The following is a 57,671-nucleotide window of genomic DNA, read 5'->3' as shown; positions in this document are numbered from 1 at the left end:
ATATGCACGGCGAATGGCGGCCAGCCCTTTCGCTCCTTAATACAATCCAGCGGGACCATGCGCCGAAAGAAGAAGTGATAAGCATATTTCTGCGCCCGTTCGATCGTGGCGTCATTCAGCCTTTCCCGCAGCGGCAGAGCATCGAGCAAGCGCAGATAATTTTCTTCCGAGGTTGCATCCATCGTAACGCCTTTGCCACGAATCCAGGCCTCACCGGCGACAATGACCGGTATTCCCATCGCCGAAAGCTCAACGCCCATTTTCGTGCCATAGATCAGGACGGCGTTGCAGTGAGACATGGCGACGTAGGTACTTGCTTTGCTTTCGGGCGGAATGATGAAGACATTTGCCGGCAGGTTAGGAAACTGGCGCCGAATTTCGTCGACGGCAGGCTGCCGGGATGGAAGCGTCCCTGTAAGTTCGGCCGGATGAACCCGTATCAGCAACTGCAGGTCGGGCCGCTTTTCGAAGTAGGCAATGGTCTTGATCAACCAGTCAACCATGTTCGGAAAGGCGTTTGCCTTGTAATGCAGCTGCGCGTCCCAAATCACGTTTGTGAGCAACCCGATGGTCGGACGTCGGAAATCAATGCCGATTTCCTCCTCAATCGAGCGGGTATCGAACTCCGGCTGATCGTGAAACTTCACCCAGTCTTGCTGGCCAACCCATCTGCTACGGAGATACTGCGTGATCTGCTGCTGCTGCATACCGTTCCAAGACATATCCTCCCAAGACGATACCGGTTCGGTCATCAAGCCATGATGATAGGTTTCATGGTGATTGAAGATAAAGCATCCCCGTCTGTAGGCTGGATGCCACGTCACCACGCGCACGCCGAGGTGTCGGGCTGTTTCCGATATGATGCCCTGGGGAACATATATCCCGTGATTTAACACCACGGCATCATAGTGACCTTCGGCAAGCAGGCGTCGGGTGCCGTAATAGGTCAGAATCGCCGCTTCCAGGTAACGCCTAAGGATCACGTCGGCTCCAGACACCTTCTCAAGGTCGCCTCTTGAAAAAAAACGGAGAGCGCCCGCCACGGCGTGCTCCCCGATGGGAATGCCGTCCTCTATATACGCCGCGATCTCGCTTTGCGGCATCTGCGTTGAAGTCGTCTTTGCCTTGAAGCGATCGGCGTCAGTGAGTTTCGAGTTGAGTCCGATCGCGTTGAGTCCGGCCCGGTCGAGCATTTCAGCGGATGGTCGATAGCAGGTCAGACAGCGGTCTTTTGGGCCATGCTTAGCCAGCTTGTCGACATCAGAATACCAACTGATCTCGCACATCATGCAGGCAGGCAGCGCCGCATCGCAAATGAGGAAGTCAATACTGGCGTCACGAATCGCCAATGCCATTCCAAGCAGGCTTTCCATCGTCATGGACGGCAGATGTCCGGCAGTGCCTGTTGCAACCAAGACGCGCTTGGCGCCGTCGATCAAAGGTGGGCGTACCGGCTCGAGTCCCGCTTGTGGTTGCCATGCCGCCCAGTCGGGCAGTCCACCATGGCGGGCACGCCATCTTACATATGCGAGATGAAAGCGGCGATACCAACCATGTCGGCTAAGCCTGTCGCGAATGCGAGACAACAGCGGCCTCGTAGGCACGGTTAAGGCAGCAATGGGGTGGCGATATTTCACTTGATCTCCGTTAACTCACCGATCGCCGCGCGGACTGGATGAACGGTTGCCCTGGCCTGCTCGTTTCAGGTGCCGGCGAAGCCGGAGTACTCTTGCGAACTAGCTCTCTCCTTCAAGTGCCTGCGGTAGATAGTAGTCTCTATTCCGTGTCCATTGGTTAGCGCAATCCCCTTCTCAAGTGACTGAACGCCAAAGTTCAGCCATGCATGCAGAATCAGAATGGCGCGCTACCACAGCGAAGTTCAGGCTGCGGCACGATGTTGCCTCACGCCCTCTTGGATGCTCAACAGCAGCCGGGGGAGCAGCTTCAAAACAAGTGTGTCCGGTTTCTACTTTAGAGTAGTTCACCCGGTCCTTCTTTTTTGGACGAGATGATAGTCCCTACCGAAGGTGAGGATTGGGTCCAGAATGCTGATGTACCGAGATGAGAGAATAATAAAACATGTCCGCACTGCTGCGCTGGTTCGGACATAATCGCTTGTCAGATAGCGCTTTGCCCCCGCCTTGACCCTGCGGGCGACCTTTGTCTTCATCCGGTACGAGCCAGACAACTCCTGGGTATTCTGATTGCCGTACCGTTCCTCATACAGCACCTTTGCGGCTTCGTGGCGCTGCTTGAGCCACTGATAGTTTTCGGAGGTCGGATCCTCGCTCCAGTTCCTATAGTGCTGTAGCGCAACCTTGCGGCTGTATACCACCTTGTACCCCGCAAACAGGACCTCTGCTGTCAACGCGTTGTCGATGCCGTAATCGCGAAACTCTTCAGAAAATCCCCCTATTTTCTTCAACAGAGCGGTGGGCAGCAGCCCTTGGTTGACATTCAATATGCCCGTCGAAGAAACGCCGCCAATAAAGGGCGCGTCGACGAAAGGCCCCTGAAGATCTTTGGTCTTAAGAGCCACCATGCCGATCGACGGATCCGTTCGAATGATAGAGACAGCACGGTCCAGGCCATGATCGATGACTTCGTTATCGTCGCTCAGCCAGCATACATAGGGCGTCGTCACAATGTTAAAAACATCGTTATACGCCTTGGCCTGGCCCAGCTTCTTGCCGACCAGCACGGGTATTATGTTTTCTCCAGCAATGCTTTGGAGGTACTCCACTGTGCCATCCGTCGAACCCGCGTCGGTTACGTAAAGACGAAAGACTGTCTTGGTCTGGCTGACGATGCTTTCGACACACCTCTGGAGTTGATCCAGCCGGTTATATGTGCCTAAAACAATCGATAGCTGATGCTCCATTGCGGAAATCTCTCCAGTATTTTCGAAAGGTAACGGTTCGCCAGGCAAACATCGACACGAGGAACCTGGCTTATTTTCGCTAATCTAATGGACGCAGTGCAGCGTTCATCCAAATATGATTTCTGGGAAGTTTTCGATTGATGGTCTTTTCACGTCTGCTCGTTTCAGTAAGCCGGAAGCCGGCTTGTTCCAGCAGATTTGTCGCTGCTGAGATTTCCGACGGGTCATTCGCGTCAAGCTCGACAAGCACGCTTTTTACTTGGTTTAACACGGTACGAGCACCGTCGAGGATGCCCAGTTCAAGCCCGTCGACGTCGATTTTCAGTAACGTCGGTGGCGGAAAATCATGATCAAGCACCATGGAGTCGATGGAGACTTTAACGCAAGGTTGCCGGAAGACTGGCTCGCTCTCTGCCCACGGACTCTTCGCCCCAACATGATGGATCGAGCTTCCCGCTTCTACCTTCGATAGATGAAGCTCATCAAAAGCCAAATTACCTTGGCCGAGAGCCACACTGAAGGGAACAATGTTGGTGAACCCGTTAATCACGATGTTATCGCAGAGGCTCGCATAGTTATGGGCCGCTGGCTCGAACGCAAGTATTTGAGCAGTCGGCTGAAGAATCGCGGCATAAAGTGAAAAGAGCCCCACATTGGCGCCGACATCCCAGAAAACGGTAGCTGGCACCATTTCCGCCTTGAGCCACCGAACCGTTTCAGGTTCCTTACTCAGGAAGGAGGCCGCTCGCCCCCGTTCTACGTCGTTGATGCATCGAACCAGGAATTGCTGGTCATCGACCGCAACTGGATACTCGTGCGAATTTGCTGTCACTTCGTCGCCTCCGGTCAAGATACGTCTTCCAGAAATCCAGCATCGCTTTTGGGCTCGAACTCGTCGGCATCCACACCATCAATATAAAGCACTAGACAGGTATTCCTGATCCTGAACAGCGAACGCTGGAGGCTGAGCTCCTGCAGGTACCCGAATACACCGGGGCTTTTCGGAGCATAATCATGCCATATAATGACACCACCGGGAGCGAGCATCTCCAGAGACTTCTCCGTGTCGTTCTTGACGGCGTCGTAGCTGTGATCCGCGTCGATGAAGATGTAATCCATGCTTTTGGCATAGGGTGTCGTGTCGAATTTTTTGGAGTCCGAAAATATTTGCGTAATTCGGTCGCGATAGGGGCTGTCCTTGATCAGTTTCCCTATGTACGGCCCGTATCGCGTGTCCTCAGCCGGATCGAGGTTCAATGTGGTGACAGTGGCATCCGCATCTATTGACGCAAGCCCTACGGTCGTGCGCCCCATATAAGTTCCGAATTCGAAGATCCGTTTTGCACCGCGATGCTTCGCTGCCGCCACCACGAACATCATGTCCATGTGGTTTTCGTGATGACTGGCCTCGTTGCTGATGCTCAACGGCAGCGAGATACGACTGATGCCGTCGAAGATCTCTTCTGCATACAGTTCCCTTATCTTGCTGATCTGGCGGGTTTTCTCGAAAGCCACAGCTGCCAGATGAGTGTTGAGTGCGATGCCGAATTCCTCTTCCAGCATTCCAGCGGCATGAAGTTCCGCCAGTCGCGCCTTAGGATGAACATCAAGGAGCAGAAGGCACTTGGCCAGAACGGAGTGCATCAGCAAATATGTCGGTATCCGCATCGACTGGAGGATACGTTCGATCCGTCCTATCATGGCACCCGAGGAGAAGAGCACTTCTACGAACTGCTTCAGCAGGATTCGCCCGGCTTTCATGTTCTCAAGGCCCTTCAAGGCCTTTTGGGCATCGAATTTCGCGACCTTGTTGTTGCCGTCGTTCCAATCATCTCGAAGGAGATAATCAAGCAGCCAAAGCTTCGTTCTATCAAAAATCTTGTTCACATTTACACCCGAGGCTCAGCGCCATTCATTGTCGAAACGCACCAGGAGATCACCTTGCTGAACCGGCGGAAGCTTTCCGGAGCCAAAAAAATCCGATTCGGTGACAATCAAGCGCTTGGCGGATACGATCTTGTCTGTTGTCGCACGGTTGATTATGCATCCCAGATCCAAGTCGTAGATGCCCGGAAGCAGCGGAAGGCTTGGGATCTTGACGAGATATTCTCCTGTTTCTGTCAAGCGCGGCGTCTCACCATGCGCAAGCACGTCGCTTGGCAAGCCAAACAGCCGGTGACCTTTATCATTCTTGAAAATGACCACCAAACTCATATCGCGGATATCCCCGATCATTTCCAGTTTAGCGCGATACTCCAGCCCGATGATGAGTTCTTGTCCGGTCGTCACCCGTTCGGAGGGCTGCATCGAAGAGTCATAGAAGGAGATCTTATTGAACATGAAATCGCCGGTGCCTGTCCGGTCGAAGCGGGTTTCGAGCGTCTGCGCCGTTGAAGGCATAGTCGCTTCATAATAGGCCGCGATACCCTCTTCGGTCGGACCAAAATACCGGACGCGCCCCTGATCCAGCCATAGTACCTTTGAACAGATGTTCGAGACGGCGCTAAGGTTGTGGCTGACGAACAGCACGGTTCGGTTGCCGCCCACCATCTCGGAAAAGCGGTTGAGGCATTTCTGCTGGAACGCCATGTCGCCCACGGCGAGCACTTCATCCACGAACAGAAGATCTGGGTCGAGGTGCGCTGCAACGGAGAAGGCCAGCCGGCTGTACATGCCACTCGAGTAGTGCTTGACCGGGGTGTCGATGAATTTGCCGACCCCGGAAAAGTCGACGATCTCGTCGAAACGTGCGGCGACTTCTTCACGTGACAGCCCATGCAACGACGCATTCAAGAAGACGTTTTCACGTCCGGAAAGATTGGCGTTGAAGCCGGTGCCCACTTCAATCAGCGAGCTGACGCGCCCTCGAATGGTCGCACTTCCCGATGTTGGAGTGACAATGCGGGATAATATCTTCAGAAGTGTGCTTTTACCGGCGCCATTCGCGCCGATAATTCCGACAACTTCGCCGCGATCCACAGAAAACGAGACGTCACGCAGCGGCCAGAAATTCTGCCTTTTCCTGTAGAGGGGCGGAACAGACTGGCCACGCATCTTGCGATACGGCCACAATGCTGTCTCACGAGCAAGTTTGCTCATACTCAGGCCTCCGCCTGAACCAATTTCATACTGCTTGGAAATATCGAAAACTTCGATGACCGACTCTGCCATGTTCTTAGATCGCCTCGATCATTTCATGTTCGAACCTGAGATAGAGATAGAGGCCGACAATGAGAGCCAGCACTGCAAAGGAGCAGGAATAAACCCAAGCTCCCCATGGGAATGAGGCCGATCCGAAGAGCGCTTCTCGCCAACCGATCAATGCACCGACCATCGGATTCATATGGTAGACCCAATGGAAGGCTTCGGGAATCATGCTGGGCGAGAAGATGACCGGCGAGATAAACATCGCGAGGTAGAGCGAAAACTCAAATATTTTCTGAAAGTCGCGCAGCCGCAGAGTGATCGTCGCTATAATAAGGCCGGTCCCCATGGCTGTGATCATCACAACCAAGAGCGTTGGAATGATCATCAAGATCTGCCATCCGGGATAGACCCCATAATAGATCATCATCAGGATCAGCGGTATCATGGATATTGCCAGGTCCATCAGATTGGCCAGCAACGGCACCGTGGGCGTGATCATCCGAGGAAGGTATATTTTCGTCACGAGAGCCGCATTGGCCTTGATATTCAACGATACGTCGATGGCGGTTTCGAGGAAGTAGTACCAAAGGATAAGCCCGCTATAAATATAAAGAACATATGGTATTTCCACCCCGGTCCGAGCCTGCGACCAGTGCTTGAAGAGCGAAAATATCATCACGTACAACAGAGGCTTGGCGCAAACCCAGATGAACCAGAAGTACATCTCCCCGAAAGAGGCGCGAATTTTCTTCCAGACCAGCATTGTGAACATGTAGCGCGCGCGCCAATGCTCCTCTAAATCTATTTTGGCGAAGCGCCCTGCGGGTTTGATATACGTTATTTTCTCTTGATTTTTCATTGCGTATCTGCCGGATCTGTTTCGCGCTGAGCTCAATTCACTCGCGATGAGCCTGTCTCATAATTGAAAGAAAGGTCCTCGCATACGCCAAACTGTTGAGGTTTGCCGCCTTGCGTGCGGCATCTTCCTGTTTGAAATCAGGCCCCGCCTCGGCGGTGAGCCAAGCTTTGCCGAGCTTATCCGCAAGATCTTTTTGATCCCCGACAACAAAATAGCTCGCGTTTGGGGGGGCCTGCTCCAGATGAACATCGATGTTCGACAACACGATCGGCCTCCCCAGGGCGCGGGTATCTTCGACTGTCGTGCTCCACCCTTCGAACCGTGATGGCTGAAGAACAACGGCAGCGCGGCGGAAAAGCTGAAGTTGCTCGCTTCGCGGCAGGACGCCCAGACGGTAGATCTGATCCTGAAGGTCATATTCCGTCAGGATTTCTTCGAGTTGGCGAGCGTAGTCATTACTGCGATAATCCTCTGAGCTCCCCGTCAGGACAAGGGGGATGATAACCCCCGCGCGTTTCAGAATGCCCAGCGCACGAAAGGCGGCGTCGAAGCCCTTGTGTTGCCACATCTGATTGGGCAGATACACAAATTTTTCCGGCAAGCCATGTTTAGCACAGACCGCGACTGGATCCAGGGCATACTCCTCGTCATGAAGCGTGCTTGAAAAGTGGAGGATGCGCACCGGTTTTTGGGAATAGGTCGGGAAAAACCGTATGAAGTCGGCTTTCACCGCTTCACTGCTCAGGACAAGAATGCCGCTCTCATCAAACATCTTTCCGTAAAAGGCGTCACGGCTACGTCGCTCGTCTTCGGAGAAAAACTGTGGGAAATGCTTGTACTGAAAATCAGGAACCCAATAGACCTTCTGTGCCAAACCCGGAATGTTTGGACCTTTTGCAGGAAATGCGACGTCACACTCGTCGGAGTGCAGAAGCTTCTGACGTAGATCCTTGCCGGTCGACCTCTTCCATGCGCGCCGCGCGAGATCCAATATTCTTGACCGGATCGCCGAACCCCGCTCAAGTGGCCCATCGATGACCACCCCGGGATAGTGCGAGAATTCCTCCTCGTATCCTTGGCCAGCATTCTTCCGACCTATCTGAAGCACGAGCGCGGGGCGTTCCTGCGCTGGCAGCAGCGAAACAGCGCGCAACAGGTTGCGAGTGTACTGGACACCGCCAATCCAGTGGGTACCGCCGGTGAGATAGATCAATATCTTCATCGCAGTTTCTTGTACCAATCCACGTACTCGGCAACCCCCGCAACGAAATCGATCGTTGGCGAGAAACCGAGCGCCTCAAGCCTACTGACATCGGCGCGCCAGTTCTTGGGATCACCAACGCGGCTTGAGCCGCTGAATCCTAAACGGTCGAATGGAATGCCGTAGGCTGAGAGAACATGATGCGCGAGATCCGATATGGATGTCTCCACGCCGCTGGCGACGTTGTAGACTTCACCGTTGAAGGTGCCTCCGCGGACGACGCATGATATGGCTCGCGCGATGTCTTTCGCGTGAATGAAATCTCTCGTCTCACTCCCGTCGCCGCCGAGTTGAACTGGGCCATCGCTGCGGCACTTCTCACACAAATCCCACAGGATCTGCTTTCGAAGGCCGGCGCCATAGGCGGAAAATATCCGAATGGACGCAACTGAAACTTCGTAAAGCGAGCTATACTCGCGAGAAAGTTGCTCGCACATCCACTTGTGATAGCCATACGGTGATATGGGGGACGGCGCAAGCTCCTCCGTTATGGGCAAAACCTTCGGCTGTCCGTATACCGCAGCACTTGACGTGAAGAGAACCTTTGTTCCGAGCGACACCCGCCTGACCTGATCTAGCACGAGGGAGAAAAGATCGACGGAATTAACGAAGTCGTAGCGAGGGTCTTCAATCGAACGACCGACGTTGGCGTTGCCCGCGACGTGGACAAGGTACGTCGGTTGATGCCTGGCAAGCGCAGTCTCCAGAATCTCTTCCATCCGTTCGGACTGATAAAAATCACTGTAGATGTGCTTGTCCTGTGGCGGAACAACGTCGATACCCATCACCGGAATACCGAGCGACGAGAAATAGGTCGAAATGACTGTGCCCAGAAAACCGGACGCCCCGAGAACCAGCAGCCGTTCTGAAGTGTTCACCATTTCCGCAAGGCGAATCCAACGCCGTAACCAATATCGGCACAGCTCCACGAGGTGAACCGGTTGTCGTTGACGACCAGCTCTTTCCAGACATCTTCCAGATAGCGATGCTTCGGATGGCAGATATCGTCGAATACGACCGCGCCGCCGATCTTGAGACGGGGCAGCACGTCGCACAGGTCCTCGATTGCGCCGTTGCGTGTATGGTCGCCGTCGACGGTGATCATGTCGAAGGCGAGATCGCTATTTTGGCGGAAGAAGGTCTTTAGCGTGGAGTGGGAGTTGCCGTTGGTGAAAACGCGTTTTCCCGTGTGCGAAACCTTGTCCAGTTCGCTGGAGACAAGCGATTCGCCCGGGTTTTCCATGCCCGCATAATTCGCAACCCACATGTCGAACATATAGATGTCGCAAGTGGGTGCCTTCGACGCAACAGTGCAGACGCTGCGCCCGCGGCGCACGCCGATCTCCAGATAACTCTTCGGCTTCAAGTCGACTGCCAGAGCCAGCAAGACCGTGACGATGTCTGCATAGCGCCAATTCGCGCCAAAGCGCCTGATGCCTTCTGCATAATAGGCCGAGAGATATTCGGAGTAGTCATCAGGCTCCAGTTTCCGCAGCACTGCGAGTGCATCCTCCGCTGCGTCGGCACTGATCGCACGCTTCCCCAGGGATTCCGCGGATCTCATTAAGGGAGGGTACCACTGTGTCCGGTTTTCCGGCGCCCTGTAGCAGATCGACTCCACGAATTGATCCATAACCGAATATTGAGGCATCTGTTGAGTTGCTAGCATTTGGCAGACCTTTCCTAACCTTGCTTGTTCAGATCGATAAAAGTTGCCATCGAGGAGACAACCAGGGTGTCTGGTGGCACGTCTTTTGTCACAACACAGCCAGCGGCGACAATAGAACGATCACCGATTGTCACACCTTTCAGCACTGCCGAACCGAATCCCAGCCAGCAATGCTCCCCAATAGACACGGGCGCTGTAGGGATTTCGATACTTCCATCAACAGGTTGCCCCAGGATCCTTTTGAAATGGCGCTCGCGACCTCTCCAATCGATCGGATGAGAGGTATTGTCGAAAATCTGGACGCCATGCGCAATCAGCGTTCCCCGGCCGATGGTGACGGACTCCATGGCGCTGATGATGGCCTCATCGCCCAGATAGACCTCTTTGCCGATATCGACACGTGCGCCGCGCTCGACCCGGATGATCCCTCGGCACACTGTGTTCTCGCCAATACGGGCTGCATCCCTGGTGTGCTTGTTGATCAATCTAGCATTTCCGCCAAGTCTGACGCCCGGTTCCAGCAGCGCCGCCTTCTTCCAGGCAGCCCAGATCCGCCGCATGGAATATTGGCCGTAGAGCCTTTCTCCTACGCGGAAGACAGGATCCAGCAGTTTGGACCAATTGTCCGATTCCTGGTAGACGCCGCCACTTGCGAAGGCGTGATCCCAATGCGGTCTCACTGCGTTCTCCCGATATACTTTTCCGCCGGATACACGAACTCGCTTCCATCAAGAATGCCGTTGCATAGGACATCAAGGCCCGCATCCCTGCCCGGAAGCAGATCCTGCAGGTCGTTGATCCTAATTTCGTAGGGAGCGTCATTGCTCGATGGTTCCATGAACTCGATAGGGATGAAGCGTCGAAAAAAGAAATGGAATGCGTATTTTCTAGCCCGATTGATCGTATCGGCGTCCAACCGCTTGCCGACCGGCAGCCGGTCGAGCAAGTCAAAATAATTCTCCGGCGAGGTCGCATCCATGGTGAGGCCCTTATTACGTATCCACGCCTCACCTGCAACGACCACGGGAATTCCCATGGCGGTCAGCTCCACGCCGGTTTTTGTCCCATAGATAACTACAGTGTCACTGTTCTCACAGAGAACATAGGTACTGACCTGGCTGTCCGGCGGTATGACGTAAACATTGTCCGGCAGGGTCGGATAAACCTTGCGGATTTCATCCACAAGCGGCTGCCGTGAGGGGATGGCGCCACGGACTTCGGCAGGATGGATCCGAATAGCCAGTTGAAGATCGGGACGCCCCTTAAAATACTCAATACTCTGCAGCACCCAGTCGAGCATGTCCCTGAAGGCATTGGCCTTGAAATGGAGTTGCGCATCCCAAAAGACATTGGTCAGGAGACTGATGGTGGGCTTCGAAAAGTCGATGCCGGTCTCCTTGGCGATAAGTTCTGCGTCATGCTTCGGCTGATCATGAAACCATATCCAGTCATTGCTGCCGTACCAGCGGCTCTTGAGATAGGACATGATCTCGTTTTCCGTGGCCTCGCTCCAAGGAACGTCTGTCCAGCAGTCGGTAGACTCGTTTATCAGAGTATGGTGGTAGGTTTCCTTGTGCGAGAAAATGAAGGTCTTCTTGCGATAGCCGACCTGCCAGTTGGCGACTCGGGTGCCATGGGCACGACAGACTTCCCCGATTACCCCCTGAGGGACGTAGATACCATGGTGAAACACGGCGACTTCCGGCGAAAACTGCTCATGGTATCTCTGAATGACCGTCTCCGTGATCAGAGCCGCCTCAAAATAGCGCCGCAATACATCTTCGGCTTCCTGGGTTGCCGGGAGGTTTCCCGAAGCGAAGAAGCGCAAGGTGCCTGCCATCGCGTGCTCGCCCAGATTCATATCTTTCAGCCGAAAGCCGCGAATTTCCGAAACCGGCATCTCGCGGGCTGTCTTGCGCAATGCACGTCTCTCTTCTTCAGAAATGAAGTCGCTGTAGTAGGAGACCGGCAGTCCAAGAGAGCCGTAATGCGATCTACCCCTTCCGATGCAACCTGGACAGATTTCCTTGTTGAGCCTGTACTCTGTGATGACGGCCGGATCCCTGATTTTTCCGGCATGTATGTGAAGACAGGCCGGAAGAACTGCGTCACATAAGAGAAAGCGAACCCGCGCACCGCGCAAGGTAAGAGCGACGCCAAGCATTCCTTCGAGGATCGTCGCGGCCGACAGACCGCCGACGCTCGTCGCGATAAGAACCTCCTGGCCTTTCGAAACAGAGGATAAGGCCCTTTTCCAATCGATGGACGTGCCGAGATGGCGGCGCCAGTCCGAAAACTGCTGAGCCGCCGCGGGCGCAGAACTTTGTTGCAGCGACAGCTTCGAACTCACAACTCTCTTGGCAAATCTGATCGCCCTGCGAATAAAATGCATGCTCATCAGTCACGTGCCTCCGCGGCTAGCTGGCCGGTCGGCGAGCCACGACATGGCAAGACCAACCTGGCCACGACGCTTGCCGTGGCCACCCTCATAGAGAGCCCGTACGCGCGCGACACCCGCATCAACCGATTACCGACGCGACCGTCTCGGCGATCGCCGAGGCATCGAGGCCAACTGCGCCGAGGACTTGGACGTTGGTTCCGCTAGGAGGAACCCCTGTGATCCCGATGTGCTTGACGGGAATTCCGGTTCCGGCTTCGGCAAGCGCACGCGCGATCGTATCGCCTTGACCACCGATGACATAGTGGTTGTCGAGGCAAACAATTGCCTTGCAAGCTGAAACCGTCGATTGCAGCCACTCCGCATCCACGTGATTTAGCCAAGGTAGGTTGATGACCTTGGCACTGATACCGTGCTTCTCAGCGAGCACTTTTGAGGCGGCGATCGCATTGCTCAGGAGCACCGGTCCGTAAGCGATAATGGCGACATCCTCTCCTTCAGCCAAAGTGAGTCCTCGGCCGTTTGTTGGCCGGTAGTCGGCCGGAAGTGAATACGGGATTTCCCAAGGTAGTGAAATCAGCCGAATGTAGCTGCTGCCAGGAGCTTCGTTCACGCACCAATCCAGGAGCAGACCAACTTCCGCATCGCAAGACGGCTCGACCAGCGTCATTCCAGGCATGGCTGCCAGCGCAGAGATGTCTCGAACGGATTGATGCGAGTGGCCCGGGCCGCCGGGAACGACGCCTGCAAGGGAGCCGACATATATAATCTTCGTCTTTTCCGTGGCGTTGTTGTAGATCTGCTCATTTGGCCGCGTCGACAGGAAGCACGCGAATGAGTGGACGATCGGCAGCAGGCCGTTCAGCGCCATGCCGCCGGCTGTAGAAACCATATCCTGTTCTGCGATACCGCACTCGACAAATCGATCGGGAAACTGCTCGCGGAATGGGATGAGGCCGGTATCCAGCACCAGGTCTGCGTCAAGTGCAACGAGGTTCGAATGCTTCTTAGCCTGTGCGATCAGAGCCTTGCTGTAGGCGGCAACCAGGCGCTGAGCCTTTTCCGACGGGGCCGCGGATGCAGGCCGCTCGAGCGTTTCAAACTCCAGCTCGGTGATACCGGCGCTGCTCAGATTGGCTTGCAGACGATCCATGATTTCCTGCGCGGCGGCGCGATAATTACTCGCATCAGGCGCGCCGCTGTGGAAGCGGTACATGGCCACATCGGAATCCAGTGACGTGTGCTCCATGAAGGAGACGCCCTTGCCCTTGACGGTATCGGCAACGATAACCTTCGGACGCGGATCGTCTTGGATGGCGGCCAGGGTGGCGGCAAAAGCAGCGATATCGTTTCCATCACAGCGAGCGACACACCATCCAAACGCCCTGAGCTTTGCCTCAAGGTCACCAAGGTCAGACACGTTCTTCACGAAAGTGTCCGACTGCAGCTTGTTGTGATCGATGATGACCGTAATCTCCTGCAGCCCAGAATTGGCTGCCGAGACCAGGGATTCCCAGAACTGGCCTTCCTGAAGCTCGCCGTCGCCCGTCATCACGAAGATGCGCCCCGGGCGGTTGTTCAGCCTGTTCGCAATCACCATGCCCTTGGCCTTGGAGACGCCCATGCCGAGCGAGCCCGTATTTGTCACCATGCCCGGGGTGCCGACGTCGGGATGGCCGGGCAGACCATCAATCTGGCGAAGTTTGTGGGTAAGCTCGAAATCGAGCTTACCGGCGCCAATCAGTGCCGCGTAATAGCCTGGCGCATCGTGCCCCTTGGAGCTGAAATAGACATCATCGCCCGTCATTCCTTCGAGGAGAAGCCAGCTGACGATATCGAGACTGCTGAAACTGCTGCCGATATGACCGGAGCCGGCCCGACCGATCATGTAGAGCGCGTTCAGGCGACACATGTCAGAAAATAGAGCTGCTCTCTGCTCGCGAGGCGCGTTGATCGCACGTACCCGCTGGAATTCCTTATATGGCAGGTAATAAAGGGTGCCTTCTACCGCTTGTCCTACGAGATCGCCCACGATTTACTCCGGTCTATTCAATAGGTTATAGGGGTTGATTGAGATATTTGGGAGAACCGCCGATTGCGTTGCCAGCAATCGCTCGGCCATCCACCAGTCGTCCGGTTCGTTGATATCGAAGCCTTCATAGCCTTGGCTGACGAAAGGGATGATCGATTCGCCGGCGATGCTGTTGCTTTCGAGCGGGACACGCGACCACGCAATCTCAAGGCTGGCATCCTGCGCATAGACTTCGGGCAGAGCCGCATACTGACTGCTGTGCCATGGCGTCGTGCCGATGCTAAATGGCATTAGCGGGAGCATCCTGTTCTCGCGTATGACCCACATCTTGCCGGGATGCTGCTTGCATTTCTCGATTGCGCGAAGAGAATCTGCTCTTGGTTCGGCCGTGAACTGCTGCCATGCGCGCTGGATCGTCTCTGGAAGACGAAACGGGCTGGTGGGGCGCAGAATGCTGAATATGTCGAACTCGCGCCCTTCGGCACGAAGTTGTTCCAGCATCCAAACCACCCATTCGATATCCGGCGATTTGTCGGTGGAGATCTCCGCGGCGCGCAGAAACGGCACTTCGGCGCCATAGTGGCGGGCGATGTCCGCATAAATCTCGCTGTCCGTTGCACAGATAACCGCGTCAAAAACACCGCTGTCGATGGCGGCGCGGATCGAATAGGCGATCATGGGATGGTCGGCCAGCGGCCGGACATTCTTGTTGGGTACCCGCTTTGAACCAGAGCGTGCGGGAATAAAGGCAACAGAGCGCGGTTTCGTCGTCATGATCAAAGCATCCCCGGGCGGACAAGGAAGGAGATGTTTTTCAGTTCCGAATACACATCGAGCGCCTCGACTCCAGGCTCGCGCGTGCCATTCCCGGACGACCCGAAGCCGCCGAACGGCATGTGCGGCTCGCTGCCATACGTACCCATGTTGACATTGGCGACGCCGGCTTTGACCCTTTGGGCGAACCACATCGCGCGATCGACGTTGCGGGTATGCACAGCAGCGGTCAATCCGTATTCGGTGGCGTTTGCTACATCCAGCGCCTCGGTCATGCTGCCGACGGGATGGAGTGTCGTCACCGGACCGAAGACTTCCTTGCAACTGAGATCCGACGTGGTGGCAAGGCCATCGATAACTGTAGGCTCGACATAATAGCCTCCGGCCAACTCCGGTGCGTCCGGTGTGCGCCCCCCGCAAAGCACCTGGCCGCCTTGTTCTTTTGCGCGTTCGATGGCGGAAAGCACGGACTGCTGTTGGCGGAGGCTGACGAGCGGCCCGAGATCGCATCCGGCGGCAACACCTAGCTTGAGGCTTCTGGCCTTTGCGGTCAGTCGGTCCCGAAACTCCTCGTAGACCGATTTAAACACCAGCATGCGGCTACCTGCGGCGCAGCGCTGGCCGGCATTGCTGAAGGCCGACAGCGCCGCCCAGTGCACCGCCTGATCGAGATCGGCGTCATCACAGACGACGAAGGGGTTCTTGCCGCCCAGTTCGAGAGAAATACGTGCGAGACGCTTTCCAGCGACTTCCGCAATCCTGCGGCCTACTCCGGTCGAGCCCGTGAAGCTGATAATGTCGACCCGCTCGTCTGTGACCAACGTCGAGCCAGCCGGCTCGCCACGCCCATGTACGACGTTGAATACGCCGTCGGGCAATCCCGCCTCCTTGGTCAGCTCGGCAAAGAGTTGGGCTATGCGTGGAGAGTCCTCGGCAGCTTTCAGAACCACCGTGTTGCCGCAAATAAGCGCAGGAAAAGTCTTCCATGCGATATTGGCGATCGGCGTATTTGCCGGCACGATCAGACCGGCTACGCCACGAGGTTGGCGCACTGTGTGGCTGTATTTGCCGGGCGTGCCTGAGGTGAGCGACCGGGCGTATAGGCGCATACCCTCGCCGGCGAAATATTCCGCCTGCATGATCGCTCCGCCCGTCTCGCCTTTGGCGTCCTGGGGAGGTTTGCCGGTTTCAAGCGCAATGCATTCCGCCAGCTCATCGGAACGTCGCTTCATCAGGGCGACGATATCCATCAGAATCTGGCCGCGCTTTACGGGTGTAAGCTCCGCCCAGGCTGGGAACGCCGAACGCGCTGCCGTTATTGCTTGCTCAACATCATCCTGCGAGGAGTCAGCCACGTGATAAAGGAGTTCGCCACTGTGCGGATTGAATTTCTCAAGCCATCCTTCACTCGAGGCGTGGCTGGCCTGGCCGTTGATCCAATTGAGAATGCGAAGCGTCGTCATGTTCAGATTGCCGTCCAGCCGCCGTCGATGATGAGATTAGAGCCCGTCATATATCGGGATGCAGGGCTCGCCAAGAATAACATAGCGCCGTTGTATTCATCGACGCTCGCCATACGACCGATCGGGATCCGGCTGCAGTAGACATCGAGGAAGTCCTGCTCCTGGTTGTTAAAGACGCCCGCGATCGTGAGCGAGTTTACGCGCACGTTGCGCTTCGCCCAATAAGTCGCCAGGTATCGCGTCAGATTCAGGATACCGGATTTCGATGCTGAATAGGCCACGGGTTTGAAGAAGACCTCTCCGCGCTTTCGGCGATATTCGTAGAGGCTCTGGTCGGGAGAAACGAGCCCATAAATGGAAGCGACGTTGATGATTGATCCCTTGCCGGCATTAGCCATCGCGGCGCCGAATACCTGGCATGAGAGATAGACGCCCTTGAGGTTCACGTCGATAACCTTGTCCCAAGACGCTTCCGGGTAGTCTTCAAACGGGCCGTTTTCCTCGGGCGGGGCGGAAGGCGGAGAATCGATAGCGGCATTGTTGATGAGGACGGTGGGCGTACCGAATCTACCGGTCACGTCCTGAAGCGCCTGCTCCAATGACGCCTTCTTGGTTACATCCGCCGAACAAAACATGAAATTGTCGGGGTATTCGTCCTGCATCACGAGGCTGCCGGCAGAGGGACGGAGATCGAGGCCAACAACACGCGCATTGCGCGCAAGAAAAGCCTTGGCGTACTCGCCGCCCAGTTGGCCGGAAACACCGGTTACAAGGACGACGTCGCCACTCACGTCAAAAATTCCATCGACATTCATGATTGCCACCTCGTCTCGATGCAGGCCGGGCAGGCGGGGAGCGACTGGGCGCCGCTCTCCTTACCCGATCTGCCCACCCGTGGGTTCTTCGGGGACGTTCCGTATTGAGGCTCGGTGCGTATCCCCTTGACGCCTCGGAACGGAAGCTCAGCCGAAATCGGAGTATTGAATGGGTTCACCCTTTGCAATATCCCGCTTCACCGTCTTTCCGAGAACCTTATTGCTCTCCCGCACAGGTATGTAATGGGTATTGAAAATGCGACCCGAAAGCTTATCCAGGGTCAGCTCTTCGCCGACGCGGATGTCCGAATATGCGATGATCGACTTGCCCAGCTTCTTGAACACTCTTTCGTTGCCGATCTCGTCCGCCGGCTTCTGAGGCATCATCGCGCGGACGCGCTTGATGTCACGCACGAACTTGCGGAAGCCGTCAGGCTCCAGTGCAAAGCTATGGTCGGTGCCCTTCCAGGCGCGGTTGAGGGTAACGTGCTTTTCGAACACGCGCGCGCCCTTCATGTAGGCAATCGGGCCTGACAAGGTCCCGTTGAAGTGATCGGACGAGCCGATGATACAATCCGGAAACTCCTTGATGAGAACCTCAATATTGTCCAGCCCAAGGCGGTTGTACTCGCACGGATATTCGGAGACGCAGTGCAGGATGGCCAACTGATCGTGATGCCTCAACACCACCTCGACGCTGGACCGGATCTGTTCGATCTTGCCGCCGCCAATGCTCATGACAACGGGCTTACCGAGTTTCGCGATCCGATTGAGGAAGGGAAGGTTGCCAAGATCGAACGAAGCCACTTTCAACAGGTCGACATCAATCTGCTGGAGGATCTCGAGGCTTGGCTCGTCGAAGGGTGTCGACATGAACTTCACGCCGTGCTTTTCGCAATCAGCCTTCAGAATGGGCAGCCATTCCGGTTTTAGCTCGAGCTTCTCTCGATGAGCGCCGTAGGTTTCTGCAAAAGCATTTTCGCTGTCATACCCCGCCGCATAAGCATCCTCCGAAAAAAGGTACCTATTGTTGCGCGTCTGAAACTTGATCGCATCCGCGCCTTCGAATGCATAAATTCGGATATATTCTCGGGCGATATCCAGGTCTCCCTGATGATTTTGGCCCACTTCGGCAATCACGAAGGGCGATTCATCGAGAACATCTTTGCGAAACATTTTAACCTCTGTCGTTGGATTCTTCTGCAGCCAGCAAATTCGTTGGTTTGGGAGGATGCCCAGGCGGCACGCAGCGTCAATTTCCTATGCTTCTCTCGGCCGCCGGGGTGTCAGATGCAACCTGTGTTTTAAGTTTGGCCGCCGAGTAAAGCCGGATAGTCCCTTCTTTCAATCACCCCATTTAGAGCGCCGCTACCGTTCGAAACAGCAACTGCCATCTGAGATCAATGGCTTTGCCGGTCCGACGCGCGGGTAGGAAAGCTGGCAACAAGCCCAGATCAAGCTCGGCATCAGCCAATAGCGGCGGCTCGCAGAAATGACAAGCCGTTTCGTAACGTTTTACTCATGTGATTCTGCGTGTGCGGGATTGGGAAGGCCCGACAGGACAGGAGCAAAAAAATCACCTACCGTGCCGCATTAAAGACGCCGGTGTCGGCCTCAATCGTGTGGCCGTCGAAAACTCAGTGAACAAGCCGTAGTTGCGTCGCAAAGCGCGCAGATGACCAAACAGTAGAACGATCCGCTCGAAAAATAGTCCAGCCCAACCCGTTCGCGCCGCCCGAAGGTTGTTCATTTACAATTCGCAGATGCGCGGATACAACGCCCAGCAATTCGAAAGACAATCTACCTGAGAGACATGTGACATGAAAAGAGCCCTCATCACAGGCATCACGGGCCAGGACGGCTCCTATCTTGCAGAGCTTCTCATCGAGAAGGGATATGAGGTACACGGCATCAAGCGCCGCACGTCCCTCTTCAATACCGACCGCATCGACCACCTCTACCAGGATCCACACGACACCAACCGCAGGCTTGTGCTGCACTACGGGGACATGACGGATTCATCGAGCCTCGTTCGCATCGTCCAGCAGGTCCAGCCCGACGAGATCTATAACCTCGCGGCACAGTCGCATGTCGCCGTCTCATTCGAAGAGCCGGAATATACGGCCAATTCCGACGCGCTCGGCGCGCTGCGCATCCTCGAGGCGATCCGCATTCTCGGCCTTGAGAAGAAGACGCGTTTCTACCAGGCGTCCACCTCCGAACTCTACGGCCTGGTGCAGGAAATCCCGCAACGCGAAACGACCCCTTTCTATCCGCGCTCGCCTTACGCTGTCGCCAAACTCTACGCCTACTGGATCACGGTTAACTATCGGGAAGCCTATGGCATTTATGCCTGCAACGGCATCCTCTTCAACCACGAGAGCCCCGTGCGGGGCGAGACCTTTGTGACGCGCAAGATCACCCGTGCACTGGCGCGCATCAAGCTTGGCCTTCAGGACTGCCTCTATCTCGGCAACCTGGACGCAAAGCGTGACTGGGGGCATGCCAAAGACTATGTCGAGATGCAATGGCTGATGCTGCAGCAGGACGAGCCGGAGGATTTCGTCATCGCCACTGGCGTGCAGTACAGCGTCCGCGAATTCGTCGACGCCGCGGCCCATGAGATTGGGCTTCCAATCTCATGGAAAGGATCAGGCGCCGAGGAAAAAGGCTACGACGAGAACGGCCGCTGCATCGTCGCGGTCGACCCCCGATACTTCCGTCCCACAGAGGTCGAGACCCTGCTGGGCGATCCGTCGAAGGCGAAGGAAAAGCTCGGTTGGGAACCAAGGATAACGTTTAAGCAGCTTGTTGAGGAAATGATGCGCGAGGATCTTAAGTCCGCCGAGCGGGACGAACTCGTGAAACGCCACGGCTTCTCCGCATACGACTATCACGAGTGATCCGATGAACAGAGACGTGAAGATCTATGTTGCAGGCCATCGAGGCATGGTGGGGTCGGCCATTGTCCGGAGGCTGAAGGCTGGCGGCTACACGAACATCGTTACCAGAAGCCACGCCGAGCTGGATCTCGTCAATCAGGCGGCCGTTGCCGAATTCATGAAGGCGGAGCGGCCGGACTACATCTTCATGGCCGCGGCAAGGGTTGGCGGCATCCATGCAAATAACGTTTATCGTGCTGAGTTCCTCTACCAGAATCTGATGATCGAGACGAATGTTGTTCATGCCGCCTGGCAGGCTGGTGTGGAACGCATGCTTTTTCTTGGCTCGAGTTGCATCTACCCACGCGACTGCCCTCAGCCCATTCGCGAGGAGTATTTGCTGACTGGCCCCCTGGAGCAGACGAACGAGGCCTATGCGATCGCCAAGATAGCGGGCGTCAAGCTGTGCGAGAGCTACAATCGGCAATATGGAACCCGCTATGTCTCGGGGATGCCGACTAATCTGTACGGGCCGAATGACAATTATGATTTGGACAGTAGCCATGTGATGCCGGCCTTGATCAGAAAGGTCCATGAGGCCAAAATTCGCGGTGACCGGCAGTTGGTCGTCTGGGGATCCGGTCGGCCAATGCGTGAGTTCCTGTATGTCGACGACATGGCTGACGCCTGCGTTTTTTTGATGGAAAAGGAGGTCAGCGAGGGGCTCATCAACATTGGGACGGGCGAAGACATTACCATCCGCGAACTTGCCGAAACCATCATGAGGGTTGTCGGCTTCACGGGCGAGATTGTTTACGACCAGACGAAGCCGGACGGAACGCCGCGCAAACTGATGAGCGTTGACCGTTTGTCGGCACTTGGATGGAAGGCGACCACATCACTTGGCGATGGTATTGCGCGAGCATATGCCGATTTCGCGTCGTGATATCTTTACTTCCACCGCGACTGAAGCAAATCCTCTACGCCTTCCGGGCCGATTGCGACATAAGCACGAATCGTCCCCTCAACTACCGCCAGCGCCAGGACGGACTCGACGACGTGAACGAATATCATCTCACGCCGCACCCCAGTTGCCGTCTCGCCCTCGCCAACGTATGTGCTCAGCAGGGCAATTGGCTATATCGCATACCCCAATCGCTGTCACAATCCGGCGACCGAGCCTCTTGCAAGGATGTATGCTTTGAAAGTGGAACAACTGGAGATCGGCGACGTTAAGAAGGTCACACCTGCCAGGTTCGGTGACCCGAGGGGCTACTTCAGCGAAGTCTTCAAAGATTTCTGGTTCCGCACGAACGTGGCCGACGTTTCTTTCGTGCAGGATAATGAATCCCTTTCAGCGCAACCGGGGACCGTCCGGGGACTCCATTTCCAATCGCCTCCATTCGCACAAGGCAAACTTGTACGCTGCCTGCGCGGCGCGCTCCTGGATGTGGCGGTCGATATCAGACATGGCTCTCCGACATATGGGAAGTGGGTCTCAGCAGAACTGTCCCCTGAGAACGGCTCGCAACTTTGGGTGCCGGCCGGATTTGCGCATGGGTTCGTAACTTTGGAGCCTGATACGATCATAAGCTACAAGGTCACAGCTCTCTACAGCGCGGAGCATGACTGTGGCGTGCGGTGGAACGACGCCGAAATCGGCATCGAGTGGCCGCAGATGGATGGCTACGTTCTTTCTGATAAGGACAACAAGCAGCCGCGGCTTTCGGAACTCCCCACATATTTTCAATTTTCGTGAAACGGAGGGCCTCATGCGTGTTCTTGTAACGGGTGGCGCGGGCTTCATCGGTTCGGCATTGGTGCGCTATCTCGTCAGCGACATCGGCGCCGAAGTGCTCAATATCGACAAGCTGACCTATGCCGGCAATCTCGCCTCGCTGAAGACAATCGAGAATGCTCCCAACTACAGGTTTCTCAAAGCTGACATTTGCGACAGAAGCGCTGTCTGCAATGCCTTCGAGGAATTTCGCCCCGATTATGTCATGCATCTGGCGGCGGAAAGCCACGCCGACCGGTCGATCACCGGAGCGGCGGATTTTATTGAAACGAATGTAAACGGCACCTTCAGCGTCCTGGAGGCCGCGCGGCAATATTGGGAGTGCCTACCCCCGGATGCAAAGGCAGCGTTCAAGATGCTGCACGTCTCCACCGACGAAGTCTATGGTTCCCTCGGTGAAGACGGGTTCTTTGCCGAGACGACAGCTTACGATCCGTCCTCTCCCTACTCCGCATCCAAGGCAGCGAGCGATCATCTCGCGACGGCGTGGGAAAGGACTTACGGCCTGCCGGTGATCATTTCCAACTGTTCGAATAATTACGGTCCTTTCATTTCCCGGAAAAGCTCATTCCTCTCATCATATTGAACGCGCTGGAACGGAAGCCATTGCCCGTCTATGGAAGCGGCGCAAACATCCGCGATTGGCTCTATGTCGATGACCATGCACGAGCGCTCTGGCTCGTCGTGCAACGCGGTCGTCCGGGCGAAAAATACAATGTTGGCGGGCGCAACGAGCGTCGAAACATCGAGGTTGTCGAGCGCGTGTGCGCGATCATGGATGAAGTCCGGCCTGGCACCGCTCCGCATAGCGATCTCATAAGCTATGTTGCCGATCGGCCGGGCCACGACGCTCGCTATGCTATCGATGCCACCAAGCTCGAGACCGAACTCGGCTGGAGAGCACAGGAGAATTTCGACAGCGGTATTCGCAAGACCGTTGAGTGGTATCTGGAAAACGCTTGGTGGTGGCAGCCGCTGCGTGAGCGTGTGTATTCCGGTGAACGGCTTGGCGTGTTGAAAAAGGTCTGAGAATGCGCATCGCGGTAACAGGCAAGAGCGGCCAGGTCACGTCTGCGCTGCAGGCGCTGAATGTGCCAGGTATCGAGATCATCGCCATCGGCAGGCCCGAGCTGGATTTGCTTGAGCCTTCGATGGTGAGTGAAATCATTGCGAAAATTAAGCCCGACGTCGTCGTCTCATCCGCCGCCTACACGGCCGTTGACAAAGCCGAAAGCGACGAGGCGGCAGCTTTCGCCATCAATCGAGACGGCGCAAAAGCCATCGCCGCAGCAACGGCCGAGCTATCCCTTCCCGTCATCCATCTTTCGACTGATTATGTTTTCGATGGAGACAAGCCCGAATGCTATGTCGAGAGCGACCCGGTCGGACCGGTATCCGTCTATGGCAGATCGAAGCTCGAGGGAGAATATGCGGTCGCCGCGGCGAATGAAAACCATGTCATCCTGCGGACGGCCTGGGTCTACTCCACGTTTGGCCACAACTTCGTGATAACGATGTTGAGGCTCGCAGAGACACGAGAAGAGCTGAGCGTCGTCAGCGATCAACTGGGTTGCCCGACCTCCGCCGGCGACATCGCCGGGGCTATCGTCAAAATAGCAGGCAGGCTATCAAACGATTCCACCCCGGACTTGCGGGGCGTTTGTCACTTGGCCGGCAGCGGCGAAACCAGCTGCGCTGGGTTTGCACGATATATATTGTCAATTCATGAGGAAAAGACCGGCAGGCGCGTCACCGTCAAGGACATTGCGACCGCTGACTATCCCACAGCAGCGAAACGGCCAGCCAATTCCAGACTGTGTTGCGATAAGCTGAAGAGCCTTTATAGCGTGAGCATGCCGGAGTGGCGGATATCAGCGCGCGCTGCTGTGACAAAGCTCTTGGAAGAGCCGAAGGAGGCCGTATGAAAGGTATTGTGCTTGCGGGCGGGAGCGGCAGTCGCCTGCACCCGATGACTCATGCGGTCTCGAAGCAGTTGCTTCCGATCTATGATAAGCCGATGATCTACTACCCGCTGACGACTTTGATGCTGGCTGGCATACGGGAAGTTTTGATCATCTCCACGCCGCACGACATGCCGCTTTTTCAGCGATTGCTGGGTGACGGCAGTGAATGGGGCATGTCTCTGAGCTATGCTGTCCAGCCAAGTCCCGATGGGCTGGCCCAAGCCTACATTATCGGAGCGGACTTCGTGGCGGGCGGACCATCCTGTCTGATCCTCGGAGACAATATCTACTTCGGCCACGGCCTTCCAGAACTGCTTGAAGAGGGTGTATCGAAAGGCGATGGAGCGACGATATTCGCCTATCACGTGCACGATCCCGAACGTTACGGCGTCGTCGAATTCGGCAGCGATATGACTGCAATCTCAATCGAAGAAAAGCCGGCAAAGCCCAAATCGCACTGGGCTGTCACCGGCCTTTATTTTTACGATGCTGATGTCGTTGATATCGCAGCCAATCTAAAGCCGTCGGCGCGCGGCGAATACGAGATCACCGATGTCAACAAGACATATCTGGAGCGGGGGAAGCTGCGTGTCTCGATGATGGGCCGCGGATATGCCTGGCTTGATACCGGCACACCCGAAAGTCTGCTGGAGGCCGGCGGGTTCGTCCGCACGCTTGAAAAACGCCAGGGCTTCAAAATCGCTTGCCCGGAGGAAATTGCGCTGGCGAAAGGCTTCATCACGAAGGAGCGCTTCGCCCAGATTGCCGCCCAAGCGGGCAAAGGCGATTATGGCCAGTACTTGCGTGGTCTGGTGGATTAGATAGCTGCGATTTGGCAGAACATAGAGGTTAGGCTGAAAGCCTGCTCCGGGCGTTCTCCGCCAATTCCTGCACACGGTCTACGGGGATGCGGCCAATCAGCATGAAAGCGTGCGTCGCGTTCGACCAGTAGGCAACATTCATACCTTTGCGGCTTTCGAGGTCCGGCGCCTTCGGTCCCGCGTCAGACCTGACGATGCAGAGCGCCATCGGGCCGGTTTCGGGGTCGAGGTAGGCGATCTGGGCGAGCGGTTTGCCGTCATATTGCAGCAGCAGGGCGCGTTTGAAATCGATCCCCGGGAGCGAGACGGCTTCTGGGGAGAGCGACAGGCCGAGCTTTTCGTCAAGACCGGCGAGCTGGGCGGCCTGGTCCTCCCTGCCAGGGACGGGGCCGGCGAGCGTTTCGGCGGAATAGAGCGAGATATAATCGGCGACCACGGCGCGCCATTCGCTGTTTTCGTCCTTTGCCGAAAAGCGTGCTCCGATGCCGATGACGGCGCGGTCGATGGCGATGCCGGCGACCAGCGAGGCGGCGAGCGCGCCGAGGAAGCGGCGACGAGTGGCGAATGCGGGCGTGGGGCCGGATTTTGCGCTCTGCTGCGGCGGGATGGCGGCAAGCATCGTCTCCAGTTTCTCGCGCGGGGCTTCGGCGAGCAGCGGGGCGAAGGCTTGCTTGAAGGGCAGGCTGGCGCGCGCCAGGAATTCCAGCCGCTCGGCGGTGCTCTCGTCTTCCTTCACAATGGCCTCGATGCGCGCAGCCTCTTCGGCGGTCAGTTCACCGTCAATGAAGGCGGTCAGGTCCTCGTCGGAGGGAATGGTGTGTTTCGTCGTCATTGCCGTCCCCCTTCCGGTCCGGCGCCGGAGAGCTTGGCGCGGGCAGCCGCCAGCCGGCTCATCACGGTTCCGATCGGGATATCCAATATGCCTGCAACCTCGCGATAGGAAAGTCCCTCCACATAGGCGAGGAAAACCACCGTCCTCTGCGCTTCAGGCAGCGCATTCACCTGTTTCAGCACCTGATGGGCCATCACCTGCGTTTCGGTGTCGTGCGCGCCGTCGAAGGTCAGCGTCTCCCCGGCATCGACGAAACCCTGGCCCTGGCGTACCCGGCGAGAGCGGATCTCGTTCAGCCAGATCGAATGCAGGATCGAAAACAGCCAGCGGTCGAGCCGGGTGCCGGGGATGAACTGATCGGCGCGCTCCAGTGCGCGAAGGCAGGTCGCCTGCACAAGGTCGTCGGCGACATCGCGCTGATGCGAGAGAACGAGACCATAACGCCAGAGCCTTGCCAGATTTTCCGTCAGGCCGCTCCTGATATCCGCTTCGCTCGCGATGGCCGCCTCCGCCAATCCTCTATCCCTCGAAACCGCCGGGTGAACCGGCGATTCCATTCTCGCGTGACTATAGGCAGGAAAATGGGTGCGCGCGACCGACATTCTGACGTCCCTTTCGTGCTTCCATTTTCCCGCTTCGTGGCCCACCGATCAGATCTTCGAGGGATCGAGGATAACAGCGTTCAGATCCTGATATTCCTCGCAGCCGGTACCGCAGATCGCCTTGATGGTCTTCAGCTGATCCTTGGCGAGATCGAGCTGACCCTTGATGACATAGGCTTCGCCGAGATATTCGCGGACCTTAGCGTATTGCGGGTCCATCTTCACCGACTGCAGGTAATAGGAGATGCCCTCGTCGGTGCGGCCAAGCTTGCGGGTGGCATAACCGCGGTAATTCAGCACTTCGGCGGTGTTCTGATCCTTGACCGTGTCGAGCACGGCAAGCGCCTCCTCATAACGACCGGCCTTGGCCAGCGAATAGGCATAGTCGGCGCGGTTCTCGTCGGAGACGTTGGCGCTCTGCTGCTTGACGCATTTCTTGGTCTTCTGGTCGTAGATCTCGCCCTTCTTGCAGACCGGTGTCGTGCTGCTATCATCGCCGATCGCAAAGACCGGGCCGGAGACAACAGAGGCGGCGAGGCAGCCGCCGAGAAGGAGGGAAGCGATGCGGGCTGTCATGATCGTCATGGGGAAACTCCTCGAAAGTGAACGTTGCGACGAGAGAACACCGCTGCATCCAGCTTTATTCGGCACTGCTTGCATTTCTTTCTTCACCCTTTCGTGAAGCTTCAGAGCTGAATAATTTGGGCGTCTGCGTGTTTTCCTTCGTTCCGCCGGAGGGACAAGGAGAATTCTGTGACCGACACCGTCAAACTCGTCAGCCTCGCCGTTGCCACACCCGAACATGTCATTTTCCAAAAACAGGCGGTCGAAGCCTCGGCCCGGTTGTTTGCCGACCGCTTCGAGGACTTCCGCCATCTTGCCCGCGTCTTCGATAGCGCCGGTATCGACAAGCGCCATGCGGCGCGGCCGCTTGCCTGGTTCGACGAGCCACATGGCTGGCAAGACCGGATGCAGGCCTTTGCAGAGGTCGCAGGCGGGCTTTTCGTCGAGGCTGCCAGCTCGGCCCTTCGCCAGGCAGGGCTTGAGACCGGCGACGTCGATTGTGTCGTGACGGTCTCCTCCACCGGTTTTACGACGCCGAGCCTCGATGCACAGCTTGCCGGCCGGATGGGTTTCAGACCCGACATCGAACGCGTTCCGGTCTTCGGGCTTGGCTGTGCCGCCGGCGTATCAGGCTTTGCGATCGCCTCGCGGCTGGCGCGAAGCCGGCCGGGCACTGTTGTGCTTTTCGTCTCGATCGAACTTTGCACGCTCGCCTTCCGGCTGGACGAGCTGACGCGGCCGAACATCATCGCGACGGCGCTTTTCGGCGACGGCGCTGCCGCCTGCGTGCTGCGATCAGGCGAAGACGGGCTGGCGGAGGTGGAATCGACCGGCGAGCATCTTTTTCCCGACACGCTCGATATCATGGGCTGGAAGATCGATGACGGCGGCTTCGGTATCGTGCTGGCGCAATCGCTGCCGCCGTTTGCCGAAAAGGAGCTTGGCCCAGCGGTAACGGCCATTCTGGCGCGCAACGGGCTGAGGGTGGAGGATATAGACCGCTTCATCTGCCATCCCGGCGGCATGAAGGTGCTGGCTGCGATGGAGAGCGCGCTTTCGATGGTGCCGGGCACGCTCGATCACGAACGCGCCGTGCTTGCCGAATACGGCAACATGTCCTCGCCGACTATCCTGTTCGTGCTGGAGCGGGCAATCCGCGCCGGGTTGCCGGCGCGCGCCGCGATGATCGCCATGGGTCCGGGCTTTTCGGCGAGCTGCGTGACGCTCAGGAGGGTCGCATGATGTGGCCGTCGATCGCGCTTCTGGCATTCGTGACGCTGCAGCGGCTGGCGGAACTCGTGCTCGCCCGGCGCAACACGGCGGCGCTTCTTTCCAGGGGCGCCAGAGAGGTGGCACCCGAGCATTATCCCACCATGGTGGCGCTGCATGCAGGCTGGATCATCGGCCTTTGGCTGCTTGCACCGGGCAGGCCAGTCGCGTTCTTCTGGTTTCTGGTGTTCATGGGGCTGCAGGCGCTGCGGCTCTGGGTGCTGGCGACGCTGAAAGGCCGCTGGACGACGCGCATCATCGTCCTGCCCGGCGCGCCGCTGGTCAGATCCGGGCCCTATCGCTTCCTCCGCCATCCGAACTATGCGATCGTCGTCGGCGAGATCGCCGTCCTTCCCCTCGCCTTCGGCCTACCGCTTTACGCGATCGTCTTTTCCCTTCTCAACGCGCTTATCCTCCATGTCCGCGTGAAGGCTGAAAATGCCGCACTGAAAAGCGCAATGATTTTGAAATGAATGCGATTTTCCGTTTGCGTCGCGGTATCGGCACGGGCATTTTCACCCCGATAAACAAAGCGGAATGCAAGCGGAAATGACGAAGAACGCAATCGTGCTCGGCGCCGGCATCGTCGGGGTTTCCACGGCCATCCATCTTCAGCGGCGCGGCCGGCAGGTGACGCTGATCGACCGCAAGGATCCGGGCAACGAAACCTCGTTCGGCAATGCCGGCCTGATCCAGCGCGAAGGTGTCGCGCCTTACGGCTTTCCCCAGCAGCTCGGGCTTTTACTGCGTTATGCTGTGAATAACCGCATCGACGCGCATTATCATCTGCGCGCACTGCCGAGCCAGATCGCCTTTCTCGCTCGCTACTGGTGGAATTCCAATGCGCGTCGCCACGCGATCATTACCCGGGCCTATGCACCGCTGATCGAAAATTCGGTTGTCGAACACAAGGATCTGATCGAGGCGTCGCAGGCCGAAGGGCTGATCCGCAAGGACGGCTGGATAAAGATTTTCCGCACTGAAGCCAAGCGCGACGGGGCTCTTGCAGAGGCAGCACTTTGGCAGAATGAATTCGGCGTGGAGTATGACAGCCTGACTCCGGCCGATATCGCCCGCATGGAGCCGTATATGACCGGCGATTTCGCCGGCGGCATCCGCTGGCGCGACCCCTGGTCGGTGCTCGACCCGCATGCGCTGACATCGGCCTATCGCCGCTATTTCGAGAGCCTCGGCGGCCGCTTCGTCACGGGTGACGCCGCCTCGCTCGGTCCGTTCGGCTCCGGCTGGAAAATCATGACGGCGGAAGGTCCGCTCGAAGCCGAGGATGCGGTGATGGCGCTCGGCCCTTGGGCGGCCGTTGCTACGCGCCGGCTCGGCTACTCCTTCCCGCTCGGCGTCAAGCGCGGCTATCACATGCACTATGCCGCCGGAGGCAATGCTGTGCTCAACAACTGGATGCTCGATGCCGAACGCGGCTATCTCCTTGCGCCGATGAACCGAGGCATCCGCCTGACGACAGGGGCGGAGTTTGCAACGCTCGACGCGCCCAAGACGCCGGTCCAGCTCGACCGCGCCGAAGCGGTGGCGCGCACCATCTTCCCGCTCGGAGACAGGCTCGATCCCGAACCCTGGATGGGCGCGCGCCCCTGCACGCCGGATATGATGCCTGTTATCGGCAAGGCGCCGCGCCATCAGGGCCTGTGGTTTGCCTTCGGCCATGCCCATCATGGGCTGACGCTCGGGCCGGTAACCGGCCGCGTGCTTGCCGAACTCATCACCGGCGAGACGCCGTTCATCGATATTTCGGCCTATTCGCCGCAGCGTTTCAACCCGTGACGCCGAGCGCTGCAAGGCTCTTGAGCGCCGTTGCCGCGATGCCGTCGATCGTGTCGTCGATATCCACGGTGACGACACCAGGCTCGCCTGTGGGCACCTCAAGCGTCGCCAGCTGGCTGTCGAGCAGCGAGACCGGCATGAAGTGCCCCTTGCGCTCACCCATCCTTTTCATCAGCAGCGCCCTGGAACCTTCGAGATAAACGAAGAAGAGATTGCCGCCGGCAGCAGCCCTCAGCCTGTCGCGATAGAGGCGCTTCAGCGCCGAGCAGGAAACGATGATGCCCTTGCTCTTCTCCAGCGAGGCTTTCATGTCTTCGCCGATGCGGTCGAGCCACGGCATCCGGTCTTCATCGGTCAGCGCAATGCCCTTCGACATCTTCTCGACATTGGCGGCCGGATGAAGCGCATCACCTTCGACGAAGGCCAGGTGCAGGGCTTCGGCGAGTTTCTCACCGACGGAGGATTTGCCGCAGCCGCTGACTCCCATGACGATGATCGCCTGGGGTTTGTTCATCTGCTCCGGCATAAATCCTCCTCAGGCCATAGAGCATTTTCGTTCTGATCACGAAAATGCTCTATCTCTTTGTTTTCACGCAATCTCGGACGGAAAACCGCTGTGCACTTTTCCTGGAATTGCTCACTCCCGCTCAATCGAGCGGGAAGTGACAGGCATATTGATGTGTGCCTTCTCCACTTAATTCGGGAGAAACCTGACGGCAATGGTCCTGCGCCTTCCAGCAGCGCGGATTGAAGTGGCAGCCCGTCGGCGGCTTCAGCGGCGAAGGCAGTTCACCCTGCAGGCGGATGCGGTTCTTCGCACGGTCGGGATCGGCGATCGGCGTCGCTGACAGCAAGGCTGCCGTGTAGGGATGGCGTGGCCGGGCGAAGACCTCGGCGGCGGGACCGGTTTCCACGGGACGGCCGAGATACATCACCATCACCTCGTCGGCGATATGATGGACGACGGACAGTCCGTGCGAGATGAAGAGATAGGCGAGCCCCATCTCCTTCTGCAGGTCCATCAGCAGGTTCAGCACCTGCGCCTGGATCGACAGGTCAAGCGCCGAGACCGGTTCGTCGAGCACCAGCACCTTTGGCCGCAGCATCAGGGCGCGGGCAATGGCGATACGCTGGCGCTGACCGCCGGAGAACATATGGGGATATCGGCCATAATGCTCCGGACGCAGGCCGACACGAGCCATCATCTCCTCCGCCTTGCGGCGGCGGGCGGCGCCGTCGAGATTGGTGTTGATCTTCAGCGGCTCTTCGAGGATTGAGCCGACCTTCTGGCGCGGATTGAGCGAGCCGTAGGGATTCTGGAAAACGATCTGCACCTGGCTGCGCAGGCTACGATCGCCGACATGGGCGGGCTTGCCGTCGATCAGTAACTGCCCCGATGTCGGGTTCTCGATCATGGTGACCAGGCGGGCGAGCGTCGACTTGCCGCAGCCGGATTCGCCGACGACGGCGAGCGTCTTGCCGGAATGCAGGCTGAAGCTGACGCCGTTCAGCGCCTTGACGGTGGCATCGGCTTTGAACAGACCGCGATTGACGGTGTAGAAGCGGGCGAGATCCCTGCCCTCGAGAACAGCGTCCGTCATACGAGGTCTCCTGCAGTTTCAACGGCCATGATGCCGGGATGTCCGAGCGGCTTACCATCCTTCAAGGGATAGTTGCAGAGCGCCAGGCCGAGCTCCGGCCCCTGGCGGACGACACCGCGATCGCATTCGACCGTGGCGAAGCCGCAGCGCGGCGCAAACAGACAGCCTGTCGGGCGACCATGCTGGCCGGGAACGACACCGGCGATCGAGGGAAGACGCTGGCCGACTTTTGCGCGTTCGGGAAGGGCTGCGAGCAGGGCTGCGGTATAGGGATGATGCGGATCGCGGAACAGCGCCCTCACCGGCTGCTCCTCGACCTTCTGGCCGGCATATTGCACCTGCACGCGTTCGGCGGTTTCGGCAACGACACCCATGTCGTGGGTGATCAGCACCAGCGCCATGCCCTGCTCCTTCTGCAGGCGAACGAGCAGATCGAGGATCTGTGCCTGGATCGTCACGTCGAGCGCCGTTGTCGGCTCGTCGGCGATCAAGAGCTTCGGATTGCAGGCGAGCGCCATGGCGATCATGACGCGCTGGCTCATGCCGCCGGACATCTGATGCGGAAAGTTCGACAGGCGGTCTTCCGGAGCCGGAATGCCGACGAGGTTCAAGAGCTCGATCGAGCGTTGGCGGCGCTCCTTGCGGTTGAGGCCCATATGGAAGCGCAGGGTCTCGCCGAGCTGGAAACCGACCGTGAAGCACGGATTGAGGCTCGACATCGGCTCCTGGAAGATCATCGCCATATCCTTGCCGACAATCCTGCGGCGCTGGCGGCCGGAGATGCCGCGCAGATCCTTGCCGTCGAACTGCATGCGGTCGGCGGTGATCTTCGCCGTCCAGGGCAGAAGCCCCATCAGGGCCAGCATGGCAACGGATTTACCCGAGCCGGATTCGCCGACGACCGACAGGATCTCGCCCTTGTCGCAGGCAAGCGACACACCGTCGACGGCGCGGAAGAGGCCGGAAGAGGTCTGGAATTCGACCGTCAGATTTTCAATCTCGAGGAGCGGCATCACGACCTCTTCAGTTTGGGATCGAGCGCATCGCGCAGGCCGTCGCCCATCAGGTTGATGGCAAGAACGGTGATGAGGATGGCAAGACCCGGGAATGTCACCACCCACCAGGCGCGCGAGATGAACTCACGGGATTCGGCCAGCATCGTCCCCCATTCGGGCGTCGGCGGCTGGGCGCCCATGCCGAGAAAGCCGAGGGCGGCGGCATCGAGAATCGCCGCCGAGAAGGCGAGCGTCGCCTGAACGATCAGTGGGCCCAGACAGTTCGGCAGGATCGTCTTGAACATCAACCGGAAGGTGCCGGCACCGGCGACACGCGAGGCGATGACATATTCCTTCTCACGCTCAGAAATGACCGAGGCGCGCGTCAGCCGCACGAAATGCGGCTGGTTGACCAGCGAAATCGCGATCATCGCATTGGTCAGACCAGGCCCAAGCACGGCCACCAGAACGAGAGCGAGCAACAGTGACGGGAAGGCCAGGATGATATCCATCAGGCGCATGATCGCCGTATCGACCTTGCCGCGGAAGAATCCGGCGACGAGGCCGATCAGGACGCCTGAAATGACCGAAAGCGTGACGACGACGACGCCGATGAACAGCGAAAACCGCGCGCCATAGATCAGGCGCGAAAGGATATCGCGGCCGACGGCATCCGTTCCGAGCGGGAAGGAGGCGCTGCCACCCTCCATCCAGAACGGCACTGCGAGCAGTACCGCGCGGTTCTGCTCGTTCGGTTCATGTGGCGCAAAGAGCGGCGCGAGGACTGCGACGACCAGGATGATGGTGAAAACCACGAGGCCGATGACGGCGCCCTTGTTGCGGGAGAAATAATGCCAGAACTCCGCAAGAGCGGATGGCTGGCCGGTTTTGACGGTGACCGTGCTCATGGGCCGCTCCTAATGACGAATGCGCGGATTGATGAAGCCGTAGAGAACATCAACAATCAGGTTGACCAGCATGATGACGCCGGCGATCAGCAGAAGACCGCCCTGGACCACGGCGTAATCGCGCTTGAACACCGAATCGACCATCCATTTGCCGATGCCCGGCCAGGAGAAGATCGTCTCGGTGAGGATGGCGCCGGCAAGAAGAACGCCGATCTGCAGACCGATGGTGGTGATGACAGGGATCATTGCATTGCGCAGCGCATGCACGCCGACGACGCGCAGCGGCTTCAGGCCCTTCGAGCGCGCCGTGCGGACATAATCCTCACCCAGAACCTCGAGCATCGCCGAACGCGTCTGGCGGGCGATGACGGCAAGCGGGATGGTCGCCAGCACGATCGTCGGCAGAATGAGGTAGCTGACGGCCGAGGAAAACGCGCCCTTCTGGCCCGACAGCAGGCTGTCGACCAGCATGAATCCGGTGACCGGCTTGAAGAAATACATCAGCGAGATGCGGCCGGAAACGGGCGTCCAGCCGAGATAGCCGGAGAAGAAGATGATCAGCAGCAGCCCCCACCAGAAGATCGGCATGGAATATCCGATAAGGGCAATACCCATCACGCTTTGGTCGAACCACGTGCCTCGCTTGACGGCGGCAAAGATACCGGCGGGCACGCCAAGACAGACGGCGAGGATGATGGCACAGAGCGAAAGCTCGAGCGTTGCCGGAAACAGTGTCAGGAATTCGCCGAGAACGGGCCGCTTGGTGACGATCGAGGTGCCGAGATCGCCATGCAGGATTTTTCCGAGATAATCGAAATACTGCACATACATCGGCCGGTCGAAACCGAGATCATGCATGATCTGGGCGTGCCGCTCCGGCGCCATGACGCGTTCCCCCGACAGGAGCATGACGGGATCGCCGGGAAGCATGCGGATGAACGAGAAGGCAATGAGGGAAACGCCGAGGAATGTCGGGATCAGCACCGCAAGGCGGCCGATAAAAAAACGCAACATGGCAGATGTCCAATAGTTTCCGGCGGTCAGGAGACCCTGACCGCCGGCTGCGCCCAGCTTTGCCGGGCATTCTTACATTATTCTTGTTATTCGGATACGTCGACGCCGTCGAAACGGTGAATGCCGAGCGGGTCCATCTGGAAGCCCGAGACCTTCTTGCTCATCGGAACGAAGACGAGCGAATGGTCGATGGTTGCCCAGGGAGCTTCCTTCTTGAAGATCAGCTGCGCCTGCTCATAGGCCTTGGTGCGCTCGCCGACATCGGCCGTCAGCTTGGCCTTGGTCATCAGGTCGTCATATTCCTTGTTGCACCACTGAGCACGGTTGTTGCCGCCGACGGCATCGCAGCCAAGCAGCGTATCCATGAAGTTGTCCGGGTCGCCGTTGTCGCCGGTCCAGCCGAGGATGACGGCGCCGTCGCGCTTCACGTCGGAGGAGAGCTTCAGATATTCGGCCCATTCATGGGTGACGATCTCGACCTTGACACCGATCTTGGCGAAATCCGCCTGCATCAGTTCGGCGGCGCGGCGCGCGTTCAGCATGTAGGGACGCGACACCGGCATTGCCCAGATCTTCATGCTGAGATCCTTGACGCCAGCATCGGCAAGAGCCTTCTTGGCAGCGTCCGGATCGTACTTGTCGTCCTGAACGGCGTCGTTATAGGACCACATCGTCGGCGGGATCGGGTTCTTGGCAACGGCCGCGGCACCCTGGAAGACGGCGTCGATGATCGCCTGCTTGTTGATCGCCATGTTCAGCGCACGGCGAACTTCCGGCTTGTCGAACGGGGCCATCTGGGTGTTGTAAGCGAGGAAGCCGACATTGAGGCCGGCCTGTTCCAGAACGGTCAGATTTTCATCCTTCTTCAGTTCGGGTACGTCGGCTGCATTCGGATAGGGGATCAGGTGGCATTCGCCGGCCTTCAGCTTCTGGGCGCGCACGGCGGCGTCAGAGGTAATGGCGAAAACCAGATCGTCGATCTTTTCCTTGCCCTTGAAATAGGTTTCGTTCGCCTTGTAGCGGATGACGGCATCCGGCTGGTAGGCGACGAAGGTGTACGGGCCGGTGCCGAGCGGCTGCTGGTTGAGCTGCGCCATCTTGCCGTCGGCGGCAAGCTTGTCGGCATATTCCTTGGAGACGATCGAGGCGAAGTCCATGGCGAGGTCGGCGAGGAACGGCGCTTCGGGGTGGTTGAGCGTGAACTTGACGGTGAGGTCATCGACCTTCTCGACAGACTTGATCAGCTCGGGAAAGCCCATGCCGGCGGCGTATTCGTAAGAGCCGCCCTCGACATACTTGTTCCACGGATTGTCGGATTTCAGCTGGCGCTCGAAGGAGAACACGACGTCGTCGGCGTTGAAATCGCGCGTCGGCGTGAAGAAGTCGGTGGTCTGGTACTTGACGCCAGGATGAAGCTTGAAGGTGTATTCCGTGCCGTCGGCCGAAACGCTCCAGCTGTCGGCCAGGCCCGGTTCGATCTCGGTACCGCCATGCTTGAATTCGACGAGGCGGCTATAGACCGTGCGCGACGACGCGTCGAAGGTCGTGCCTGCCGTATAGAGGCTCGGGTCGAAGCCCTCCGGCGAGCCCTCGGAGCAATAAACAAGGGTCTTGGACCAAGCCGACGTCGCCATGACGGAAATCAAGGCCGTCGCTGCCAGCAGGACAGAGATCTTTTTCATAATATTGTTTCCCGGTTGTTCTTTTTTGATGTTTGGAGACCGTAGATTGGCATCTCGGTCGACGCTCGATGGAACGATATTTATTTACTGAAAGCAACGGGCTACGCAGAAAATTTTTCCACCTGGACAATTTTAGAAATTTTCCGTCAAAAATCAGCCTCATTCGGAAATTTTCGCACAAAAATGACCGAAATTTTGTCGCATTTGGTATAAAAACGCACCCATCGCGACATGCCGACGGCATTTCCCCGTATGCCGGAGACCACCCAGACGCTGCAAAAACAAAAACCGCGGTGGCCAGGGCAACCGCGGTTCAGAAGCAAATTATGATCTTGAATTCAGGCGGCGGGGGCAACGATCGAGGGTTTGCGATAGGCTGGCTCGCCGGTGATTCCGAGAAGGAAATTGATCTGCGGACGCGCCTTAACGAGGTCATCGATGGAATATTCCGACAGCACCGCGAAGAAGGCATTGAGCGCCTTGCGCAGCGCCGAATTCAAACCACAGCTATCGACCAGCGGGCAGTCGACCTCACCGTCATCCTCGAAGCATTCGGCCATGGCGAAGCTGTCTTCCGTCACCCGAACGACGTCGAAAAGACTAATGTCGGCGGCCGGCTTGCCCAAGCGCACGCCGCCATTGCGACCGCGAACGGTTTCGACCAGACCCGCCTTGTTCAGCGGCTGAAGGATCTTGAAAAGAAAGAGCTCGGAAACGCCATAGGCCCTGGCGATTTCGGGAATCCGGCTCAAATGCCCGTCATTGGCAGCACAATACATCAACATGCGAACCGCATAGTTCGTCTGCTTCGTCAACCGCATGCCATTCTCCTGACTCGTCTGTTCAGACCTATATAGGCGGTTTGCTAGTTTTGAACAATTCCAAAATATGAAATTCTCATTCAGCTTATGAGGCCATTTGCCGCGACGTCAATCCCGCTCCGGGACCTCGACGTCATCGAGGATCGCCTGCTTGCGCTCGGGCGTGCCTTGCGCATCAGTTTGACCTCGGCACTGGGGGAATAGGAGATGGTCAGCAGACCGCGTCCGTGTCTCAGAACATCCTCGGCGCCGGACCGATATCGCCGGCAATCAGCATGACGCGGAAAAATTCGGGAGCCAAAAGGCTCCCGAATTACAGATTTCAGATCGGAATGTCGTGACGATCACTTCATCGTCGGCATGACGAATTCCGCGCCGCTTTTGATGCCGGAGGGCCAACGAGCAGTGACGGTCTTGGTCTTCGTCCAGAACTTGATCGAATCCGTGCCGTGCTGGTTGAGGTCGCCGAAGCTCGAGGCCTTCCAGCCGCCGAAGGAGTGGTAGGCGAGCGGAACCGGGATCGGAACGTTGATGCCGATCATGCCGATATTGATGCGCGAGGCAAAATCGCGGGCGGCATCGCCGTCGCGGGTGTAGATCGCAACGCCGTTGCCGTATTCGTGCTTCATCGGCAACGACAGCGCTTCCTCATAGTTGTTGGCGCGAACGACGGAGAGGACAGGTCCGAAGATCTCTGTCTTGTAGATATCCATCTCCGGCGTGACGTGATCGAACAGGCAGCCGCCGACGAAATAGCCGTCTTCATAGCCCTGGAGTTTGAAATCGCGGCCGTCGACGACGAGCTTGGCGCCTTCCTCGATGCCGCGGTCGATCAGGCCGCGAACACGGGTATAGGCTTCCTTGGTGACGAGCGGGCCCATGTCGGCCTTGTCGTCGGTATAGGGGCCGATACGCAGGGATTCGATCTTCGGCGTCAGCTTCTCGACGAGGCGGTTGGCAGTCTCCTCGCCGACCGGAACGGCAACCGAGATCGCCATGCAGCGCTCGCCGGCCGAACCGTAGCCTGCGCCCATCAGCGCGTTGACGGCCTGATCCAGGTCCGCATCCGGCATGATGATCATGTGGTTCTTGGCGCCGCCGAAGCACTGGGCGCGCTTGCCGTTCATCGCCGCGGTGCCGTAGACGTAGCGGGCGATCGGCGTCGAGCCGACGAAGGAGACGGCGCCGATATCGGGATCGGTGAGGATCGCGTCGACAGCACCCTTGTCGCCATTGACGACGTTGAGGATGCCGGCGGGCAGGCCGGCCTCGATCATCAGTTCACCGAGACGGATCGGCAGGGAGGGATCACGCTCGGAGGGCTTCAGGATGAAGGCGTTGCCGCAGGCGATCGCCGGCGCAAACATCCACATCGGGATCATGCCGGGGAAGTTGAAAGGCGTGATGCCGGCGCCGATGCCGACCGGCTGGCGGATCGAATACATGTCGATCGCCGGGCCTGCGCCCTCGGTGAATTCGCCCTTGGCGAGATGCGGGATGCCGCAGACGAATTCGCAGACTTCGAGGCCGCGGATGACGTCGCCCTTGGCATCCTCGATCGTCTTGCCGTGTTCCTTGGAGAGGATTTCGGCAAGCTCGTCCATGTGCTTGTTCAGGAGTTCGACGAATTTGAAGAAGACGCGGGCGCGGCGCTGCGGATTGGTGGCAGCCCATTTCGGCTGCGCAGCCTTGGCGTTTTCGACGGCGGCGCGCAGTTCCTCGACGCTTGCGAGTGCGACCGTCGCCTGCACTTCGCCCGTCGCCGGATTGTAGACATTGCTCACGCGGCCGCTGGTGCCGGCAACATGTTTGCCGCCGATGAAATGACCGATCTCACGCATGGGTGTTCCTCCTGTTTTTCGATGGCCGACAATCGCACTTCAATTTGCACAAATCAATGCGCTGATATAAGCAACCGTTGTGCGTAAATTATAGCCCTGTCGTTGCATTGGGCGCTGCGGCTGCTTCAAACTTGGCACCGCACGCCGACAAGTCAAACTCCGACAAGTCAAACCCTGGGGGAGGTCAAACCGATGAACCGGAAACCCGTCGTCAGAATGGCGGAGTTGGAGATCGAGCCGGACACGCTTGAAACCTATCGCGCATTGCTCACGGAAGAGATCGAAGCATCCATCGCGCTGGAAGACGGCGTCCTTTCCCTGAGCGCCGTTTCCATCAGGAACAACCCAAACCGGATCCGTATCCTTGAAGTCTACGCCGACCAGGAAGCATACGAGGCCCATCTGCGAACACCGCATTTCATTAAATACAAGAACCAGACGGCACACATGGTCACGTCGCTGACTTTTATCGAGGTCGATCCGATCGCAATGCGTGCCAAGCCATGAACTGGGACGATGTTCGTATTTTCCTCGCCGTCGCCCGCACCGGGCAGATCCTTGCCGCTTCGAAGCGGCTGGGGCTCAATCACGCCACGCTCTCGCGTCGACTGACTTCGCTCGAAGAGGCGCTGAAGACGCGGCTTTTCATCCGCCGCACGAATGGCTGCGAACTGACGGCCGAAGGCGAAGTGTTCCTGGCATCCGCGGAGCGGATGGAAACGGAAATGCTCGCAGCACAGGCCAGCCTCGGCCACACCGATACGGCAATCGCCGGGACCGTGCGCGTCGGCGCGCCTGATGGGTTCGGCGTTTCCTTTCTTGCGCCGCGCATGGGCAGATTGATCGAGCGTCATCCGGAGCTGAAGATCCAGCTCGTACCGGTGCCGCGCTCTTTCTCGCTGTCGCAGCGCGAGGCCGATATCGCCATCACGCTGGAGCGGCCCGAACAAGGCCGGCTCGTCTCCTCCAAGCTCACCGACTACACGCTCGGTCTCTATGCCTCACGCGCATACCTCGCCGCCCAGGGCACACCCGCCGATATCGACGCGCTCAAGGCGCATCGCCGCATCGGCTATGTCGAAGACCTGATCTTCACCGCGTCCCTGAATTTTTCCGGCGCAGTCATGCGGAGCTGGGATGCAGGCTTCGAGATTTCGACGGCGATCGGACAGACCGAGGCGGTACGAACAGGTGCCGGCATCGGCATCCTGCACGATTATATCGCCAGGCAATATCCGGAACTCCAGCGCATCCTGCCGGAGGTTTCGATCCGGCGCGCCTACTGGACGACCTATCACGAAACGGCGCGCGACCTGCTACGCGTCCGGAGCGTCGCCGATTTCCTCCAGGAGCTTGTCAGCGCCGAACGGCACATTTTCCTTTAAGTCTCGAAAGTGTGTTTTGCCGGCTCGTCGTTCTCGTCGGGATTTGGAACCGGCGCCTCGTCGGGCAGCCTGTCCGGCTCCGGTTCCTTGATCGGCGGCACCGGCTTCCAGCCGGGCGCGGGCATCGGCGGCTGATCGGGAATGGGTTCGTTGGGCACGGACATGACCGCCTCCCTTTCATGATCTTGGTTCTGCTTCGTGATCTTGATTCTCAGCGATATCAGGACGACTTGTCCGGCTTCAGCGATTCGGCAGCGCGCATCGGCATGCTGTCGATGATGGCGAAGAGCTCGCCATCGGTAATCGGCTCGCTGATCTCGAGCTTGACGGTGCCGTCCTTGCCGAGAAGGAAAGCGGCGAATTCGCCGACCTCCGGTGCCTCGAGATCGCGGCGGATCGCTTCGCCGTCGAGGCCGTCGGCCGCACCGAAGAGCGGCCGAACGCCAGCGCCGGAAATCTTCAGCACCACCAGGTGCCGGTCATCGAGGGCGGAGCGATCAGCCAGTAGCTGGTTCTCCTGCCGGGAGGCGCGGGAATTATCCCTGTCGGCGAAAAGGATGAAGACGCGGTTCTTCCACTGAAACGCAGCAAGACTTTCCATCGGCGCGTAAGCGCTGTTGGTCTCGTCGATCTTCGTCGCACCGTAGAGAAGGGTTTTCGACATGCGTATTCTCCCGTTAACATGGAGAACGATCCGGTGCCGCATGGGTTCCATCGAAACGATAGGACCAGTTTCTCATTCTTGACGTGGGGGAGATGGTACGGTTGGGGGGTCTCGAACCTCCGACCTCAGGTGCCACAAACCTGCGCTCTAACCAACTGAGCTACAACCGCATAAATCGCGCTTGGCGCGACGGGGGTCACATACGAGGACTTGGAGATGAATTCAAGCCCCATTCCTCGTCAATATACAAAAAGGCTGGACACGAGGTCCAGCCTTTATCTCCGATCGGTAAGGACCGATCAGGCAACCTTGAAGGAAGCCATGGCCTTTTCGGCGGCGTCCTTGGAGGGCTTTGCGAGCTTCTCGGCCACCTGCTTGGTGGTTTCCTGGATCGACTTCGCCTGCTCGACGGTGAGTTCGGCCTGCTTGCGGATGAACGAGGTCTGCAGCTCGAAGAATTCGGCCGGGGACTTGACACCGAGCAGCGCTTCGAAGTGCGACAGCGAGTTCTCGGAATTGATGCGCAGGATGTCGATCGCCTTCAGGCCGATCTCGACGCTGCCGGCCTGTGCCGTCTGGACGGTGGCTTCGAGCGTCTTGCCGGCTTCCTCGCCAGCGGTCTTCAGCTTGGCATAGGCATCCTTCGACTGCTGAGCGCCCTTTTCGGCGAATTCACGGAAAGATTCCGTGAACTTGGACGGGTCGAAAGAAGCGATTGAAAAAACGTCGTCGGTCTTTATGGTAGCCATGGGTCGCATCCTTTGGGTTGAGGCAGCCGCTGCCTGCGTTTGTTGGATGATGCTTATATAAGACATTCTATTGTGCATTGCAACAATTATTGTGCGATGCACAAGACGTTAACCTTTCCGGCCGAAAACCCCCTCCTCTTCTGGACCGGCATGCGCCCCGCAGTTATTAATAAGCCGTTAATTTAAGAAGGCCGACAGCGACAAGGTTCGAACATGCCCGCAGTCCAATATCCGTTCATCGATATCGCCGTGCATGCACGGGTACGGGAACGCTTTTCACGCGGCGAGGCCATGGTGCTGTTTTCGGCCGATCTCGCCCGTCTGCTCTGGGCGAACGGTGCGGGTGCCGAGCTTTTCGGCCATTCGGCGGTCTATGATCTGCTCGATCAGGGGGTCGACCGCGCCGACATCACCTTCCGCCAGCTGGAAACCGCCGCGCGCCAGCTGACCGATATCGGCGACAGCCGCAGCCTGATGATCCGCGTCGCCAAGGGCTTTCAGCGTGCGCAGGTGCAGGCGGCTGCCGAACTGATCCGGCTTTCTCAGGGCGAACAGGCCATCCTGTTTTCAGTGCCGGTCTCGGCAAAACCACTCGCGGCCGGCGCATCGGCGGCCCAGATGCTGCAGGGGCTCGATGATCCCGACACGCATATGGCGGTGATCGGCGCCAATGGTGAGGTCATCGCCGCTTCGCCGGGCTTTGCCTCGCTCGGGATCTCCGAGCAGACGGCAAAGACCTTGATCAACCTTGCCGGCGCGCATCCCGACCGGCTGGTGAAGCGACCTGTCGCCACCGGCAGAGGCAATCTCCCGGCCGCGGTCGGCAAGCTCAGCGACGATCCGGCGCTCAATCTGCTCTTTGCTGTCGAGACCGCGGTCGGTCATCTTGACCCGGTCGATGCGCCCGCGCTCGCCCCGGTCGATGCGCCCGCGCTCGATCCAGTCGATGCGCCCGCACAGGAAGAAAGCGCGCCGCCGATGGAGGTGCTTCAGGACGAACCCGTCGCCGCTACAGGCTTCACCGAAATCATCGACGCGGTCTCGGGGATCGAAGAGGTCGAGGAGACGCTCGAGGAGATCACCGGCGAAAACGAGCAGCCGGCTGAGATAGCTGTGGCATCCGCAGACGAGGCGATTGACGGGATGGATCCTGCCGAGGACGCGGAGCCGAAGAGCGACGACGGCGTGACCGATAGCAGCGCGGATGAGCCCGCCGCGGTCATTGAGGACGATGTGACTTCCATTGCGGAGACGGCGGAACCGCCTGTTGAAGCCAGCGAAACGCCTATCGAAGACGCGCCGGAAGCAGTCCACGAAGAGACCGCTATCGCAACGCCTGTGGTCCCCGACGTGCCCCCTGCCCCTCAGCTTGAGGCTGAGTCGGGCTTCGTTTTCAGGCCAAATAGCCGCGCCACGCGCTTCGTTTGGAAGATCGACGCCGAAGGCCGATTCAACGAAGTCAGCCACGAATTTGCCGCGGCCGTCGGTCCGCATGCGTCCGACATCATCGGCTCTGCCTTCGGCGATGTCGCCGCCCTCTTCAATCTCGATCCTGACGGCAAGCTTTCCGAGGCGCTCGCCCGCCGTGACACATGGTCGGGCAAGACGATCCTCTGGCCGGTCGAAGGCACCAGCCTCGTTGTTCCGGTCGATCTGGCGGCGCTGCCGACCTATACCCGCAACCGCGACTTCGATGGCTTCCGCGGCTTCGGCGTCGTCCGGCTTTCCGACGCGCAGGAAGATCCGCTGGCGCTTGGCCTGACACTCGGCCCTGATGGTATCGGCCATGATGCAGCGAGCCTCGGCCCGCCCGCCGAGACCATTGCCGAGGTGGCGCACGAAGCGGAGACAGTGCTTGAAGAGCCCCTGATCGATCCCTCCCCGACGCAGGAGGTCGAGGATCAGGCGCTTACGGCAAGCGAACCACAGGCGGAGCCAGCGCCGGAAGAGATTGCCACCGAGCAGGCGGCCGAGATACCTGCCCAAGAAAGTGCTGCCGAAAAAGCGGAAGGCAGCGCCGATGCCGGCGACATTTCCGCCGCCGAGCCGGTAGCGGAACTTCCGCAAGAGCCGCCGGCGCTTCGGATTTCGGAAACGCCTAATCGCCGTTTCTCCGACAAGATCGTTCAGCTCCACAACACCGGTGCCGGACTGACGGCCGCCGAACAGGCCAATTTCCGCGAGATCGCCAAGCGCCTCGAAGCCTTCGGCGCCAACAAGGACGAGCCCGCCGCCCCGGCGCCGATGGAACCCAACGCCACGGAAACGGCCGCCTTCAACGAGGCCTCCGGACCCGAAGCGTTCGGGGCCGAAACACCCACCGCCGACCAGGCGGACATACCGTCGCTCGAGGAGATCGCGCCGCAGGAGGCGATCTTCGAGAATGCCGTTGAGGCGGAGCGCGAAGACGACGGCGCCACCGAAGAGCCGGCTGTCATAGTCGAGGACGAGGCGACGGAAGGGCTGGAGGAGACGGCCAGCCAGATCGAGGTTCTCACAAGCTTCATCCCGCCGCGCATCAAGATGACGGACGGGCTTTCGGTGGGCACGGTCGACCAACTGCCTGTTGCCGTGCTCATCCATATCGGCGATGCGCTGATCCACGCCAATCCGGAATTCATGCGGCTGACGGGCTACGGTTCGCTCGACGCATTGCGCGAGGTAGGCGGCATCGAAGGTCTGCTGCAGCGCCGCGAACTCGAGGAGAAGGCCGCGGGCTCCGGCACCATGATGCTCGTCAAGGCCGATGATACGCTGGCGCCGGTGACCGCGCGGCTGCAATCGGTGCGCTGGGAAGACGCCAACGCCCTGATGCTGGCGCTGATGCCGGTGGAAGGCAAGGAAGATGGCCGCGGCGACGCAAACCGTTTCGACGGTCGGTCCGAAGACCGCCCCGAGCGGATGGTCGAGAAGGTCGCTAAACTCCAGGTCGAAGTGGAGGAATTGCGCTCGATCCTGGAAACGGCGACCGACGGCGTCGTCGTCATTGGCACCGAGGGCGACATCCGCTCGATGAACCGGTCGGCCAGCGCGCTTTTCAATTACGACGAACAGGAGACGCGCGGCAAACCCTTCGTCATGCTGTTTGCCCATGAGAGCCAGAAGGCAGTCATCGACTATCTGAACGGCCTCTCCGGCCATGGCGTGGCAAGCGTGTTGAACGACGGGCGCGAAGTGATCGGCCGCGAGGCCGCCGGTGGCTTCGTGCCGCTGTTCATGACGATGGGCCAGCTCACCTCCTCCAACGGCTATTGCGCCGTCATCCGCGATATCACCCAGTGGAAGCGCACCGAGGACGAGCTGCGCAACGCCAAGGGCGCTGCCGAAACCGCCAACGCCCACAAGACCGATTTCCTCGCCCGCGTCAGCCATGAGATCCGCACGCCGCTCAACGCCATCATCGGCTTTTCCGATATGATGGCCGGCGAGCGCTTCGGGCCGATCGGCCATCCGCGTTATATCGAATATGCCAACGACATCGGCCGCTCCGGCCGGCACGTCCTCGATATCGTTAACGACCTGCTCGACATCTCGAAGATCGAGGCGGGCGAGATGGATCTCGATTTTGCCGCCGTCGGCCTCAACGAGGCGGTTTCCGAAGCCGTGGCTCTGGTGCAGCCGCAGGCGAACGGCCAGCGCGTCATCATCCGCACGGCGCTGTCGCAGGCAGTACCTGAGGTCGTAGCGGATCTGCGCTCGATCAAGCAGATCGCGCTGAACATCCTGTCGAACGCCATCCGCTTCACCCCGTCAGGCGGGCAGATCGTCGTTTCGACGTCCTATGAGGCGAATGGCAGCGTTGTCCTCAGGGTCCGCGATACCGGCATCGGCATGACGCGCAGCGAACTCGACCAGGCGATGAAGCCGTTCCGGCAGGTCTCCTCGACCCAATCGCGTCATCGCGGCGACGGCACCGGGCTCGGCCTGCCGCTGACCAAGGCGATGGTCGATGCCAACCGGGCGACTTTCACGATCAATTCGGCGCCGAACGAGGGCACGCTCGTCGAGATCACCTTCCCGTCGCAACGCGTGCTGGCCGGTTGATAAAGAAAAGGCAGCCAAGAGGCCGCCTTTGAATTTGGTGCTGTTCAACAAGAGCTCAGTCGATCAACGTCATGTTTCGGAGGCCGGAAGGCCCCAGGCCGCATCGTTCATGTGCGGCCCCCAAGTTAGCTTCACCTTTGACAAACCTTTCTTAACGAAAGGTTTCCATGACAGGAGATTGATAAAGGGTGACAGCTTGTAATGTGCGATCGCTGTCAATCCCTCAGTTCGCTTAGCCCGGCAAAGAGCCCCAGCGCCTCTGGATTGGCAAGCGCTTCCTGGTTCTTCACCGGCCGGCCGTGAACGACCTCGCGCACGGCAAGCTCGACAATCTTGCCGGACTTGGTGCGGGGAATATCGGCAACCGCGATGATCTTCGCCGGCACATGCCGCGGCGAGGCGCCGGTGCGGATGCGGCTCTTGATCGCCTTGACGAGATCCTCGGTCAGCTTCACATCGGGGGCAAGTCGGACGAAAAGGATGACGCGTACGTCGTCGTCCCAGTCCTGGCCGATGCACAGCGCCTCGGCCACCTCCGCCATCTGCTCCACCTGATTGTAGATCTCGGCCGTGCCGATGCGAACACCGCCAGGATTGAGCGTCGCATCCGAACGGCCGTGGATGACCAGGCCGCCATGCTCCGTCCATTCGGCGAAATCGCCGTGGCACCAGACATTGTCGAACCGGTCGAAATAGGCGGCGCGATATTTGGCGCCATCGGGGTCGTTCCAGAACATCACCGGCATCGAGGGGAAGGCCTTGGTGCAGACGAGTTCACCCTTCTCCCCGCGCACCGGCTTGCCGTCATCGTTCCAGACATCGACCGCAAGGCCGAGGCCGGCCCCCTGGATCTCGCCGCGCCAGACCGGCTGCAGCGGATTGCCGAGTACGAAGCAGGAGACGATATCGGTGCCGCCTGATATCGAGGCGAGCTGTACATCTTTCTTGATGCCTTCGTAGACGAAGGTGAACCCTTCCGGCGACAGCGGCGAACCGGTGGAGGTCATCAGCCGCAGGCTGGAGAGATCGTGGCTGACGCGCGGCGTCAGCCCGCCTTTGCGCACCGCATCGATATATTTCGCCGAGGTGCCGAAGATGACGAATTTTTCGGCCTCGGCATAGTCGAACAGCACGTTGCCATCGGGGGCGAAGGGCGAGCCGTCGAACAGGCAGAGCGTCGCCCCGCTGGCAAGACCGCTGACCAGCCAGTTCCACATCATCCAGCCGCAAGTGGTGAAATAGAACAGCTTCTCGCCCGCCTGCAGGCCGCAATGCAGCCGCTGCTCCTTGAGGTGCTGCAGCAGCGTGCCGCCGGCCGAATGCACGATGCATTTCGGTACGCCTGTCGTGCCTGACGAAAAGAGGATGTAAAGCGGATGCGCGAAGGCAAGCCGCGTGAACTCCACCTCCCTTGCCTCATAGGGCGCGACAAAGGCCTCAAGCGTTAAAGCGCCCGGCGTCTTTCGCGCCACGGCCTCCGCATTGCCGGCGTAATGGACGATGACCGTGGGGATAGCCAAAGTCTTTGCGACCGTGGCGACCTTGGCGCCGACATCCTGAAGCTTGCCGGAATACCAATAGGCATCGCAGGCGATGAACAGCCTTGGCTCAATCTGGCCGAAGCGGTCGAGCACACCCTGCTCGCCGAAATCAGGCGAACACGACGACCAGATGGCGCCGATCGAGGCGGCGGCGAGCATGGCGGCGACGGTCTCCGGCATGTTTGGCATCATCGCGGCGACGCGGTCGCCCTTGCCGATGCCGCGTGCTACAAAGGCCTGCTGCAGCTTCGAGACCAGCGCGCGCAGCCGGTCCCACGACCAGCGGTCCTCGGCCTTGTCCTCGCCGCGGAAGATGATCGCATCGCCGTCACCGCGGCCAGACAGCAGGTTTTCGGCGAAGTTCAGCGTCGCATCGGGAAAGAAGCGGGCTTCCAGCATGCGGTCGCCATTGGCAAGCACCTCTGCGCCACGCTCCCCCTGCACGCCGCAAAAATCCCAGACGGCCGACCAGAAGTTCTCCCGCTCGGCCACCGACCATGCATGCAGATCCTCAAAGCCCGAAAGAGAGAGCCCGAAGTCGGCATTGCAGCGCTCCATGAAGGCATGGATCGGGCTTTTTGCAATGGCATCCTCCGAGGGCACCCAAAGTGGTCTGTTATCCTGCATTCAATCCTCCTCCCCAATGCCGTCCTTATATCATGCTGCATTGCATTATAAAGCGTGGAACCGACGCGATCCGACGCTTGGAGTATGATGTCGAAAAGTGTGAGCGGTTTTCGGACGACATCATGCTCCAACTATTTAATTGAAAGTGCTACAGCGTCCTTTGCGCGTCTGAAAAGACGCGCGGCGCTGTCGGGATTTGCATATGCCTGATATTTCCTATATCCGGCGAAATCAGCGCATAACGGGATGACCGGCTGAATTTGCCGGCGGAGATCATGAGCACGTCAAGACATCGCAGGTGGCGCAGGAAGATCGGACCCGTTTCGCGCTGGCTTCCGGCCTTCGCCCGCCTGTCGACGGTATTCCTGCTGATCGCGCTGGCGCTTTTCGTGGCGCTCAGGGTTGCCGCACCCTATCTCATCTCGACCGGCTTCGTGCGCTCCGGCATCGAGGACGCGCTGTCGAAATGGACGGGATACCATGCCGAGATCAAGGGTAGTCCGGTTCTCGAATTCTGGCCGACACCGCGCATTACGCTGAACCAGATCACCATCCGCCAACCGCGCGAAAGTGGCGATAAGCTGCTCGGCAGCATTGAAAGCCTGTCGGCGGATTTCAGCCTCATCGATGCGTTGCGAGGCCGGACGAGCTTCCACGAATTCCACTTGGTGCGCCCCAACCTGGCGCTGACGCGCGACGAAAAAGGGCTGATCGACTGGAGTTATGCCGGCCTGCTCGCACGCGCGATCAGCGGCGTACGCTACGAAAACGGAGCTGAGGTGCTCGATCCCGATCTCGATGCCGAGATCGGCGCGGTGACCGTCGAGGACGGCACGCTTGTGGTCACCGACATCAAGTCCGCCAAGACCTATCATTTCGACAGCGTCACCGCAGATATCGCCTGGCCGAGACTATCCGGCGCAATCTCGTCGGTCGTCATCGCCCGCATCAACGGCCAGGACCTGAAAGTCGATTTCGCCTCGCGCCAGCCGCTGCTCGCCTTTGCCGGCAGGAATGCCGAGACACGGACGTCGCTCACATCAAACCTGTTGACGGCGCACTTCCAAGGCATTGCCAGCATCGCCAACCTTTCGGCCCTTTCCGGCAATGTCACAGCCACCATTCCCGATGTGCCCGCACTTCTGACATGGTCGGGCAAATCGATCCCCGGCATCGCAACGTTGAAGAGCGCCTCGCTGGAATCCGACATCATGTCGTCGGGTAATGGGCTGCGTTTCAACAATCTCAGCCTCTCGTTGAACGAAGCGAGCGCCACCGGGGTAATGGACCTTTTCACCCAACCCGGCAAACGACCGAAAATCGGCGGCACGCTCGCCTTCGACCAGATGAACCTCAAGCCCTTCCTCGACGCCTTCGCGCTCCGCCTCGCGGCCGGCGAGGCGGAGGAAATTTCCGCCGGCATCAGCGGACCATTGCGGCTGCTCGATATCGACGTCAGGCTTTCGGCGCGGCGCGCGCAGATGGGTCTCTTCGAGCTTTCCGACGTTGGCGCCAGCGTGATCGTTGCCGGCGGCGAAGCGAAATTCGATATTGGCGACAGCCAGTTCGAAGGCGGTGAAATGACCGCGCATCTGGAAGCGACGCAGCGCGACTTCGACGGCGGCGGCAAGCTGCGGCTGTCGATCCGCGATGCCGACTTCGCGGCCCTTGCAGAACGCCTGCAGTTGAAAGGTCCGCTGCCGCTTGCGACAGGATCGATCGATCTCGACCTGCAGTCGCCCAAGGCGATCTGGACGACCGGCCTTGCCGACGTCACCGGCAAGCTGCACTTCTGGACCGGGGAAGGCACGATTCCCGGCATCGATGCCACGGCACTTCGGACGCAGGCAGCCGAAAAGCCGTTCTTTCCGCTGAGCGCGGCAGCAGGCGGCGCCTTCGCCTTCAGCCAGTTGAACCTACAGGCCGATTTCGCCAACGGCTCCGCCGAGATCCATGACGCCCATATCGCCGGACCCACACAGACACTGACGCTTTCCGGCATCATCACCTATCATTCGAACGGGCTGGCACTTTCCGGATCACTGGATGCAACCGATCCGGCCAAGGCGGCGGAGCTGCCGCTTCTGCCGTTCTTCATCGGCGGCTCATGGCCGAACCCGGTGATCTCGCCGGTTCCGCTATTCGGCAATACACCCCACGCGCAGTGAAGCATGTCGCGCAAAACTGTGCAGCGGTTTCGCGATAACGACATGCGCAAAATAGAGACATAGAGCGCGAGGAGCACGCGCTTTAGACCTCACGCACCGGCCGCAGCGGCGCGCTCGTCCCTCTGTCGCTGCGTTTCGCGGCGCTTGGTGATGATCGAGGCGCAGATGACGCCGAGGGCGACGATGCCGATCAGGATCGTGCACACCGCATTGATCTCGGGCGTTACGCCGAGGCGGACCTGGCTGTAGATCCTCATCGGCAGCGTGGTGGCGCCAGGCCCCGACGTGAAGCTTGCAATCACCAGATCGTCGAGCGACAGGGTGAAGGCCAGGATCCAGCCGGAGGCGACGGCGGGCGCGATGATCGGCAGGGTGATCTCGAAGAAAGTCCGCACCGGCGGCGCGCCGAGATCCTGAGCCGCTTCCTCGATCGAATGATCGAAACTCAGCAGGCGCGACTGGACGACGACGGCGACGAAGCACATGGTCAACGTCGTATGCGCGAGCGTGATCGTCCAGAAGCCGCGGTCGAGACCGATCGCGACGAAGAGCAGCAGCAATGACAGGCCGGTGATGACCTCCGGCATGACGAGGGGCGCATAGACCATGCCCGAAAACAGCATGCGTCCGCGAAAGCGCGTGTAGCGCACCAATGTCAGCGCCGCCATCGTGCCGAGGATGGTTGCAAACGTTGCCGACAGCAGTCCGACGCGCAGCGTCACCCACGCAGCGTCGAGCAAGGCCTGATTGCTCATCAACGAGACATACCATTTCGTCGAGAAGCCGCCCCAGACGGTCACGAGTTTGGATTCGTTGAAGGAGAAAATGACGAGAAGCACGATCGGCAGATAGAGGAAAGCGAAGCCGAGCGTGACGGAGACGATGTTGAAACGGGTCCATTTCAGCATGGTTTATTTCCCCCGCTCTTCGGCCTTGGCCTGGACATTCTGGAAGAAGACGATCGGGATGACCAGGATCAGCAACAGGATGGTCGCCACCGCCGAGGAGACCGGCCAGTCGCGATTGGAATTGAACTCGTTCCACAGTGTCTTGCCGATCATCAGCGTCTGCGACCCGCCGAGCAGATCGGGAATGACGAATTCACCGACGGCCGGGATGAAGACCAGCATGCAGCCGGCCACCACGCCGGGGATAGACAGCGGGAAGGTGATGCGCCAGAAGGCTGTGATCGGCGGGCAGCCGAGATCCTGCGCAGCCTCGATCAACGTGCCGTCCATCTTCTCGAGCGCCGAATAAAGCGGCAGCACCATGAAGGGCAGATAGGAATAGACGATGCCGATATAGACGGCGGTATTGGTGTTCAGGATGATCAGCGGTGTATCGATCAGGTGCAGCGACAGCAGCAGCTGGTTGAATAGGCCCTCCGGCTTGAGGATGGCGATCCAGGCGTAGACGCGGATCAGGAAGCTCGTCCAGAAGGGCAGGATGACGAGCATCACCAGCGTCGGCCGCAGGCCACGTGGCGCCTGCGCCATGCCGTAGGCGATCGGATAGGCGATCAGCAGCGTCAGGAAGGTGGAGATCCCGGCGATCACCACGCTCGACACATAGGCGTTGAAATAGAGCGGGTCGTCGGTGAGGTAGGTGTAATTGTCGAAAGAGAATTCGCCGATCTTGCTTAAGAGGCCGGCCCAGCCGTCGGCGAAGGAGAAGACAGGCTCATAGGGCGGCATGGCGATCGCCGTCGTCGACAGCGAAATGCGGAAGACGATGAAGAAAGGCGCCAGGAAGAAAAGCAGTAGCCAGGCGTAAGGGATGACGATGACGAGGCGATTGTAGAGGCCGGAAGTGAACTTGCCCATGATGTCAATCCTTCAGCAGGACGCCGGCATTCTCGTCGAAGGAGACCCAGACTTCCTGATCGTAGGTGAAGGGGTCGTCGACGGAGCGCTGCGCGTTGAGGGAGGATGCCTTGACGACGTTGCCGCTCTGCAATTTCACATGGAAGACGGTCATGTCGCCGAGATAGGCGATGTCCCAGAGTTCGCCCCTCGCAGCGTTAACCGACGCGTTGGCGGGAGGCGTGCGCCCGACCCGCATCTTTTCCGGCCGGATGGCAAAGCCGACGGCGCTGCCTGCCGAGGGAGTCTCGGCGGCGGCGACACGCACGCTGAAGCCGCTGTCGACTGATATCTCGACGGTGCCGTTGCCCGATGAGGCGACCTTGCCGTCGAAGATGTTCACGTCGCCGATGAAATCCGCGACGAAACGGCAATTCGGCGCCTCGTAGATCTCGGCCGGCGTCGCCACCTGCACGACCTTGCCGTGGCTCATGACGGCGATACGGTCGGCCATGGTCATCGCCTCTTCCTGATCGTGGGTGACGACGACGAAGGTGAGGCCGAGATTCTGCTGCAGGTCCATCAGCTCGAACTGGGTTTCCTCGCGCAGCTTCTTGTCGAGCGCGCCGAGCGGTTCGTCGAGCAGCAGCACCTTGGGGCGCTTGGCGAGCGAGCGGGCCAGCGCGACGCGCTGGCGCTGGCCGCCGGAAAGCTGGTTCGGCTTGCGGGATGCAAATTGCTCCAGCTTGACGAGCTTCAACATCTGCAAGACGCGGTCGGTCATCTCGTCCTTCGCCATGCCGTCCTGTCTCAGGCCGAAGGCAATGTTCTTCTCGACCGTCATGTGCGGGAAAAGCGCATAGGACTGGAACATCATGTTGACGGGGCGCCTATAGGGCGGCGTGCCGGCCATGTCGGTGCCGTCGAGCACGATTTCGCCCGAGGTCGGCTGCTCGAAGCCGGCGAGCATGCGCAGAAGCGTCGACTTGCCGCAGCCCGAAGCGCCGAGCAGCGCGAAGAACTCACGGTGATAGATGTCGAGCGACAGGTTGTCGACGGCGGTGAAATCGCCAAAACGCTTGGTGACATTCTTGATCGATATGAAGGGCTTGGCGGACGGATCGGTCCAAGGTGCGAAAGAGCGGCGAATATTGCCTAAAGACTTCATATTGTTCCCCGAAAATACATTATTTTCTTTTGTTCTCGGCTTTTGTTCCCGGCTTCACCCGACTGGAATCGTCAAAAAAAGGCCCGGACGTTTCCGTCCGGGCCACGATCAGATCATTGGCCGGTGACCACGGTGGTCCATAGCCGCGTCACGAGCCGCTGCGCCTTCGGATCGAGCGGCGGAACGGTGAAGAGTTTCGCCATGACTTCGGGCGTTGGGTAGATCGCCGTGTCGTCGAGGACTTCCTTGTCGAGGAACTGCTGCGACGCCTTGTTGCCGTTGGCATAGAAGACGACGTTGGATGCCTTGGCGACGACTTCGGGCTTCATCATGTAGTTGATGAATTCATGGGCTTCGGCGACATGCGGCGCATCCTTCGGAATGCCGAAGACGTCAAAGAAGATCTGGGCGCCCTGCGACGGGACCGAATAATCGACCTTCACGCCGACATTGGCTTCCTTAGCACGGTCACGGGCCTGGAACATATCGCCGGAATAACCGAGCGCGATGCAGATATCGCCGTTCGCCAGCGCGCTGATATATTCGGACGAATGGAACTTGCGGACGAAGGGACGAACGGCCGTGAGGACCGCCTGCGCCTTCTTGAGGTCGGCAGCGTCGGTACTGTTCGGATTGAGCCCGAGATAGGCGAGCACCGAGGGCACCACGTCGGTGGGGGAATCCAGCATGTAGATGCCGCAATCCTTGAGCTTTGCTGCTTTCGCCGGGTCGAACAGCGCGTCCCAATTGGGCTTTTCGTCGGTTCCGAGGGCAGCCTTGACCTTGTCGACATTGTAGCCGATGCCCGTCGTGCCCCACATGTAGTCGACGCTGTATTCGTTACCGGGGTCGAAGGACGCCACGCCCTTCATGATGACGTCCCACATGTTGACCAGGTTCGGCAGCTTCGACTTGTCGAGCTTCTGGTAGACGCCGGCGGCGATCTGGCGCTTCATGAAGGATACCGTGGGGACGACCACGTCGTACCCCGAACCACCAGCCAAGAGCTTGGTTTCCAGCGTCTCGTTGGAATCAAAAGTGTCGTAGACGACCTTGATGCCGGTTTCCTTGGTGAAATCCTCGAGGATGGAACTGTCGATATAATCCGACCAGTTGTAGACGTTGACCACGCGCTCCTGCGCAAGGGCCGGCGCGGCAGCAAGGAGTGCGGTAACAGCGGCGGCCGTCACGCATAGGATGGTTGACCTCATGACTTCTCCTGTTTGTTCAAAGATTCCGCACCCCCGGACATCTTTTCCCTCTGGTTTTCCATGCAGACTAGGAAGGAATTTCACAGCCCACAAGCGCAAAATCCTGCGCCCTCAATGATTTCACAATCACTGGAAATCGAAGGCGCTGAGGCCTGCCACCATCTCGTCGAGCCCAAGCGGTCTCGTCACCGGCGGCTCGGCCCGGGAAAGGCAGCCGCGCCGCTCGCAAAGGCGACAGGCCGGACCGACCGCGACCGGCTCGAGCGCCATCGCCTGCCCATAGACCACGCCCTCGCCAAGGGCAGCGTCGCAGCCGATCAGGATCGCCGTGCGCCTGACCCTTTCGCCGAATTCGACGCTCGGTCCCTCCAGGGTGCGGGCGACCGTCAGGAAGGATGCGCCATCAGGCATGACGACCGTTTCGGCGAGGATCTGGCCCGGCTGCAGGAAAGCGGCATGGAGATTGAGCTTCGGACAGCCGCCGCCGAAACGGGCCTGCGGAAAGCCCTGGGCGCCCGCCCTGCGCAGCCGGTGGCCGGCGGCATCGATCTCGATCAGGAAGAAGGGAATGGCGGCCGCCCCGGGGCGCTGCAGCATCGCAAGACGTGCAGCAGCCTGGCCGAAGGAGACGCCGAAGCGCGCACGCAGAATATCGATATCGTAGCGCGTCGCCTTCGCCGCCGAGAGAAAGGCCTCGTAGGGCATTGCAAGCGCCAGCGCGGCGATGCGGGCAAGCTCGAAGCGGGCGATGCGGCGCGCCTCGGCGGAGGAGAGCGAGAGATCGTCGAGCTCGGCATCGATTGCCGGCAGCAGGGCCAGAGTCGCGGCCTCGACCGCAATCTCGTGCGCACGGTCGGCCTGCGAAAGGCGCTCCGAGATGAAAAGCCGCATCGAATGGCGATCGAAACGACGGCGCAGATCCGGCATGACGTGGACGGGCAAGACACGCACCGCGATGCCGCGCTCGGAGCGCAGCCAATCCTTCAGCCCGGCGGCAAGATCGAGGCCGCCGGGGAGCGTTGCGGCAAAAGCTTCCGCCGCCGTCTCGATCCGCGCGAAATAGCCGGACCTGCGCTCCAGCGTCTCGCGCACCTCGTCCAGCGGCAACCGGCCGGCGGCGACCGGTGCATGCCCTTCGGCGGCCATCAGCACCGTCAGATCGGACAGCCTCGCCGCCTGCTCGCGATAGGCGCGGTAGAGCTTGATCATGCCGCTGGCGGCATTGGGTGCGGCCTCGGCCACCTCCACCAATTCCTGATCACCCGGCAGCTCGCCCGATAGCAGCGGATCGGCAAAGACCTCCTTGAGCTGGCCGAGACTGCCGCCGGTCTGTCCGCGCAACTCTTCCAGATCGACCCTGTAGACGCTTGCAAGCTTGAGAAGGAGCTGCACCGTCAGCGGCCGCTGGTTGCGCTCGATCAGGTTCAGATAGGACGGCGATATTTCCAACGCCTCGGCCATGGCGGTCTGCGTCAGCGCCAGCGCATTGCGGATGCGCCTGACTTTCGGGCCTGCGAATATCTTCCGTTCCGCCATGTCACATCCTTTGACAGGCAAGGAGCGCCATATTTACAAAAATTTACAAATTCACAGCGCCACCCTGTCAATCCTCCTCATCTTAACCTCTTTCCAGACAAGAAATCAAAGGTTTTTCTGGTCATAGCGCCTCATATTGTCAATCTTGTCACGCAGTAGCCTTTATCAAGCTTTTAGTCAGGAGAACAGCATGACGGATTTTTACAAGCTTGTCCCAAACGCTTTAGCCGATCGCTTCGACGGCATCGAGAGACCGTACTCGGCCGAAGACGTGCAGCGGCTCAGAGGCTCGGTGGCGCTCAGCCATACGCTGGCCGCAATGGGGGCGGATCGGTTGTGGCAGCTTCTGCATCAGGAGGATTTCGTCAATGCGCTCGGCGCACTTTCCGGCAACCAGGCTATGCAGATGGTGCGCGCCGGGCTGAAGGCGATCTATCTCTCCGGCTGGCAGGTGGCGGCCGACGCCAATACGGCATCTGCGATGTATCCCGACCAGTCCCTCTATCCGGCCAATGCCGGTCCGGAACTGGCCAAACGCATCAACCGCACGCTGCAGCGCGCCGATCAGATCGAGACCGCGGAAGCCCAGGGGCTTTCCGTCGAGACCTGGTTCGCGCCGATCGTTGCCGATGCGGAAGCAGGCTTCGGCGGACCGCTCAACGCCTTCGAAATCATGAAGGCCTATATCGAGGCGGGTGCCGCGGGCGTTCACTTCGAGGACCAGCTCGCTTCGGAGAAGAAATGCGGCCATCTCGGCGGCAAAGTGCTGATCCCGACGGCCGCCCATATCCGCAATCTCGACGCCGCGCGGCTTGCCGCCGACGTCATGGGCGTTGCGACGCTGGTCATCGCCCGCACCGACGCGGAAGCGGCAAAGCTCTTGACGTCGGACATCGACGAACGCGACCAACCCTTCGTCGACTATGATGCCGGCCGTACGGTCGAAGGTTTCTATCAGGTGCGAAACGGCATCGAGCCCTGTATCGCGCGCGCCGTCGCCTATGCGCCGCATTGCGATCTCATCTGGTGCGAGACCTCGAAGCCGGACCTCGATCAGGCGCGCCGCTTTGCCGAAGGCGTGCACAAGGTCCATCCCGGCAAGCTGCTCGCCTATAATTGCTCACCTTCCTTCAACTGGAAGAAGAATCTCGACGAGGCGACGATCGCACGGTTCCAGCGCGAACTCGGAGCGATGGGCTACAAATTCCAGTTCATCACGCTCGCCGGCTTCCACCAGCTGAACTACGGCATGTACGAGCTGGCGCGCGGCTACCGGCAGCGGCAGATGTCGGCCTATTCCGAGCTGCAGCAGGCGGAATTCGCCGCCGAGGTCAATGGCTATACCGCCACCAAACACCAGCGCGAGGTCGGCACCGGCTATTTCGACGCCGTGTCGCTCGCCATCACCGGCGGCCGGTCGTCGACCACGGCGATGCACGGTTCGACCGAGCATGCGCAGTTCAAACCGGCTGCGGAATAAGTCGAAGAGGAGGAGAAGATCATGGCATCCATCACACGCGTCAGAGAACGGGCCGAGGAGCAGGCGACAAGCATGAGCGAGGATCAGCAGACGACGATCCGCATGCTCGCCAATGACCTGCATCGGCTGAACCAATCGGTCATGAAAGCCGTCGAGGCCGGCGTCTCGGTCGAACTGGTGCGCTCGGCCCGTCATCACGGCGGCGACGGCCACTGGGGCGACCTGCTGATTCCGGTCGTCGTCACCAACCGGCATTGACCAAAGCCAGCCGGCGGGTCGATGACATCGGCCCGCTTCTTCAATCGCCGCGCGGCCTATCGGGCGCGCGGCGCTCGACGTCTCTATTGGATGCATGGCGTAATGCCAAAACCGCTGCGCAGTTTTGGGCGACTCGCATCAGCCGCGGCTCGGTCGTTTTCCGGCGAAGAGATCGGCATAACTTTTGATGAGCTTGGTCATGCGGTCGGCGACCATCCGGATCTCCGGGCGGTGGCGGTCCTCGGCATTCATGACGATCCATTGCCGGTGGCGCAATTCCGGCAACTCGCCGCCCTGCCGCTGCAATTCGGGATGGAGATCGCCGACGAAACAGGGAAGAACGGTCTT

Annotated in this window: 51 protein-coding genes, 1 tRNA gene and 1 pseudogene (2 of these 53 running past the window's edge); 15 read left to right on the top strand and 38 right to left on the bottom strand. The window is 59.1% G+C overall.

Going from position 1 to position 57,671, the window contains the following annotated elements; genetic code table 11:
* The 16 genes from AC2444_RS02235 to AC2444_RS02160 all read right to left on the bottom strand — a co-directional run.
* Positions 1-1,637, bottom strand: partial view of a capsular polysaccharide export protein, LipB/KpsS family gene (locus AC2444_RS02235; RefSeq protein ID WP_012756152.1) — the 5' portion only. 136 nt of this gene lie to the left of the window's left edge; 1,637 of the gene's 1,773 nt are visible here — the first part of the coding sequence; the start codon lies at positions 1,635-1,637; the stop codon falls past the left edge of the window.
* 344 nt (positions 1,638-1,981) lie between these two features.
* Positions 1,982-2,881, bottom strand: a complete 900-nt coding sequence (locus AC2444_RS02230) for a glycosyltransferase family 2 protein (protein ID WP_012756151.1) — start codon at positions 2,879-2,881, stop codon at positions 1,982-1,984.
* Positions 2,882-2,960: 79 nt separating this feature from the next.
* Complete coding sequence (locus AC2444_RS02225; RefSeq protein ID WP_041935461.1) at positions 2,961-3,731, bottom strand: FkbM family methyltransferase; 771 nt, start codon at positions 3,729-3,731, stop codon at positions 2,961-2,963.
* Positions 3,728-4,768 carry a class I SAM-dependent methyltransferase gene (locus AC2444_RS02220; protein WP_012756149.1) on the bottom strand — a complete coding sequence of 347 codons (1,041 nt, stop codon included), beginning with the start codon at positions 4,766-4,768 and terminating at the stop codon, positions 3,728-3,730. Before AC2444_RS02220 ends, AC2444_RS02225 begins: the two co-directional genes overlap by 4 nt.
* 15 nt (positions 4,769-4,783) lie before the next feature.
* Entirely contained in the window at positions 4,784-6,052 is a 1,269-nt protein-coding gene (locus AC2444_RS02215; RefSeq protein WP_012756148.1) for an ABC transporter ATP-binding protein, read from the bottom strand.
* A 4-nt stretch (positions 6,053-6,056) separates the two neighbouring features.
* Complete coding sequence (locus AC2444_RS02210; RefSeq protein ID WP_012756147.1) at positions 6,057-6,887, bottom strand: ABC transporter permease; 831 nt, start codon at positions 6,885-6,887, stop codon at positions 6,057-6,059.
* A 37-nt stretch (positions 6,888-6,924) separates the two neighbouring features.
* On the bottom strand, positions 6,925-8,109 hold the full coding sequence (locus AC2444_RS02205) for a glycosyltransferase (protein WP_012756146.1): 1,185 nt from the start codon (positions 8,107-8,109) through the stop codon (positions 6,925-6,927).
* Positions 8,106-9,029 (bottom strand): NAD-dependent epimerase/dehydratase family protein, encoded by a 924-nt coding sequence (locus tag AC2444_RS02200; protein ID WP_012756145.1) that lies wholly within the window; start codon positions 9,027-9,029, stop codon positions 8,106-8,108. Before AC2444_RS02200 ends, AC2444_RS02205 begins: the two co-directional genes overlap by 4 nt.
* Positions 9,023-9,817 carry a class I SAM-dependent methyltransferase gene (locus tag AC2444_RS02195; RefSeq protein ID WP_012756144.1) on the bottom strand — a complete coding sequence of 265 codons (795 nt, stop codon included), beginning with the start codon at positions 9,815-9,817 and terminating at the stop codon, positions 9,023-9,025. The genes AC2444_RS02200 and AC2444_RS02195 overlap by 7 nt, the downstream gene beginning before the upstream one ends.
* 14 nt (positions 9,818-9,831) lie before the next feature.
* A complete protein-coding gene (locus tag AC2444_RS02190) occupies positions 9,832-10,497 on the bottom strand; it encodes an acyltransferase (protein ID WP_012756143.1) in 666 nt (221 codons plus the stop codon).
* A complete protein-coding gene (locus AC2444_RS02185; RefSeq protein ID WP_012756142.1) occupies positions 10,494-12,215 on the bottom strand; it encodes a capsular polysaccharide export protein, LipB/KpsS family in 1,722 nt (573 codons plus the stop codon). Before AC2444_RS02185 ends, AC2444_RS02190 begins: the two co-directional genes overlap by 4 nt.
* A gap of 121 nt (positions 12,216-12,336) precedes the next feature.
* Entirely contained in the window at positions 12,337-14,247 is a 1,911-nt protein-coding gene (locus AC2444_RS02180) for a transketolase C-terminal domain-containing protein (protein ID WP_012756141.1), read from the bottom strand.
* Positions 14,248-14,250: 3 nt separating this feature from the next.
* The gene (locus tag AC2444_RS02175; protein WP_012756140.1) at positions 14,251-15,021 is read right to left on the bottom strand and encodes an acylneuraminate cytidylyltransferase family protein; all 771 of its coding nucleotides are present in this window, start codon (positions 15,019-15,021) and stop codon (positions 14,251-14,253) included.
* Between the two features lie 2 nt (positions 15,022-15,023).
* Positions 15,024-16,484 (bottom strand): aldehyde dehydrogenase family protein, encoded by a 1,461-nt coding sequence (locus AC2444_RS02170; protein WP_012756139.1) that lies wholly within the window; start codon positions 16,482-16,484, stop codon positions 15,024-15,026.
* Between the two features lie 2 nt (positions 16,485-16,486).
* Positions 16,487-17,299 (bottom strand): SDR family oxidoreductase, encoded by an 813-nt coding sequence (locus AC2444_RS02165; RefSeq protein WP_012756138.1) that lies wholly within the window; start codon positions 17,297-17,299, stop codon positions 16,487-16,489.
* A gap of 147 nt (positions 17,300-17,446) precedes the next feature.
* The gene (locus AC2444_RS02160) at positions 17,447-18,475 is read right to left on the bottom strand and encodes an N-acetylneuraminate synthase family protein (RefSeq protein ID WP_012756137.1); all 1,029 of its coding nucleotides are present in this window, start codon (positions 18,473-18,475) and stop codon (positions 17,447-17,449) included.
* 644 nt (positions 18,476-19,119) lie between these two features.
* Between AC2444_RS02160 and gmd the strand changes: the two genes are divergently transcribed.
* The 6 genes and pseudogenes from gmd to rfbA all read left to right on the top strand — a co-directional run bounded on the left by gmd (position 19,120) and on the right by rfbA (position 24,764).
* Positions 19,120-20,202, top strand: a complete 1,083-nt coding sequence (gene gmd, locus AC2444_RS02155) for a GDP-mannose 4,6-dehydratase (protein ID WP_012756136.1) — start codon at positions 19,120-19,122, stop codon at positions 20,200-20,202.
* 4 nt (positions 20,203-20,206) lie between these two features.
* Complete coding sequence (fcl, locus tag AC2444_RS02150; protein ID WP_012756135.1) at positions 20,207-21,127, top strand: GDP-L-fucose synthase; 921 nt, start codon at positions 20,207-20,209, stop codon at positions 21,125-21,127.
* A 246-nt stretch (positions 21,128-21,373) separates the two neighbouring features.
* A complete protein-coding gene (gene rfbC, locus AC2444_RS02145; protein WP_012756134.1) occupies positions 21,374-21,940 on the top strand; it encodes a dTDP-4-dehydrorhamnose 3,5-epimerase in 567 nt (188 codons plus the stop codon).
* Between the two features lie 13 nt (positions 21,941-21,953).
* Positions 21,954-23,008 (top strand): annotated as a pseudogene (gene rfbB / locus AC2444_RS02140) (dTDP-glucose 4,6-dehydratase).
* Positions 23,009-23,010: 2 nt separating this feature from the next.
* Complete coding sequence (gene rfbD / locus AC2444_RS02135) at positions 23,011-23,904, top strand: dTDP-4-dehydrorhamnose reductase (protein ID WP_012756133.1); 894 nt, start codon at positions 23,011-23,013, stop codon at positions 23,902-23,904.
* Positions 23,901-24,764, top strand: coding sequence for a glucose-1-phosphate thymidylyltransferase RfbA (gene rfbA / locus AC2444_RS02130; protein WP_012756132.1), 864 nt, complete (start codon positions 23,901-23,903; stop codon positions 24,762-24,764). The genes rfbD and rfbA overlap by 4 nt, the downstream gene beginning before the upstream one ends.
* 28 nt (positions 24,765-24,792) lie before the next feature.
* On the opposite strand, the gene AC2444_RS02125 is transcribed toward rfbA, so the two are convergent.
* The 3 genes from AC2444_RS02125 to AC2444_RS02115 are packed head-to-tail and all read right to left on the bottom strand — an operon-like array spanning position 24,793 to position 26,783.
* Positions 24,793-25,596, bottom strand: coding sequence for an anti-sigma factor family protein (locus AC2444_RS02125; RefSeq protein WP_012756131.1), 804 nt, complete (start codon positions 25,594-25,596; stop codon positions 24,793-24,795).
* Positions 25,593-26,198 carry an RNA polymerase sigma factor gene (locus AC2444_RS02120; RefSeq protein ID WP_012756130.1) on the bottom strand — a complete coding sequence of 202 codons (606 nt, stop codon included), beginning with the start codon at positions 26,196-26,198 and terminating at the stop codon, positions 25,593-25,595. The genes AC2444_RS02125 and AC2444_RS02120 overlap by 4 nt, the downstream gene beginning before the upstream one ends.
* Before the next feature lie 48 nt (positions 26,199-26,246).
* Positions 26,247-26,783, bottom strand: coding sequence for a tetratricopeptide repeat protein (locus AC2444_RS02115; RefSeq protein ID WP_012756129.1), 537 nt, complete (start codon positions 26,781-26,783; stop codon positions 26,247-26,249).
* Positions 26,784-26,951: 168 nt separating this feature from the next.
* Here AC2444_RS02115 and AC2444_RS02110 point away from each other — a divergent pair, with 168 nt between their 5' ends.
* The 3 genes from AC2444_RS02110 to AC2444_RS02100 all read left to right on the top strand — a co-directional run bounded on the left by AC2444_RS02110 (position 26,952) and on the right by AC2444_RS02100 (position 29,828).
* The gene (locus AC2444_RS02110) at positions 26,952-28,004 is read left to right on the top strand and encodes a type III polyketide synthase (RefSeq protein ID WP_012756128.1); all 1,053 of its coding nucleotides are present in this window, start codon (positions 26,952-26,954) and stop codon (positions 28,002-28,004) included.
* Complete coding sequence (locus tag AC2444_RS02105; protein ID WP_012756127.1) at positions 28,001-28,504, top strand: isoprenylcysteine carboxyl methyltransferase family protein; 504 nt, start codon at positions 28,001-28,003, stop codon at positions 28,502-28,504. Before AC2444_RS02110 ends, AC2444_RS02105 begins: the two co-directional genes overlap by 4 nt.
* A gap of 76 nt (positions 28,505-28,580) precedes the next feature.
* A complete protein-coding gene (locus tag AC2444_RS02100) occupies positions 28,581-29,828 on the top strand; it encodes an NAD(P)/FAD-dependent oxidoreductase (protein WP_012756126.1) in 1,248 nt (415 codons plus the stop codon).
* Here AC2444_RS02100 and AC2444_RS02095 read toward each other — a convergent pair.
* From AC2444_RS02095 to AC2444_RS02060, 8 genes are all read right to left on the bottom strand, one after another.
* Positions 29,818-30,354 (bottom strand): gluconokinase, encoded by a 537-nt coding sequence (locus AC2444_RS02095; protein WP_012756125.1) that lies wholly within the window; start codon positions 30,352-30,354, stop codon positions 29,818-29,820. The two genes, AC2444_RS02100 and AC2444_RS02095, sit on opposite strands and share 11 nt — an antisense overlap.
* Positions 30,355-30,475: 121 nt before the next feature.
* Entirely contained in the window at positions 30,476-31,429 is a 954-nt protein-coding gene (locus tag AC2444_RS02090) for a peptide ABC transporter ATP-binding protein (protein ID WP_012756124.1), read from the bottom strand.
* Positions 31,426-32,442, bottom strand: a complete 1,017-nt coding sequence (locus AC2444_RS02085) for an ABC transporter ATP-binding protein (RefSeq protein WP_012756123.1) — start codon at positions 32,440-32,442, stop codon at positions 31,426-31,428. Before AC2444_RS02085 ends, AC2444_RS02090 begins: the two co-directional genes overlap by 4 nt.
* Positions 32,442-33,332 (bottom strand): ABC transporter permease subunit, encoded by an 891-nt coding sequence (locus AC2444_RS02080; protein ID WP_012756122.1) that lies wholly within the window; start codon positions 33,330-33,332, stop codon positions 32,442-32,444. Before AC2444_RS02080 ends, AC2444_RS02085 begins: the two co-directional genes overlap by 1 nt.
* Positions 33,333-33,341: 9 nt before the next feature.
* On the bottom strand, positions 33,342-34,346 hold the full coding sequence (locus AC2444_RS02075) for an ABC transporter permease subunit (protein ID WP_003556668.1): 1,005 nt from the start codon (positions 34,344-34,346) through the stop codon (positions 33,342-33,344).
* An 86-nt stretch (positions 34,347-34,432) separates the two neighbouring features.
* Entirely contained in the window at positions 34,433-36,028 is a 1,596-nt protein-coding gene (locus AC2444_RS02070; protein ID WP_012756121.1) for an ABC transporter substrate-binding protein, read from the bottom strand.
* 338 nt (positions 36,029-36,366) lie between these two features.
* Positions 36,367-36,849, bottom strand: coding sequence for an iron-responsive transcriptional regulator RirA (gene rirA, locus AC2444_RS02065; RefSeq protein ID WP_012756120.1), 483 nt, complete (start codon positions 36,847-36,849; stop codon positions 36,367-36,369).
* A gap of 344 nt (positions 36,850-37,193) precedes the next feature.
* Positions 37,194-38,690, bottom strand: coding sequence for a CoA-acylating methylmalonate-semialdehyde dehydrogenase (locus AC2444_RS02060; protein ID WP_012756119.1), 1,497 nt, complete (start codon positions 38,688-38,690; stop codon positions 37,194-37,196).
* Positions 38,691-38,882: 192 nt separating this feature from the next.
* On the opposite strand from AC2444_RS02060, the gene AC2444_RS02055 reads away from it, so the two are divergent.
* Positions 38,883-39,197, top strand: a complete 315-nt coding sequence (locus AC2444_RS02055) for a putative quinol monooxygenase (protein WP_012756118.1) — start codon at positions 38,883-38,885, stop codon at positions 39,195-39,197.
* Positions 39,194-40,075 (top strand): LysR family transcriptional regulator, encoded by an 882-nt coding sequence (locus AC2444_RS02050; protein ID WP_012756117.1) that lies wholly within the window; start codon positions 39,194-39,196, stop codon positions 40,073-40,075. The genes AC2444_RS02055 and AC2444_RS02050 overlap by 4 nt, the downstream gene beginning before the upstream one ends.
* Here the strand turns inward: AC2444_RS02050 and AC2444_RS02045 are convergent.
* The 4 genes from AC2444_RS02045 to AC2444_RS02030 all read right to left on the bottom strand — a co-directional run bounded on the left by AC2444_RS02045 (position 40,072) and on the right by AC2444_RS02030 (position 41,488).
* A complete protein-coding gene (locus tag AC2444_RS02045; RefSeq protein WP_012756116.1) occupies positions 40,072-40,239 on the bottom strand; it encodes a hypothetical protein in 168 nt (55 codons plus the stop codon). The genes AC2444_RS02050 and AC2444_RS02045 overlap by 4 nt on opposite strands.
* A gap of 56 nt (positions 40,240-40,295) precedes the next feature.
* The gene (locus AC2444_RS02040; RefSeq protein WP_012756115.1) at positions 40,296-40,739 is read right to left on the bottom strand and encodes a DUF4174 domain-containing protein; all 444 of its coding nucleotides are present in this window, start codon (positions 40,737-40,739) and stop codon (positions 40,296-40,298) included.
* Between the two features lie 93 nt (positions 40,740-40,832).
* Positions 40,833-40,909: transfer RNA gene (locus AC2444_RS02035), tRNA-His, on the bottom strand.
* A 129-nt stretch (positions 40,910-41,038) separates the two neighbouring features.
* Entirely contained in the window at positions 41,039-41,488 is a 450-nt protein-coding gene (locus tag AC2444_RS02030; protein WP_003545621.1) for a phasin, read from the bottom strand.
* A gap of 213 nt (positions 41,489-41,701) precedes the next feature.
* On the opposite strand from AC2444_RS02030, the gene AC2444_RS02025 reads away from it, so the two are divergent.
* Positions 41,702-45,532, top strand: coding sequence for an ATP-binding protein (locus tag AC2444_RS02025; RefSeq protein WP_012756114.1), 3,831 nt, complete (start codon positions 41,702-41,704; stop codon positions 45,530-45,532).
* A 215-nt stretch (positions 45,533-45,747) separates the two neighbouring features.
* On the opposite strand, the gene AC2444_RS02020 is transcribed toward AC2444_RS02025, so the two are convergent.
* Positions 45,748-47,700, bottom strand: coding sequence for an acetoacetate--CoA ligase (locus AC2444_RS02020; protein ID WP_012756113.1), 1,953 nt, complete (start codon positions 47,698-47,700; stop codon positions 45,748-45,750).
* 275 nt (positions 47,701-47,975) lie between these two features.
* Here AC2444_RS02020 and AC2444_RS02015 point away from each other — a divergent pair, with 275 nt between their 5' ends.
* Positions 47,976-49,868 (top strand): AsmA family protein, encoded by a 1,893-nt coding sequence (locus AC2444_RS02015; protein WP_012756112.1) that lies wholly within the window; start codon positions 47,976-47,978, stop codon positions 49,866-49,868.
* 89 nt (positions 49,869-49,957) lie between these two features.
* Here the strand turns inward: AC2444_RS02015 and AC2444_RS02010 are convergent, their stop codons facing one another.
* The 5 genes from AC2444_RS02010 to AC2444_RS01990 all read right to left on the bottom strand — a co-directional run bounded on the left by AC2444_RS02010 (position 49,958) and on the right by AC2444_RS01990 (position 55,585).
* On the bottom strand, positions 49,958-50,776 hold the full coding sequence (locus tag AC2444_RS02010; RefSeq protein ID WP_012756111.1) for an ABC transporter permease: 819 nt from the start codon (positions 50,774-50,776) through the stop codon (positions 49,958-49,960).
* 3 nt (positions 50,777-50,779) lie between these two features.
* The gene (locus AC2444_RS02005; protein WP_012756110.1) at positions 50,780-51,691 is read right to left on the bottom strand and encodes an ABC transporter permease subunit; all 912 of its coding nucleotides are present in this window, start codon (positions 51,689-51,691) and stop codon (positions 50,780-50,782) included.
* Positions 51,692-51,695: 4 nt separating this feature from the next.
* Positions 51,696-52,838 carry an ABC transporter ATP-binding protein gene (locus AC2444_RS02000; protein ID WP_012756109.1) on the bottom strand — a complete coding sequence of 381 codons (1,143 nt, stop codon included), beginning with the start codon at positions 52,836-52,838 and terminating at the stop codon, positions 51,696-51,698.
* A gap of 113 nt (positions 52,839-52,951) precedes the next feature.
* Positions 52,952-54,049, bottom strand: coding sequence for a polyamine ABC transporter substrate-binding protein (locus AC2444_RS01995; protein ID WP_012756108.1), 1,098 nt, complete (start codon positions 54,047-54,049; stop codon positions 52,952-52,954).
* Between the two features lie 126 nt (positions 54,050-54,175).
* Positions 54,176-55,585 (bottom strand): helix-turn-helix domain-containing protein, encoded by a 1,410-nt coding sequence (locus AC2444_RS01990; RefSeq protein ID WP_012756107.1) that lies wholly within the window; start codon positions 55,583-55,585, stop codon positions 54,176-54,178.
* A 190-nt stretch (positions 55,586-55,775) separates the two neighbouring features.
* Here AC2444_RS01990 and aceA point away from each other — a divergent pair, with 190 nt between their 5' ends.
* Both aceA and AC2444_RS01980 read left to right on the top strand, forming a co-directional pair.
* Complete coding sequence (gene aceA / locus AC2444_RS01985) at positions 55,776-57,065, top strand: isocitrate lyase (protein ID WP_012756106.1); 1,290 nt, start codon at positions 55,776-55,778, stop codon at positions 57,063-57,065.
* A 21-nt stretch (positions 57,066-57,086) separates the two neighbouring features.
* On the top strand, positions 57,087-57,323 hold the full coding sequence (locus AC2444_RS01980; RefSeq protein WP_003556636.1) for an SMc00767 family acetate metabolism repressor: 237 nt from the start codon (positions 57,087-57,089) through the stop codon (positions 57,321-57,323).
* A gap of 138 nt (positions 57,324-57,461) precedes the next feature.
* Here AC2444_RS01980 and AC2444_RS01975 read toward each other — a convergent pair whose 3' ends face one another.
* Positions 57,462-57,671, bottom strand: partial view of a LysR family transcriptional regulator gene (locus AC2444_RS01975; protein WP_012756105.1) — the 3' portion only. Its footprint extends 660 nt past the window's final position; only the last 210 of its 870 coding nucleotides appear in the window; the start codon falls outside the window, past its right edge; it ends in the stop codon at positions 57,462-57,464.

It is taken from the genome of Rhizobium sp. WSM1328 (genome assembly GCF_057653715.1).
The sequence above is the reverse complement of the archived record's forward strand: the minus strand, read 5'-3'. Positions and strand labels throughout refer to the sequence as shown.

Coding starts and splice junctions, on each gene's coding strand:
- AC2444_RS02175 (WP_012756140.1), bottom strand. CDS start 15,021: ATGACGACGAAACCGCGCTCTGTTGCCTTTATTCCCGCACGCTCTGGT.
- AC2444_RS02205 (WP_012756146.1), bottom strand. CDS start 8,109: ATGAAGATATTGATCTATCTCACCGGCGGTACCCACTGGATTGGCGGT.
- AC2444_RS02055 (WP_012756118.1), top strand. CDS start 38,883: ATGAACCGGAAACCCGTCGTCAGAATGGCGGAGTTGGAGATCGAGCCG.
- AC2444_RS02195 (WP_012756144.1), bottom strand. CDS start 9,817: ATGCTAGCAACTCAACAGATGCCTCAATATTCGGTTATGGATCAATTC.
- fcl (WP_012756135.1), top strand. CDS start 20,207: ATGAACAGAGACGTGAAGATCTATGTTGCAGGCCATCGAGGCATGGTG.
- rirA (WP_012756120.1), bottom strand. CDS start 36,849: ATGCGGTTGACGAAGCAGACGAACTATGCGGTTCGCATGTTGATGTAT.
- AC2444_RS02025 (WP_012756114.1), top strand. CDS start 41,702: ATGCCCGCAGTCCAATATCCGTTCATCGATATCGCCGTGCATGCACGG.
- AC2444_RS02165 (WP_012756138.1), bottom strand. CDS start 17,299: ATGAATGTCGATGGAATTTTTGACGTGAGTGGCGACGTCGTCCTTGTA.
- rfbD (WP_012756133.1), top strand. CDS start 23,011: ATGCGCATCGCGGTAACAGGCAAGAGCGGCCAGGTCACGTCTGCGCTG.
- AC2444_RS02080 (WP_012756122.1), bottom strand. CDS start 33,332: ATGAGCACGGTCACCGTCAAAACCGGCCAGCCATCCGCTCTTGCGGAG.
- AC2444_RS02090 (WP_012756124.1), bottom strand. CDS start 31,429: ATGACGGACGCTGTTCTCGAGGGCAGGGATCTCGCCCGCTTCTACACC.
- AC2444_RS02000 (WP_012756109.1), bottom strand. CDS start 52,838: ATGAAGTCTTTAGGCAATATTCGCCGCTCTTTCGCACCTTGGACCGAT.
- AC2444_RS02045 (WP_012756116.1), bottom strand. CDS start 40,239: ATGTCCGTGCCCAACGAACCCATTCCCGATCAGCCGCCGATGCCCGCG.
- AC2444_RS02105 (WP_012756127.1), top strand. CDS start 28,001: ATGATGTGGCCGTCGATCGCGCTTCTGGCATTCGTGACGCTGCAGCGG.
- AC2444_RS02075 (WP_003556668.1), bottom strand. CDS start 34,346: ATGTTGCGTTTTTTTATCGGCCGCCTTGCGGTGCTGATCCCGACATTC.
- AC2444_RS02040 (WP_012756115.1), bottom strand. CDS start 40,739: ATGTCGAAAACCCTTCTCTACGGTGCGACGAAGATCGACGAGACCAAC.
- AC2444_RS02185 (WP_012756142.1), bottom strand. CDS start 12,215: ATGAGCATGCATTTTATTCGCAGGGCGATCAGATTTGCCAAGAGAGTT.
- AC2444_RS02115 (WP_012756129.1), bottom strand. CDS start 26,783: ATGACGATCATGACAGCCCGCATCGCTTCCCTCCTTCTCGGCGGCTGC.
- AC2444_RS02070 (WP_012756121.1), bottom strand. CDS start 36,028: ATGAAAAAGATCTCTGTCCTGCTGGCAGCGACGGCCTTGATTTCCGTC.
- AC2444_RS01990 (WP_012756107.1), bottom strand. CDS start 55,585: ATGGCGGAACGGAAGATATTCGCAGGCCCGAAAGTCAGGCGCATCCGC.
- rfbC (WP_012756134.1), top strand. CDS start 21,374: ATGTATGCTTTGAAAGTGGAACAACTGGAGATCGGCGACGTTAAGAAG.
- AC2444_RS02170 (WP_012756139.1), bottom strand. CDS start 16,484: ATGACGACGCTTCGCATTCTCAATTGGATCAACGGCCAGGCCAGCCAC.
- AC2444_RS02210 (WP_012756147.1), bottom strand. CDS start 6,887: ATGAAAAATCAAGAGAAAATAACGTATATCAAACCCGCAGGGCGCTTC.
- AC2444_RS02085 (WP_012756123.1), bottom strand. CDS start 32,442: ATGCCGCTCCTCGAGATTGAAAATCTGACGGTCGAATTCCAGACCTCT.
- AC2444_RS02005 (WP_012756110.1), bottom strand. CDS start 51,691: ATGGGCAAGTTCACTTCCGGCCTCTACAATCGCCTCGTCATCGTCATC.
- AC2444_RS02215 (WP_012756148.1), bottom strand. CDS start 6,052: ATGGCAGAGTCGGTCATCGAAGTTTTCGATATTTCCAAGCAGTATGAA.
- AC2444_RS02095 (WP_012756125.1), bottom strand. CDS start 30,354: ATGCCGGAGCAGATGAACAAACCCCAGGCGATCATCGTCATGGGAGTC.
- AC2444_RS02230 (WP_012756151.1), bottom strand. CDS start 2,881: ATGGAGCATCAGCTATCGATTGTTTTAGGCACATATAACCGGCTGGAT.
- AC2444_RS02010 (WP_012756111.1), bottom strand. CDS start 50,776: ATGCTGAAATGGACCCGTTTCAACATCGTCTCCGTCACGCTCGGCTTC.
- AC2444_RS02160 (WP_012756137.1), bottom strand. CDS start 18,475: ATGTTTCGCAAAGATGTTCTCGATGAATCGCCCTTCGTGATTGCCGAA.
- AC2444_RS02030 (WP_003545621.1), bottom strand. CDS start 41,488: ATGGCTACCATAAAGACCGACGACGTTTTTTCAATCGCTTCTTTCGAC.
- AC2444_RS02120 (WP_012756130.1), bottom strand. CDS start 26,198: ATGTCGGTCGCGCGCACCCATTTTCCTGCCTATAGTCACGCGAGAATG.
- AC2444_RS01995 (WP_012756108.1), bottom strand. CDS start 54,049: ATGAGGTCAACCATCCTATGCGTGACGGCCGCCGCTGTTACCGCACTC.
- rfbA (WP_012756132.1), top strand. CDS start 23,901: ATGAAAGGTATTGTGCTTGCGGGCGGGAGCGGCAGTCGCCTGCACCCG.
- AC2444_RS01980 (WP_003556636.1), top strand. CDS start 57,087: ATGGCATCCATCACACGCGTCAGAGAACGGGCCGAGGAGCAGGCGACA.
- AC2444_RS02020 (WP_012756113.1), bottom strand. CDS start 47,700: ATGCAGGATAACAGACCACTTTGGGTGCCCTCGGAGGATGCCATTGCA.
- AC2444_RS02125 (WP_012756131.1), bottom strand. CDS start 25,596: ATGACGACGAAACACACCATTCCCTCCGACGAGGACCTGACCGCCTTC.
- AC2444_RS02015 (WP_012756112.1), top strand. CDS start 47,976: ATGAGCACGTCAAGACATCGCAGGTGGCGCAGGAAGATCGGACCCGTT.
- gmd (WP_012756136.1), top strand. CDS start 19,120: ATGAAAAGAGCCCTCATCACAGGCATCACGGGCCAGGACGGCTCCTAT.
- AC2444_RS02100 (WP_012756126.1), top strand. CDS start 28,581: ATGACGAAGAACGCAATCGTGCTCGGCGCCGGCATCGTCGGGGTTTCC.
- AC2444_RS02050 (WP_012756117.1), top strand. CDS start 39,194: ATGAACTGGGACGATGTTCGTATTTTCCTCGCCGTCGCCCGCACCGGG.
- AC2444_RS02060 (WP_012756119.1), bottom strand. CDS start 38,690: ATGCGTGAGATCGGTCATTTCATCGGCGGCAAACATGTTGCCGGCACC.
- AC2444_RS02200 (WP_012756145.1), bottom strand. CDS start 9,029: ATGGTGAACACTTCAGAACGGCTGCTGGTTCTCGGGGCGTCCGGTTTT.
- aceA (WP_012756106.1), top strand. CDS start 55,776: ATGACGGATTTTTACAAGCTTGTCCCAAACGCTTTAGCCGATCGCTTC.